Annotated in this window: 44 protein-coding genes (2 of these 44 cut by a window edge); 33 read left to right on the top strand and 11 right to left on the bottom strand. The window is 42.1% G+C overall.

Annotated elements, in window-relative coordinates; translation table 11 throughout:
- From SFU91_03250 to SFU91_03220, 7 genes are all read right to left on the bottom strand, one after another.
- A protein-coding gene (locus tag SFU91_03250; protein ID MDX2128033.1) for an aconitate hydratase crosses the window boundary here: on the bottom strand, nt 1-493 show its start. Its footprint begins 1,787 nt before the window's first position; 493 of the gene's 2,280 nt are visible here — the first part of the coding sequence; the start codon lies at nt 491-493; the stop codon falls past the left edge of the window.
- A gap of 140 nt (nt 494-633) precedes the next feature.
- Nucleotides 634-3,462, bottom strand: a complete 2,829-nt coding sequence (locus SFU91_03245; GenBank protein ID MDX2128032.1) for a patatin-like phospholipase family protein — start codon at nt 3,460-3,462, stop codon at nt 634-636.
- A gap of 97 nt (nt 3,463-3,559) precedes the next feature.
- Nucleotides 3,560-4,858, bottom strand: a complete 1,299-nt coding sequence (tig, locus tag SFU91_03240; protein MDX2128031.1) for a trigger factor — start codon at nt 4,856-4,858, stop codon at nt 3,560-3,562.
- Nucleotides 4,859-5,027: 169 nt separating this feature from the next.
- Complete coding sequence (locus SFU91_03235) at nt 5,028-6,206, bottom strand: hypothetical protein (protein ID MDX2128030.1); 1,179 nt, start codon at nt 6,204-6,206, stop codon at nt 5,028-5,030.
- A 113-nt stretch (nt 6,207-6,319) separates the two neighbouring features.
- Entirely contained in the window at nt 6,320-7,345 is a 1,026-nt protein-coding gene (locus SFU91_03230) for an NAD-dependent epimerase/dehydratase family protein (GenBank protein ID MDX2128029.1), read from the bottom strand.
- A 113-nt stretch (nt 7,346-7,458) separates the two neighbouring features.
- Nucleotides 7,459-7,986 (bottom strand): biotin/lipoyl-containing protein, encoded by a 528-nt coding sequence (locus SFU91_03225; protein ID MDX2128028.1) that lies wholly within the window; start codon nt 7,984-7,986, stop codon nt 7,459-7,461.
- Nucleotides 7,987-8,015: 29 nt separating this feature from the next.
- Nucleotides 8,016-8,579: an iron-sulfur cluster co-chaperone HscB C-terminal domain-containing protein gene (locus SFU91_03220; GenBank protein ID MDX2128027.1), complete on the bottom strand. Its 564-nt coding sequence runs from the start codon at nt 8,577-8,579 to the stop codon at nt 8,016-8,018.
- Between the two features lie 300 nt (nt 8,580-8,879).
- Between SFU91_03220 and SFU91_03215 the strand changes: the two genes are divergently transcribed.
- The 24 genes from SFU91_03215 (at nt 8,880) to ftsZ (ending at nt 41,565) form a co-directional block, all read left to right on the top strand.
- Nucleotides 8,880-10,835 (top strand): KUP/HAK/KT family potassium transporter, encoded by a 1,956-nt coding sequence (locus SFU91_03215; protein MDX2128026.1) that lies wholly within the window; start codon nt 8,880-8,882, stop codon nt 10,833-10,835.
- Between the two features lie 95 nt (nt 10,836-10,930).
- Nucleotides 10,931-11,104, top strand: coding sequence for a hypothetical protein (locus SFU91_03210; protein ID MDX2128025.1), 174 nt, complete (start codon nt 10,931-10,933; stop codon nt 11,102-11,104).
- A 9-nt stretch (nt 11,105-11,113) separates the two neighbouring features.
- Nucleotides 11,114-11,800, top strand: a complete 687-nt coding sequence (locus tag SFU91_03205; GenBank protein ID MDX2128024.1) for a hypothetical protein — start codon at nt 11,114-11,116, stop codon at nt 11,798-11,800.
- Between the two features lie 58 nt (nt 11,801-11,858).
- Nucleotides 11,859-12,644 (top strand): hypothetical protein, encoded by a 786-nt coding sequence (locus SFU91_03200; GenBank protein ID MDX2128023.1) that lies wholly within the window; start codon nt 11,859-11,861, stop codon nt 12,642-12,644.
- Nucleotides 12,645-13,101: 457 nt separating this feature from the next.
- Nucleotides 13,102-13,770, top strand: a complete 669-nt coding sequence (tenA, locus tag SFU91_03195) for a thiaminase II (GenBank protein MDX2128022.1) — start codon at nt 13,102-13,104, stop codon at nt 13,768-13,770.
- Nucleotides 13,771-13,788: 18 nt separating this feature from the next.
- Nucleotides 13,789-15,096, top strand: a complete 1,308-nt coding sequence (gene purB / locus SFU91_03190; GenBank protein ID MDX2128021.1) for an adenylosuccinate lyase — start codon at nt 13,789-13,791, stop codon at nt 15,094-15,096.
- Between the two features lie 102 nt (nt 15,097-15,198).
- Nucleotides 15,199-15,702: an arsenate reductase ArsC gene (locus tag SFU91_03185; protein MDX2128020.1), complete on the top strand. Its 504-nt coding sequence runs from the start codon at nt 15,199-15,201 to the stop codon at nt 15,700-15,702.
- Between the two features lie 64 nt (nt 15,703-15,766).
- Nucleotides 15,767-17,224, top strand: coding sequence for a 23S rRNA (uracil(1939)-C(5))-methyltransferase RlmD (rlmD, locus tag SFU91_03180; protein ID MDX2128019.1), 1,458 nt, complete (start codon nt 15,767-15,769; stop codon nt 17,222-17,224).
- Nucleotides 17,225-17,312: 88 nt separating this feature from the next.
- The gene (locus SFU91_03175) at nt 17,313-21,818 is read left to right on the top strand and encodes a lamin tail domain-containing protein (GenBank protein MDX2128018.1); all 4,506 of its coding nucleotides are present in this window, start codon (nt 17,313-17,315) and stop codon (nt 21,816-21,818) included.
- A 406-nt stretch (nt 21,819-22,224) separates the two neighbouring features.
- The gene (locus SFU91_03170; GenBank protein ID MDX2128017.1) at nt 22,225-22,692 is read left to right on the top strand and encodes a transcriptional regulator MraZ; all 468 of its coding nucleotides are present in this window, start codon (nt 22,225-22,227) and stop codon (nt 22,690-22,692) included.
- A gap of 41 nt (nt 22,693-22,733) precedes the next feature.
- Complete coding sequence (rsmH, locus tag SFU91_03165; protein ID MDX2128016.1) at nt 22,734-23,681, top strand: 16S rRNA (cytosine(1402)-N(4))-methyltransferase RsmH; 948 nt, start codon at nt 22,734-22,736, stop codon at nt 23,679-23,681.
- Between the two features lie 82 nt (nt 23,682-23,763).
- Complete coding sequence (locus SFU91_03160) at nt 23,764-24,336, top strand: hypothetical protein (protein ID MDX2128015.1); 573 nt, start codon at nt 23,764-23,766, stop codon at nt 24,334-24,336.
- A gap of 12 nt (nt 24,337-24,348) precedes the next feature.
- Complete coding sequence (locus SFU91_03155) at nt 24,349-26,526, top strand: penicillin-binding transpeptidase domain-containing protein (GenBank protein MDX2128014.1); 2,178 nt, start codon at nt 24,349-24,351, stop codon at nt 26,524-26,526.
- A 17-nt stretch (nt 26,527-26,543) separates the two neighbouring features.
- Nucleotides 26,544-28,118, top strand: a complete 1,575-nt coding sequence (locus SFU91_03150) for a UDP-N-acetylmuramoyl-L-alanyl-D-glutamate--2,6-diaminopimelate ligase (GenBank protein MDX2128013.1) — start codon at nt 26,544-26,546, stop codon at nt 28,116-28,118.
- A gap of 29 nt (nt 28,119-28,147) precedes the next feature.
- The gene (gene murF, locus SFU91_03145) at nt 28,148-29,614 is read left to right on the top strand and encodes a UDP-N-acetylmuramoyl-tripeptide--D-alanyl-D-alanine ligase (protein ID MDX2128012.1); all 1,467 of its coding nucleotides are present in this window, start codon (nt 28,148-28,150) and stop codon (nt 29,612-29,614) included.
- A gap of 4 nt (nt 29,615-29,618) precedes the next feature.
- The gene (gene mraY / locus SFU91_03140) at nt 29,619-30,725 is read left to right on the top strand and encodes a phospho-N-acetylmuramoyl-pentapeptide-transferase (GenBank protein ID MDX2128011.1); all 1,107 of its coding nucleotides are present in this window, start codon (nt 29,619-29,621) and stop codon (nt 30,723-30,725) included.
- A gap of 4 nt (nt 30,726-30,729) precedes the next feature.
- Nucleotides 30,730-32,175: a UDP-N-acetylmuramoyl-L-alanine--D-glutamate ligase gene (gene murD / locus SFU91_03135; GenBank protein MDX2128010.1), complete on the top strand. Its 1,446-nt coding sequence runs from the start codon at nt 30,730-30,732 to the stop codon at nt 32,173-32,175.
- Nucleotides 32,176-32,334: 159 nt separating this feature from the next.
- Nucleotides 32,335-33,630 (top strand): putative peptidoglycan glycosyltransferase FtsW, encoded by a 1,296-nt coding sequence (locus SFU91_03130; protein MDX2128009.1) that lies wholly within the window; start codon nt 32,335-32,337, stop codon nt 33,628-33,630.
- Entirely contained in the window at nt 33,631-34,773 is a 1,143-nt protein-coding gene (gene murG / locus SFU91_03125) for an undecaprenyldiphospho-muramoylpentapeptide beta-N-acetylglucosaminyltransferase (GenBank protein ID MDX2128008.1), read from the top strand. It abuts the gene before it with no gap.
- A 21-nt stretch (nt 34,774-34,794) separates the two neighbouring features.
- Nucleotides 34,795-36,732 (top strand): UDP-N-acetylmuramate--L-alanine ligase, encoded by a 1,938-nt coding sequence (gene murC / locus SFU91_03120; GenBank protein ID MDX2128007.1) that lies wholly within the window; start codon nt 34,795-34,797, stop codon nt 36,730-36,732.
- Complete coding sequence (murB, locus tag SFU91_03115) at nt 36,713-37,753, top strand: UDP-N-acetylmuramate dehydrogenase (GenBank protein ID MDX2128006.1); 1,041 nt, start codon at nt 36,713-36,715, stop codon at nt 37,751-37,753. The genes murC and murB overlap by 20 nt, the downstream gene beginning before the upstream one ends.
- A complete protein-coding gene (locus tag SFU91_03110) occupies nt 37,750-38,733 on the top strand; it encodes an FtsQ-type POTRA domain-containing protein (protein ID MDX2128005.1) in 984 nt (327 codons plus the stop codon). Before murB ends, SFU91_03110 begins: the two co-directional genes overlap by 4 nt.
- Nucleotides 38,723-40,009: a cell division protein FtsA gene (gene ftsA, locus SFU91_03105; protein MDX2128004.1), complete on the top strand. Its 1,287-nt coding sequence runs from the start codon at nt 38,723-38,725 to the stop codon at nt 40,007-40,009. Before SFU91_03110 ends, ftsA begins: the two co-directional genes overlap by 11 nt.
- A gap of 122 nt (nt 40,010-40,131) precedes the next feature.
- On the top strand, nt 40,132-41,565 hold the full coding sequence (gene ftsZ / locus SFU91_03100; protein MDX2128003.1) for a cell division protein FtsZ: 1,434 nt from the start codon (nt 40,132-40,134) through the stop codon (nt 41,563-41,565).
- Between the two features lie 97 nt (nt 41,566-41,662).
- Here the strand turns inward: ftsZ and SFU91_03095 are convergent, their stop codons facing one another.
- The 3 genes from SFU91_03095 to SFU91_03085 form a co-directional block, all read right to left on the bottom strand.
- Nucleotides 41,663-42,142, bottom strand: a complete 480-nt coding sequence (locus SFU91_03095; protein MDX2128002.1) for a transcriptional repressor — start codon at nt 42,140-42,142, stop codon at nt 41,663-41,665.
- 9 nt (nt 42,143-42,151) lie between these two features.
- Nucleotides 42,152-43,537, bottom strand: coding sequence for a dihydroorotase (locus SFU91_03090; protein MDX2128001.1), 1,386 nt, complete (start codon nt 43,535-43,537; stop codon nt 42,152-42,154).
- Nucleotides 43,538-43,612: 75 nt separating this feature from the next.
- Nucleotides 43,613-45,799 (bottom strand): hypothetical protein, encoded by a 2,187-nt coding sequence (locus SFU91_03085; GenBank protein ID MDX2128000.1) that lies wholly within the window; start codon nt 45,797-45,799, stop codon nt 43,613-43,615.
- 234 nt (nt 45,800-46,033) lie between these two features.
- On the opposite strand from SFU91_03085, the gene SFU91_03080 reads away from it, so the two are divergent.
- The 9 genes from SFU91_03080 (at nt 46,034) to SFU91_03040 (ending at nt 56,602) form a co-directional block, all read left to right on the top strand.
- Complete coding sequence (locus tag SFU91_03080; protein MDX2127999.1) at nt 46,034-46,885, top strand: alpha/beta hydrolase-fold protein; 852 nt, start codon at nt 46,034-46,036, stop codon at nt 46,883-46,885.
- Between the two features lie 84 nt (nt 46,886-46,969).
- A complete protein-coding gene (locus SFU91_03075; protein MDX2127998.1) occupies nt 46,970-47,911 on the top strand; it encodes an isoprenyl transferase in 942 nt (313 codons plus the stop codon).
- A 223-nt stretch (nt 47,912-48,134) separates the two neighbouring features.
- Complete coding sequence (bamA, locus tag SFU91_03070; protein MDX2127997.1) at nt 48,135-50,564, top strand: outer membrane protein assembly factor BamA; 2,430 nt, start codon at nt 48,135-48,137, stop codon at nt 50,562-50,564.
- A 5-nt stretch (nt 50,565-50,569) separates the two neighbouring features.
- Nucleotides 50,570-51,580, top strand: coding sequence for a tryptophan--tRNA ligase (trpS, locus tag SFU91_03065; protein MDX2127996.1), 1,011 nt, complete (start codon nt 50,570-50,572; stop codon nt 51,578-51,580).
- 30 nt (nt 51,581-51,610) lie between these two features.
- The gene (locus SFU91_03060; protein ID MDX2127995.1) at nt 51,611-52,960 is read left to right on the top strand and encodes a peptide MFS transporter; all 1,350 of its coding nucleotides are present in this window, start codon (nt 51,611-51,613) and stop codon (nt 52,958-52,960) included.
- Nucleotides 52,961-52,966: 6 nt separating this feature from the next.
- On the top strand, nt 52,967-53,395 hold the full coding sequence (gene rpiB / locus SFU91_03055; GenBank protein MDX2127994.1) for a ribose 5-phosphate isomerase B: 429 nt from the start codon (nt 52,967-52,969) through the stop codon (nt 53,393-53,395).
- Between the two features lie 189 nt (nt 53,396-53,584).
- Nucleotides 53,585-54,256: a CBS domain-containing protein gene (locus SFU91_03050; GenBank protein MDX2127993.1), complete on the top strand. Its 672-nt coding sequence runs from the start codon at nt 53,585-53,587 to the stop codon at nt 54,254-54,256.
- A gap of 177 nt (nt 54,257-54,433) precedes the next feature.
- A complete protein-coding gene (locus tag SFU91_03045; protein MDX2127992.1) occupies nt 54,434-55,900 on the top strand; it encodes a BCD family MFS transporter in 1,467 nt (488 codons plus the stop codon).
- A 6-nt stretch (nt 55,901-55,906) separates the two neighbouring features.
- Nucleotides 55,907-56,602: a DUF4918 family protein gene (locus SFU91_03040; GenBank protein ID MDX2127991.1), complete on the top strand. Its 696-nt coding sequence runs from the start codon at nt 55,907-55,909 to the stop codon at nt 56,600-56,602.
- Here SFU91_03040 and SFU91_03035 read toward each other — a convergent pair.
- Nucleotides 56,597-57,671, bottom strand: the final stretch of a protein-coding gene (locus SFU91_03035) for a S9 family peptidase (GenBank protein ID MDX2127990.1). The gene runs 1,094 nt beyond the window's last position; the window shows 1,075 of its 2,169 coding nt (coding positions 1,095-2,169); its start codon lies off the right edge, out of view; its stop codon occupies nt 56,597-56,599. The two genes, SFU91_03040 and SFU91_03035, sit on opposite strands and share 6 nt — an antisense overlap.

The following is a 57,671-nucleotide window of genomic DNA, read 5'->3' as shown; positions in this document are numbered from 1 at the left end:
CAGTATGGGAATCGGTACCAATCATCATGCCTCCGGGAAAAGCATAATTTTCAAGAACAATTTGGTGAATAATCCCTGCGCCCGGTTTCCAAAAACCGATGCCATATTTATTCGAGACAGAGGCAAGAAAATCATAAACTTCTTTGCTTTCATCGTTCGCATTTTTAAGATCATCTCCGGCGCCGACTTTGGCCGTGATGAGGTGATCGCAATGAACGGTAGATGGCACTGCCACTGTACTTCGACCTGCTTGCATGAATTGAAGAAGTGCCATTTGTGCAGTTGCGTCCTGCATCGCAACACGATCAGGGTTGAAATCGACATAATCCTTACCTCGCTGAAAGTTCTTTGCTGGAGTGGCGGCATCAAGATGGCTATAGAGTATTTTTTCGGTTAGGGAGAGCGGTCGGCCAAGAAGTTTACGAGCCGCTGAAATGCGTTCAGGCAAGCGTTGATAAACAGCTTGTATCATCTCGAGGTCAAATAAAGCCATAATGAGTTACTCCTTTTGCGGAAGCATTTCCGCGTTTTGGTTTTAAGAAATTTCGAATGAGTTCAACCTTTAGGTTTTCTAAATTACAAAATCTTTATTGCCTGCAAATGTGCGATTTTAGTAAGCATAGTGCAATTCGATTAAAATTCGTAACCGATTGCTGCATAATAAACACTTGGGGCAAAGCGAATGAAAGATTCTTCTCCGATTTGAACCAAACGAAATGGCCTGCCAACACCCACGCGGGCCTCGCCAATTGGCGTACGAAGTGTAAGAACGGCACCAACACCGTGAATCATTTCTTGAAATCGGATTGAGCTAAATTGCTCCCAAGCATTTCCAAAATTATAATGAATACCAATAAGTGTAGGGACAACAAATTGAATTGGGAGCAGCGCTTGAACTTCCGTGCCGGCCACCATAATTTGACGACCTCGATAGTCATCCATTCTCAAACCATAAAACGTGCTGCTATAAGCTGAGCCGAAACCGCCGATGCTAAATTGCTTTGCCAAAGGTGTTCGATCGTCACTGATTGCAAAATCAAAACGAACTCTACCATACAGCCAATCATTGAAAGCAGTATTGAATTCGTGTGCAAAGTAAAGCCTTGAGAATTCAATGTCATTACCCAAGAATGGTGGCGTGTAATCGTAAAAGACTTCAGTATAACTGCCCGTGGTTGCGCCAACGGGCATATTGCGGGTGTCAATGGTAAGCTCTGCCTTAAAACTTAAAAATCGATTCGATTCCAAAATCGGCGGTAAAGATTGCAAAACTTGAGGCGCGGTAAAAAGCTGTCGCGAATTTGCTTTTTCAAAAAATGCTTGAAGTGAAAATGCACCGGCACTTCCAAATTGCCAACCGACACCCGTGCTAATCCCGTAGTTTTCAAAAAAGTATTCCCCCAATTGCACCCGTTCCTGATCAAATTCGGTTGAATTAAATTTCACTTGGGTAGAAAAAACATTACGTCTTTCAAAAAATAAACTTGAGTAAAAATCGATATAAGTATTCCATAAACGAGAAGCGCGAATCTCGGCTTGGGCAGAAGCATTTCGGGTACCGAGAGTAAAAGAACCTCCAATTTCTGTGGTTGTTCCTAAAAAGCTTTCATTTCTGAAATCCAAATAAATTTGACTGGCGTAAAGGTCATCGATTCGAAACCCAACGCGTAATAACTCGGTCAATCGTTCCTCAAGCGAAATTACCAATTTTGTTTTTTTACCATTTCCTAAAGAGTCTTCTTCGGCTTGTAACGAAGCAGAAACCCGATCAAAAATTCCAAGGTTTGTCAGTCGGTCAATCGTGCCTCGTAACGTTTCGGTTTCAAAATGTTCATCCGGTACGATTTGAAATTCACGCAAGATCACGTCGTCTTTAGTCCAACCTCGATCCTTTTTCAAAACAATTTGAGAGATCTTTTCTTCTGAAAGTTCAATGTAAAGCGTATCATCTTTTAATGTCTTTGCGCTCAGTTTTAATAAATTATTTCGTTTTAATGAACGATAGGCTTTCTGGGCTTTATCAAGAATATCAGCGATTTCTTCACCTTTGTAATGGCGGGAGAAGATTGGCGTAAAAAGCGAGTTTAGGGAATCCGTAACCTCACTGCGAAGATTGAACTGAACGGAGTTAAATATTGGAAGTGAGTTAAGTTTTACGGTTAACCGTTTATTCAAAGAATCGCGCACAAGCGATACGTTCTGAAAAAAGCGGGTATCAAGTAATGAAGAAATTAGAGATGTTGTGGTAAGGGAAGCGGTTGCCAATTGTCGAAACAACTCTTGTTGTTCTTTTGAAAAGGTGGAAATGCCTTGAAAAGTAATTTCATATCCTGAAATCGGAAAGTTTGAAATATGAAAATTTGAAGGAGCCCCTTTTCGAATTTCCTGTGAGATTGAATCGATAAAAGCAAGTCCGCAGCGATAACCAATATCAATCAATGGTTTGATGCGGGAGAAATCGGAGCTGCTTATTGAATCTAATGGTGGAGAAATGACACGAGAGGCTTTGGCTAATTGTTGTGCATTTTGCTTTTGCATAAGTATTGATATGACTTGGTCGGCGGCTTTCCAAGGTGCATCAATTTCATTGGGGCGGTAAAGGTCACTCATGACATCAACGGCAATGGTGTAATCTGCACCGAGTAGTTCCGCTGTTTCAACATCCACATTTGCAACTAAACCGCCATCTACCAGTTCACTGCCGTTTCGCACAATGGGTTTATGAATAATTGGTACGGTTGAACTTGCTCGAGCGGCTTCAGATAACGAGCCATCTCGAAGCACAACTTTTTTTCCTGTTCCTAAATCAGTGGCGATGGCGCGAAATGGAACTTTGAGAGAATCAAATCCTTGTTTACCGACAATATGAGGTGCATTCAAAAGCAATAAGTCCATTTCTGTTGTTAGTGGTTGGCTTGCACTTATCGATTTTGGAATTATCAACCGAAGCCCATCAAATTGAAGTGTGAGAATCGCTCGGTCAAAGGTTCTTTTTTGTTCGAGAAATAAGTCTTGTCTTCGTCTTGCAGAACTGAGTGAGGTAAGTTTTGGCCAATTGAGAGTATCAGCAATTTGTTCAAGTTCAATTGCAGTATAGCCGCCGGCATAAAGTGCCCCAACTAACCCACCGATACTTGTTCCAACCAAGTAATCAATTGGAATATGATGTTCCTCAAAGGCTTTTAGAATTCCAATATGTGCTAAGCCTCGTGCGCCACCGCCTGAAAGAACCAAACCAATTTTTTTGAATCGTCCGGTTTTGTATTGGAAAAATTCTGGTAATGTTCGGTTCTCAAAAATGAACGATTGGGAAGAAATGGTTTGAAGGGTTGATGAATCGGTTCCTATAACCGGTTGAGCGAAGGATGAACAAATAATACAAAAATGAGAACTAGAAAGGATAACAAAAGCAATACCTAATTTGAATATTAACGAGTGGCGAAAGATGTGCCTCAAAGTCATTCATTACGGTTTGGTGAGCAAAACATCAATCACAAATGTAGGAGAAAAAAAACAAAAAGAGCCGAGAAACTCGGCCCTTTTATGAACAACAAATGAATTAAGCTTCGACTGCATCTTCGGGCTTGAATTCGCGAACTTCCTCTTTGATTTTCATTTTTGATTTCAAGTGGTCATACACTTTGGTGCGCATGATTCGGTCAATCACGACATTTAGCATTTCTTCTGACTGATAATTTTTCATCATTGCCTCGGTATCGATGCCGTACTTTTTGGCATCTTCAGCGGCGAGGGCTTGAATATCGGCTTCTTCAAGTTTTATCCCGGCGGTTTCAATGATTTTTGTCCTTATCAACATCCATTTTGCCTGCATCTCTGCGCTTGGGCGGGTTTCGCGTCGGAATGCATCAATGTTAAAATTCGGAGGAAATTTTCCGCCTAATCGATATTTCGCATTCTCAACAAATGAATCTGAAAATGAAGCAACGAGCGATTGCGGCAGTTCAACCGTGTTTTCCTTTACAAATTTTTGAGCGATATCTTCCCTTAATGCCTCTTCGGCTTGAGCTTCATAAAATTGTTCCAGTTGTTTATGAATATCCGTCTTTAGTGCGTCGGCACTTTCGAATTGCCCGTTGGTGATCTCTTTGGCTAAGTCATCGGTAAGTTCGGGAAAATCTTGTCGTTTTACTTCTTTAATGGTCACACGAATTTTAGCAAGTTCTTTTGCGCCATTCTTATCGGCAAGTTCTAAATCCACCACACGTTCATCATTTGGAATCACGCCAAGAAGTGATTTACGAAGTGGCGACTCCGGCGACATTGCTTTCAAGTTAAATTCCTGATTTTCAAATCGGCCGCCGATAATGGGCATCCCACCGTTATCCAGTTTTTGAGCATCAGCCACAATCATGTTTTCTTCTGTAGCCGGCTTATCTTCATTTACCCAAACCGCATGCTCTCGAAGCAAACTTTTAATTTCATTTTGAACCGAGCTATCGGTTACTGTGTATTTCGGGCGAATAAACTCATAATCTTCATAAGGCTTTAAATCAAAATCCGGTTGAACTTCATACTGAACAAATACTTGAAGCGTCAGATCGCCCTTAAATTCAAAATGACGAATTCGTGCCCGGCCGACCATTTTGATTTTAAGAGACTCGGCAAGCTCTGAGAATTTTTTTTGGGTAATGGTTTCAACGGTATCGGATTCAATTTCTTTCCCCATCGTTTTGCGGATTAAATCCATCGGGACTTTTCCGCGGCGAAATCCTTTAAATTGTACCGCCGATTGGGCTTCTTTGTACCGATTGTTCAATTCGGTTTGGTAATCATCGTGCTCAAACGTGAGCGTCATTTCTTGTTCTGTTGCACTAAGAACTTTTATATCGTGTGTCAAGGCAGTTAGTATTGTGTTTGAAAAGTAACCCGAAACTTTCGGGGCTTTTACGGATTAAAAAAACAAGTTGTAAAGATAAAAAAACAGGCGCACTTGCTGCGCCTGTTTTTATTGAAACGTTTTAAGCTTGTTAAATCGGTTCTTTTAATGAATGACAATACCAGAACGATTAAATTTTAATTCCGGCCTTTTGCAAGCGTTCAATCGCCGCTTTAACATCGCCGGCTTTTGAAGGATCATTTTTAGCAGTTTCTACAAACTTTTTATAGTAATTATTGGCCTCACCGGTTTTCTCCATTCGGTCATGAACAACGGCCAAATTTTGGTAAGTATCGGCGCTATTGGGGTTGAATGTTAGAATTTCTTTCCATTGTCCAATTCCATCTTGAACTTTCCCTTTATTGACCAAAAGCATACCGAAATTGGAGCGAAGCATTTCACTCTTCGGATTTTTTTCGATAGCGGTTTTATAAACTTCAATGGCTTTTGCATCCATCCCCTTTACGCCTTTCTCGCCGGCTTCGTCACATACTGTGGCTAAGCGTGAATAGCTTTCCGGATTTTCTCCATCAACTTGAATGGCTTTTTCATAAGCCTCGACAATCGCTAAATAATCAGGCGTATCTTTACCAGCCATCCCGCGAATCGCTTGTTCGGTGTAAAATGCTGCTGAGTAAACAGTTTGGCGACCTTCATTGGTACGGGCATCTTTGGCTGCTTCTTGAGCAATCTTAAATTGATCGATGGCTTCTGCGAATTTCTTTTGGCCAATCAAATTATACCCAAATGCAAGAGCCGCTTCAGGATATTTAGATGGATAAAAATTTCTGAAAAATGGGTCGGAAGCATATTTCAATGCTTTTTCGTATTGCTTTAAGTTTTTATAAGTGGTGTATAGTTGAAGAACAAAACCGTTGTATTGATTTTTCAACGAATCGCGGACAGCAGTATCAGGATATTTATCGACGCCATAAGGAGGTGGATTGGTGGAAACTACTAATCCAAAGCCTTTTTCAAAATTAGCCAAGGCTTCTTCCAAATATCCGAATCCTTGGAGCACAATCCCATAATTCCAGTACGCGTTAATATTGGTTGAGTCAAGTACAACAGCTTCATCAAAGTGCTTAAGACCTTTTTCTTTAAGCGCTTCGGCTTGGGCGAGAAGGGTTTTGGCTTTTCCTTCATCAGCGTTTTCTGCTTGCTGGGTTAAGTTTTGGGCTTCGACAATCTCAAGAGTTGCCGATTGCACAAGTGCGTTTGAGCGCTCGGTTGGCGTTCCGCAGGAATAAGCGAAAAAGGCCGTGCAAAGCGCAATCGCCATAAAAAGGGAATTTCTATTGTCTTTCATAAGTGAAGTTGATTACTGATTAAGATTAAAAATTCAAATATGGATATGAAATCTAAAATCTGTTCTAAATGTGGCGTAAGTTACAAAAAGTTTATCAACAGCCATTTGAATGCCTAAAGCAAGTTTTTCTGCGGCGACCTTAAGCTTAAAATCTTAGAAATGGTTTCTTGAAATGGGGGATAGGAAAGAGCGAGGTCGGTTTTTGATTTCGAATGATCATAAAACAACGATTTCTCAGAAAGTGACATTGTGTCGAAGGTAATGAAAGGCTTTTTTACGCCAAGCAAAGCAACGGCATCCATTAAAAGGCCGGCGAATCTCCCCGTTATTTCAGGAATCGGCAACGAGACAGCACGCCTGCCGGCAGTAGCATAAACCAAATCAAACAGGTTTTGATAAGAAAGATTTTCTGCTATGATAACATGCTTTGTCCCCGTGTGGCTCACTTGAAGCGCGGCCAATGCCGCTTTGCAAACTTCTTGAAGACCCACTACACCAACCCCGCCGGTTGGGAAGTAAGGAATTTTCCCTCTTCCTATTTGTCGAATGAGTTGTGTGGCAGAATTCTGATGCCTCACTTCATCACCAAAAATGACACCGGGGTTTATCATTACGGCATTGAGACCCTCTGAGACACCGCGTAAAATTTCAAATTCAGCAAAATACTTTGAAATCATATACCCAATCCGCCGCTGCCAATCCTGAAAGGGTGTTCGTTCATCAGAAAGACTGCCGTCGCCAAAACTGCCAATGGCTGCCGTGGAACTAATATGAAGAAATCGCTTTACGCCGCCTATAAGTGAGGCATCCACTAAATTTCGCGTGCCCACCACATTTGTTTGGTAAAGCGCTCGGTAATCCCTTTGTGCAAATGAAACCAATGCACCACTATGAATAACAATATCAATCCCTTTTAGGGCTTGGTAAAGCGAACTGATATTGTTTAAATCGCCAAAAACTGGTTCATAACGCTCCTCCCCGATATGCTTAAATCGCGCGAGAGCAGATGTATTTCGAACCAGAACACGAATGGGAGAGCGTGGCGTTAGGTTTTTTTCGAAAAACGAAAAAAGAGCGCCTCCAAGAAAACCGGAAGCGCCAGTAATGAGAAGTTTATGTTCAGGCTCAACCTTAAACAAAAAAGCCTCCTCCACTTATTTTCAAAGCAAGAAAAAAAGGTGAATCGAACAAAAGGGTTTTTAGAAAGGACCAGTTTACCCTAAAAAACCTCCTGCTCAGCTTAAAAAATAGTTTATTCAATTTTCATTAAAGCTTGATTCTTTTCAACGGCTTGCTTTTCCTTAACATTAATTTCTTTGACAACGCCGGCCGTAGGCGATTTGATATCATTTTGCATTTTCATTGCTTCCAAAATAGCAACATTTTGCCCTTGTGTAACGGTGTCACCTACCGAAACATTAATTTTTATGACCAATCCCGGCATTGGCGATTTAATGACACCGCTTGATTTTTTTGCCGATGATTTCACGCCCATCGATTCAAGTAAAAGCTGCTTTTCGTCGGAGAGTTCCACGAAAAATTTTCTTCCGTCTGCGAGTTTTACCTCTGCACCTTCGGGGGTAGAGATGACTTCTGCGCGAAAATTTTTCCCTCCGATATTGAGCATCACATAATCGCTGTTCTTATGGGTTTTTGAAAGTTTCGAAAGAATAACGGGGGTTTCAATTCCTGATATCACAAGACTTGCCGAACCGTTTTCCGGCATCGTGTCACCTTTTAGTTCGAGTGTTTCTGTACCGATTTTTGCTCTGTATGTCATCGATTTACGCCTCCTTTAACAAGGTTGGTTTAGAATTCCGATGGATTCAATGTTGAATCAATCGTTTGAATTAAAGATTTCAGAAAGTTTTTTTTGAGCATTAGGCTGCGAATAGCCTTGAGTAAATTTTCGCGTGCATCTTCAGAATTGGTTTGATCGAAGGATTCGCCAAGAGCGTAAATCTCAGCGTTCAATTCCTTTTGTTCTTCTTGAAGTGAGTGAAGAGATGCTTCAAGCGAATGGCGGAGCAAGTCAGACGGGGTGGATTGAAATTCGCTCAAGGTTTCACGAATGTCCATCAGGCGAATGAGCAATTCTGGAGGCGTTTTCTTTTTTTCAACCTCAGGCAATTCGCCAAGTTTTGAATTGACCAGATACCAAACGCGTTTATCAAAATCTTTTAAGGTCAAAAAAGCTTGATTAAGTCTGGCGGTTGCTGAAAGACTGGCTTCTTGCTCGCTAAGATGTGACGTTTGATGAAAGTCGGGGTGAATCTCTTTGGAGAGCGCATAAAAGCGTTTCTGAAGATCTTTGGTATCAAGATGAATTTTTTCAGAAAGCCCGAAAAGCGAAAAAAAATCAATTGGAGTCATAAAAATCCTAAGTAATCGCCGTGAATCATAGTTACTGAAATAGAAAATCGGCGAAGAATCAAAAGTACGGCAGAAGAAGAAGAAAACATAGAGAATAAAAATTGCTTGATTCAAGGCAAAATGGGTGAAATCAAAAACACAAGTGAAATCTTTGGTCTTGATGTATATTTAGCAGTATTTCGTTAGCCGTTTGGCCAAGTGCGAAGCGGACGCGGCTTAAAGCCAAGCGTTGAGGCTTGAAGCGGATGAGCATTTTTTCTGGGTCGCCGCGACTCCCGGTTTAATTAATCATTCAAACGAGTGAGTTCTTCATTTAATCACTCAAAAGCTACGGCTGCAGGCGTTTTGATGACGCTTGGTATCATTTTCGGAGATATTGGCACCTCGCCCCTCTATGTTATGAGAGCCATCATTGGCGATGCACCAATTGATGAAGATTTAGTTCTTGGAGGAATTTCTTGTGTGTTTTGGACACTGACCATCCAAACAACCCTTAAATATATCATCCTAACGCTACAAGCAGATAACAACGGTGAAGGTGGAATTTTTTCTCTCTACGCCTTGATTCGCCGGCGCGGGAATTGGCTTGTGATTCCAACGATTATCGGCGCAGCAATGCTTTTGGCAGACGGAATTATTACACCGCCGATTTCCATTTCATCTGCCATTGAAGGGTTGCATGAAGTAAACCCAAATATTCCAACACTCACAATTATCATTACCATTTTGGTATGCATTTTTCTTTTTCAACAATTTGGAACATCACTTGTTGGAAAATCTTTTGGCCCAATGATGGTGGTTTGGTTCAGCATGATGGCGATATTGGGATTTATTCATATCGTTCAAAATCCTATTGTCCTTCGCGCATTTAGCCCGCATTACGCCATTCAATTGCTTGTTCAACATCCCGGAGGATTTTGGCTTTTGGGAGCCGTCTTTCTTTGCACAACGGGGGCTGAGGCACTTTATAGCGATTTAGGGCATTGCGGAAGAAGCAACATCCAAGTTGCGTGGATATTTGTTAAGACCGCCTTGCTTTTAAATTATTTTGGTCAAGGCGCGTGGCTTTTAAAGCACTCCGGTGAAACACTTGGAAGAAGAAATCCTTTTTATGAGTTGATGCCGGAGTGGTTTTTGATTGTAGGAATCATTATCGCTTCTATTGCCGCAATTATTGCAAGTCAAGCCTTGATTTCAGGATCATTTACGCTTATAAGTGAAGCAATTGGACTAAACATTTGGCCTCGCGTCGAAATTCATCATCCGTCTGAATCGAAAGGTCAGCACTATATTCCAAGCGTGAATTGGTTTTTGCTGATTGGATGTATCTCTGTTCAACTCTACTTCCGCGAGTCATCGAATATGGAAGGGGCGTATGGATTTGCCATCACGATGACAATGCTCATGACCACCACGCTTTTAATTTTCTATTTGCGCTATGTTCGAAAGGCGCAGAAGTGGCTCATTTTTATTTTCCTCACGGTGTTTCTTACAGTTGAAGGAAGCTTTTTTATTGCCAATATCATTAAGCTGAAAACCGGATGGGCGCCGCTTTTATTTGCTGTGTTTACTTTAGGCATCATGCTAATTTGGCAAGGCTCAAAGAAATTGCTCAGTCGATTTACAGTATTTGTCGATTTAGAACCGTTTCTCAAAACGCTTGAAAACCTCAGCCAAGCTGAAAAAATTCCAAAGTTTGCGACTCACTTAATTTACCTAACGAAGTCTGAAAACCCCCTGATGATTGAGCATAAAATTATCCCGAGTATTTTCGGTAAAAAGCCGAAACGGGCAGACATTTATTGGTTTGTGCATTTGGAGCGTACCGACGCGCCCTATACAATGGAGTATTCGGTTCAAGAACTTGTCAACGATAAAATCATTCGCGTTGATTTTCGAATTGGCTTTAAGGTGCAGTTGCGACTCAATCTTTTCTTTAAGCAAGTGATGCAAGAAATGATGCGCACCAAAGAGATCCCCCCCGAATTACCTTCTGAGAGCCGATATAATTTGGAATCTGATTTTCGATTTGTGGTTTCTGAGAAGTTTCTTTCCATTGAAAACGACTTGCCTTTCAAAGAAAACTTTCTTCTCAAAAATTATTTTGCGTTAAAAAAATGGTCGCTCTCGGTTGAGCGTGCTTTTGGCCTTGATGAGAATGATGTTACGGTTGAGAAGTTTCCGTTGGTTGTTGTCCCTGCAACCGATGTGATGCTCACTCGGATTGAACAAACTGCCGTAGAAAAGGCAAAATGATTCGTTTTAACTTACGGTTCTTTGGTGTAGATTGCGAGTAGCCTGTAAGGCTTTGAAGTTTGAAAATGCCCTTTAAGATGAACCTAAACTGCTAAATGCCGCTAACGAAAGATTTAATTATTTTAATGCTGATTGCCTCAACAACTTTTTTTATCATCGGGTTTGTTGTGTGGCAGTTTTTTTCTTTTCGGCGGAAAACACTCCAAAAGAACGAGATGCTTCGAGAGCTTTTCAAAGACCTTTCTGATAACGATTATAGACTAAACTGAAATTATCACATGCTTCATCATTTGGTTGCCGAGCCCCTCAAAAAAGAAACAACTTCAAAATCAAAACCCCCGTTACTACTTTTGCTTCACGGATATGGAAGCAATGAAGAAGATTTATTTGGGATGCTCCAAAGTTTTGATGAGCGATTTTTAGTGATGAGCCTGCGCGCACCATTTGAAATTGAACAAGGGTCATATTTTTGGTTTCCTTACAAGATTTTATCGGACGGCGGTATTCAATTTGATGAAAAAGCCGCATTGCATAGCGGGAATAAAGTTCTTGGGATGATTGACTTTGCAATCGAGAAATATGGCATTGATCCAGACCGTGTTTTTGCAATGGGATTTAGTCAGGGCGCGAGTCTCTCTTTAGGGGCAATGCTGATGTCGCCGAAGCACTTTATGGGAATTATTGCGATGAGTGGCGGCGGTTTGCGCCCTTCAATGATTCCAAGTGAGAAAAATGAAAGTTACAATCACTTGCGAGTGATGCTCACGCACGGCATTTTTGATACCCTGCTTCCGATTCATCACGGCCGCCAAAGCGAAAAGGAACTTCGCCGCTTGCCGCTTGACCTCACCTACCGCGAATATTCAATGGGGCACGAAGTTTCTTCCGAAAGCCTTGCCGATATCACTCAATGGATGTCCCACAGCCTGAACCTTGCGCCAAGAGAAGGGGTGCGAGTGGTGTAATAACCAATTAACCCTTTACTTGAAAGTGATGACCCAAGATTAAGTTGTTTTTGAAAAAATGAATGCAATTTCTCGAGATAAGGAATTATTTAACTGTATTTACACACTTTCATTTGAAAATGAAAGAAAATTATCAATTGTTTCAACTTCTTTTCTATTAACTTTTGAATCACCCAAAGAATATTTACTTGTTACTACTGCTCATACTGTTGATGACTTAGAAAACTGTAAATGGGGAGTCGATAATGGCTTTGGAAAGATATCTACCTTTTACAAAACTAAAAGACCTGCTTTAGGGAGAGATTATGATCGTGCTGATTTAGCATTTGCTTTGATGGATGAAAAAACAAAAATTTTTTTTGAAAATAACAACTTTCGATTTATTTCATCATTTGATATTGGGGAAATTAATGACCACGAATATTTAGGCTATTACACTATTTCTGGCTTTCCGGGTTCTCAAAATAAAAATTTAAATTTTCGTACTAATTACCACTCTTGGCACTTTAAACATGACGTCAATAATGAATTTATTGAATTAAACCAAAAATTTTATAACAGTCACCATTTTGAAAATTTCTATCTTCCCTACAACCTGAAAGTGGCTACTGAAACAGGTAAAAGTGCAGTATTGCCAAAATTTGAAGGGATGAGTGGAAGTCCGATTTGGGGTTGGTTTAAGAAAGGTGATAAAATAATTCCAAAATGGATTGGAATGCTTATAAGTTATCTTCCAAAAGAAAAATATTTTTTTGCTACAAGTTCGGGAAAGACTTTATTTATTTTGAATGACTATTTAAATTTTAACGACAATTATTCTATTCAAAGGAAACAAATACTATGATATTGATATTTCAATTAAATAATAAATTAGAAGCTTTAATAAAATATAAAATTGCCATATTGTTTTTTAAGTAGTTCTAAGAAACTAATTCTTGAAAAAGCGATTATTCGAGAGAAATTTGAAATAACAATTAAAAGAGACCTAAGCAATTGAGTGTCTCAATGTCTGCTTTGAAAGAAGTAACATAGTATTGAAGTGATTTTTTTCGATTGCCAGTATCAGCTTGAAATTGGTCTGTTATTTTTCATGTTGAAAAAGAGCTATTGCCATTTCAAAAATCACATCTACTTTCTTCAGTTTTGAGTCCAATAACACTTAATCGGGTATAGTAGTTATCATACAATTTTCATATTCAATAAAATAAATTAACACTTGGTACACGAAAGGGAAGTCATTTTCTATTCCGTATCTTCACCCCAAAATTTCTGTATCTAATTCAAAAGTTTAGCCATAACCAATGCGTTTCACTGATTCCCTTTGGACATCTATTGATACCATCTACCACGAAATTCTACGCCACCCGTTCAATCAAGAGCTTTTAGACGGAACCTTGCCTCAGGAAAAATTCCAATTCTATATGAAGCAAGACGCGCTCTACCTCACCGATTTCGCCAAAGCCCTTGCGCTCATTGCTGCCCGCTCCGATTCTGCTGAGCAGATTGTGGACTTTGTTCGCTTCTCTGAAGGTGCCATTGTGGCCGAGCGCGGGTTGCACGAGTTTTATTTTGATCTCTACCAAACCAAGCTTGATGTGACATACGCCCCGGCGTGCTTTATGTACACCAATTATATGCTCGCTTCCGCCGCAACTCGCCCAATCGAAGTGGCCGCAGCGGCTCTTTTGCCGTGCTTTTGGATTTACCGCGAAGTGGGCAATGTGCTCTACAAGCAAGTATCAACGCAGGCGAGCTATGATGAGCACCCGTACAAAAAATGGATTGATATGTATTCCGGCGAGGAATACGGCGCGGTGGTCGAAAAGATGCTCGCCATTACCGAGCGAATGGCAACCGAAACCACAGATGAAATTAGAACCAAAATGAAGGAAGCCTTTGTGAATTCTTCACGCTTGGAGTGGCTCTTTTGGGAGAGCGCGTATCACTTAGAAACTTGGAAACCACAGTAAAAACCGCAACACTTTTTTATGATTGAACGCTATTCTCCGCCCGATATGGCGGCACTTTGGAGCGAAGAAGCCAAGATGAACCGTTGGCTTGAGATTGAACTTGCTGCTGTGGAAGCTCGGGTGCAATTGGGAGAAGTTCCAAAAAAAGATTTTGACGAAATTAAGAGGAAGGCAAAGTTTGAAGTATCTCGTGCGTTAGAAATCGAGAAAACGACTAAACACGATGTAATTGCTTTTCTCACCAATGTGGCGGAATATGTTGGCCCCGCTTCGCGGCATATTCATCAAGGCATGACCTCAAGCGATGTGCTCGATACCGCCCTTTCAATGCAAATGCGCGATGCCGGAAAGTTACTCTTGGTGGATATCGAAGCACTTTTGAAAGTTCTTACCAAGCGTGCAAAAGAATTCAAATACACGCTTCAAATTGGGCGAACGCACGGAATCCACGCCGAGCCGATTACCTTTGGATTGAAGTTGCTGCTTTGGTACGAAGAAATGAAGCGAAACAAAGAACGCTTGAAACGCGCAATTGAGATAATCTCAATTGGGAAGCTTTCGGGCGCTGTGGGAACATTTGAGCATCTTTCGCCAAAAGTGGAAGCCTTTGTGTGCAAAAAATTGGGGCTCAAGCCGGCGCCAATTGCCACGCAAGTCATTCAGCGCGATCGGCATGCGGAGTATCTTTGCACTTTGGCGGTTGTGGCCGCCTCGATCGAAAAGTTTTCGGTTGAGCTTCGCCACTTGCAGCGAACAGAGGTTCGGGAAACAGAGGAATATTTTTCGCCGGGACAGAAGGGAAGTTCAGCGATGCCACATAAGCGAAACCCGATTACCTTCGAGCGGCTAACCGGCCTTGCCCGAATTATTCGCACCAACGCTCACGCAGGTTTAGAAAATGTGGCTCTATGGCATGAGCGTGATATTTCGCATTCTTCCGTGGAGCGCGTTATCATCCCCGATTCAACCATTTCACTTTGCTACATACTGAGAACCTTTACGGCCTCGCTCGAGAAATTGGTGGTTTACCCCGAACGGATGAAGGAAAATTTTGATTCGTCATACGGGCTGATGTATTCGCAAACCTTACTACTTGCATTAACGAAAAAAGGACTCACGCGTGAAGCTGCGTATGCCTTGGTTCAGCGTAATGCAATGAAAAGCTGGGGCGAAAAAATTGCGCTTGAAACTTTGGTGGTCGGAGATGAAGAGATAACCAAACATCTCAATGGAAAGGAATTAAGAGCTGTTTTTTCTTCGGATGCACTGCTTAAGAAAATCAAGGGAAATGTGGATATACTCTTTCGCCGCTGTGGGGTGAAATAAGTACGGGGTTTTTTTCTAATAAGAGATTAACAAAGGCACCTTGTTTTTTGAAAGAAACCTAATAAATTTAGGTGAATTGTTCATTAATCATATTATTCGAAATTGGAAACCCAAACTGAAAATTCAACCGCTCTTGAAACTGCTGTTAAACAAAGAAGTTTGTTATTTATTTGCACAGCCAATGCCATTCGAAGTCAGATGGCAGAAGGTTTTTTGAAGGCGCGTTCTAAAGATTTTATCGTTTATAGCGCGGGGTCTTCCCCGGTTCCTTTTATCGACCGGCATGCGGTTCAAGTGATGAAAGAAATTGGGATTGATATCACAGAGCATTACACCAATAGCATTGATGATTATCGGAATGTTCCACTTGACATTGCGATTACTCTCTGCGGAAATGCATATGAAGTGTGCCCGGTTTGGCTTTACTCAAGTTCAACGATTCTCAATGCCCATTGGGGATTTAAGGACGCTGCGGGAAGAAATATTGAGGCGTATCGAAAATTAAGAGATGAATTGGATCATCATATTACAAAGTTTTTAGCGGGTTACAGCCCTTCGATGACCAACGACGAATTAAAAGTGCTGCTTCGAAAATTGATGCGATGAGCATTCAAATAAGAATCCCCTATCCCACGATTCACACCAATCTGATTCACACCAACTGAACTCAATGAGCGACGAAAAAGCACAACCAAACCCTTACAAAAAAGGCGATCGAGTGATAGTAACCCTTTCGGATGTCGCTGAGGGCGATAAGCTTTTTGCCCGAATGCCTGATGGCATATCGGCATTTCTTTCACGGCGGGTATCGGATGCGCCGCTTGCGATAGGCGATGAAGTGGAAGCTGAGATTATTAAGATTAAAAAAAGTTATCTCGAGCTTTTTTTTCAGCGGCTTATAAAGCCATCGGAGTTACGAAGCGACCCAAAGTGTGAGCACTTTGGGGCCTGTGGCGGTTGTAAGTGGCAACATGTGAAGTATGATGAGCAAGTGAAGTTGAAGGAGAAAAAGGTTCGTGATGCGCTTATTCACATCGGCGGTTTCGAAACGCCGCCCTTTGAAGAGCCTATTTCTGCACCGTTGATATTTGGGTATCGAAATAAAATTGAGTTTTCGTTTTGTGATAAACGCTTCACACTTCCCAATGAAATTGAGGAAGGGCGAAAGTCGCTCGACTTTGCGTTGGGCTTTCATGCGCCGGAGAGGTATGATAAGGTGATTGATATCAATCGTTGTGAAATTGCAAGCGACGACATGTCTCGTGTACTTGAAATCGTAAAAAGCTATGCGATGAACTCGGGGTTAAAGCCATACTCAACAAAAGACCACACCGGATTTTGGCGGCACTTGGCAATGCGGAAGGCATTTCATACCGGAGAAGTAATGGTGAATTTGGTGACTTCTGAGTATTTGCCCGAAGTTTTAGAACCCCTTGCAAAATTGCTTGTTCAATCGCTCGGTCAAAATCTTGCTTCGGTGGTTTGCAATGTAACAACTGCAAAAAGCAATGTTTCTTTTGGCGAATCGGAATATCTGCTTCACGGCAAGCCGTTTATTACCGAAAAACTTGGCAATTACCACTTTCGAATTTCAGCCAATTCATTTTTTCAGACCAACACCTTGGGTGCAGAATTGCTTTACGGCGTGGCAGAGGAATTCGCTGAAATTAGTGGGCGTGAAACTGTTTTTGATTTTTACTCAGGAACCGGCTCGATTTCAATTTTCATTTCTGCTCGGTGCAAAAAGGTGATTGGTGTTGAACTGATTGAAAGCAGTGTCAATGATGCCAAAGCCAATGCCGAGCGAAACGGAGTGAGCAATGCTGAATTCTTCCGATGGGATATGAAGGATGTTCGCGATGTGTTGAAAACCATTCAAATCACACCCGATGTCATCATAACCGACCCGCCGCGCGCGGGGATGCATCCGAATGCGGTGAAATCGATGATTGAATTGGGATCGCAGAGAATTGTGTATGTGAGTTGCAATCCGTCAAGCCTTGCGCGTGACGGAAAGCTTTTGGCGGAAAGCGGGTATAAGCTCGAAAAAGTCCGAGCGGTTGATCTTTTTCCGCATACCAACCACATTGAGAGTGTGGCGCTTTTTCGAAAATCAAATGAGAATTGAAAGACGAAAAGGTTAACATTTGGTAACGCGGTAGTTCGTAGTTTTCGGGACATAAAAAAAGCACCGCGATTTTCACAAACTCTGAAAAATGGCTTCGAATATTCCGAATAAAAAAACAGTCGCCTCTCGCTCTTCCAAGTTGTTTATTTCACTCACAATGGCACTGCTATTTTGGGTTATCCCGTCGCAACCCCTCTTAAGTCAAGGAATTCCGGATTCGCTTCTCATTTTAACCGAGGTCATGCCCGATCCGGTAACGGGAGCAAGTACGACGGCTCACGAGTATGTTGAAATTTTTAATTTGAGTTTTTCGGATTCGGTATCGCTTACTGGATGGCGACTTCGCGGCGGACTTTCAGGTACAGCAAGAACTTTAACGGATACGCTTGGTAATTCAGTCAAAATCCCGCCTCGCCGCTTCGCGCTCATTGTGCCATTTTCTTATACCACCACATCGCCTCGTTTTTATGATGCTTTGGTACCATCTGGAACTTTATTTATTCGTGCTTCCGGAACATCGAACACATCGCTTGATCTCTCAAATTCAGGTTCAGGAACATTGGCAAGATTGATTTCTCCCTCAAACGATACGGTTCAAAACTACTTTTATGGCAATTCAACAAAAGGGTTTGCTTTTGAGAAAATTAATCTCACACGCATTAATGATGCTTCAAATTGGCAACGGGGATTGCAACAAGGCGGGACGCCGGGAGCCTTCAATTCAGTTTCGCCAAGAGAGAATGATTTAACAATCACATCACTATCAGCTTTCCCATCAGTTTCAATCACTCAAGGAGATAGTGTGCGTTTGGATGCACGGGTTCGGAATTTAGGAACAGCAGCTTCTGCCGGATTTTTATACGAAATTTATGAAGACCGCGATTCCAATGCGACGCTTGTTTCGAATGAAAGACTTTTTTCTCAAACGAATTCTTCCACACTTAATTCAGGAGATTCTCTCTTATTCTCAAATTGGGTTCGATTGTCGGTGAGTGGACTACGGCGATTTGTTACCATCGTTACTCAATCGGGCGATGAAGTTCGCACCAACGATACCGCTAAAATTAACATCACCGTTTTACAGTCCGCCGGGCTTGATACTGCTTTGATTTTTACTGAAGTGATGGCAGACCCTCCCTCGGGAAACACCACCGCCAATGAATTTGTGGAAGTGTTTAACACAAGCTCAACTGATTCGCTCAATCTCACTTTATATCGTTTTCGGGCAGGGACGAATTCAACGGTTACGATTTCTGATACAAGCGATGGGCGTGTGTGGCTACGGCCACGCTCTTATGCACTGATTGTGCCAAGCACGTACCAAGCCAACGAGCGGATTTATAATGCATTGCTCCCTTCGGGAACATTGGTTGTAAGATCATCGGGCGGTTTAAGCCTTACCAATGGCGGAACAACCATTCGTTTGATTACAAGCACCAATGATACAATTCAGACCTACACTTATGGTTCTCAAACCAAAGGATTCTCTCAAGAAAAAAAAGAGCTTACCCGCGAAAACACTTCGGTCAATTGGGCGAGAGCGTTGGTGAGCGGAGGTTCTCCGGGTGTGATCAATACCAATACCCCAAAGGAAAAGGATCTCACTATTTCCACTTTTCAGCCCAGCGGAAGTTCGGTGCGCTTAGGAACAACGGTTGTGTTAAGAACCGTGATTAAAAACTTGGGAACTCAAACGGCCACAGGCTATCGGTTAGAAATTTTTGAAGATGCGGATTCAAACAATGTGGTATCTCAACCCGAGCGCTTCTTCAGTCAAACATTTGCTTCGACAGACATCGCTCCTGCCGATTCCTTCAATGTGACGGGAATTGAACTCTTAGCCAATAAAGGTGGGCTTCGACGACTGGTCGCAGCTGTTTCTTTCTTAGGCGATGAATCACGCACAAACGATACGGCACGCGCTCAATTTAATACCTTTGTTCCGAATGATGCCGATACAAACATCATTTTATCAGAAGTGATGCCCGACCCACCGGCCGATGCGAATTCAACGGCGCATGAATTTATTGAGGTATATAATTCGTCGGCTACTGATACGATTGATTTTTCCGGGTGGCGGCTTCGTGTTGGCACAGGCTCGGTAATTTCCTTAGCCGATACCGGAGACGGCAGAACACGGCTCGCGCCGCGAAGTTATGCCTTGATTGTGCCTTCTTCGTATCTCAGCACTTTCCCACGATTTTACAATAGCAAGGTGCCAAGTGGGGTTTTGGTTCTCGGCGCCTCAGCGTCGCTCAGTCTGACTAATGGCGGAACGACTATTCGATTGATTACATCGATTGGCGATACCATTCAAACCTATTCTTACTCCGGAAATTTGACAAAAGGCTTTTCACTTGAAAAGGTGCTGCTCACACGCGAAAACACGCTCCAAAACTGGGGAAGAGCTGGGATTTCAGGCGGAACGCCCGGTTCGGTGAATACCATTACCCCAAAAGCATTTGATATTGGAATCAATTCCCTTACTGTTTTTCCATCAACCAATATTCGAACGGGTACGCAAGGAACATTGCGCGCTAATGTTCGGAATTACGGACAGCAAGCCGCAACGAGCGTTCGGGTGGAAGTCTATGACGACCGTGATTCTAATGAAGTTGCTGCTTTAAGTGAGCTTCTCGATACGCGTACACTTTCCTCGAATTTGGCTTCCCTTGATTCGCTCAATCTCGATTTTTCGTTTTCAACTTCAATTCCGGGGCTCAAGCGATTTATTGTTGCAGCAACGCTCAGCGCTGACGAAGCGCGGCTTAATGATACCCTGAAAACCACGGCGCTCGTCTTTGAGCCGAACTTTGTCGATACCAATCTTATCATATCGGAGGTGATGTATGACCCGCCGGCAGAATCGAACAGCACCACCTTTGATGAATATCTTGAAGTCTATAACCGAAGTGAAACTGACACACTGAATCTTCGCAATTGGCGAATTGGCGGTTCAGTAAATTTAGTCATCACCGATTCGCTCGGCAGCAACGCCAATGTTTTGATTGGACCAAAACAATTTGCGCTCATCTTTGCACCCAATTATTTTACTTCGCCACAGTTTTATAAAGACATTATTCCTGCAAACGCTGTGCTGGCAAGGTCTTCCGGTTCGCTAAATTTTTCGAACGATGGAGATTCGATTTCCATCATTACGGCTCAAGGTGAATTGATTGCACATATGGCATATGTGGGTGATTCAAAACAGAAGGGAAAGTCGCTTGAAAAAATTATGATGACACGCAATGATTCACCTTCAAATTATATTCCTTCATTAACACTGCGAGGTTCGCCCGGCAGAGAAAACACCGTAACGCCAAAGCCATTTGATCTTGCCCTGCGTTTTGCTGTGCGATTCAGCACGCCACCGGGAGCGAACATCAATATCGGTTATACCATCATCAATCGCGGCTTAAATGCCTTTGGGGCAGGCGCAACCGTGAAAGTATATGAAGATTTGAATTCCAACACACTTGTTGAGCCTGAAGAGGAAATTTCTTCTGCTTCGTTCACTTTGTCTTCGAACCTGATACCCAATGATTCTACGGTTCGTTCCTTCACTGCTCAAGCCGCGCAGCGGAATTCACGGCGATTTATCATCATACTTACCGCTACTGGTGATAACGACCTTTTGAATAACCGCGCTGAAACCTTGCTACTCACAGGTACACCGAGAAACGCCATTGTGGTAAATGAAATTTTATATCAACCGATTCAAAGCTCGACCGATTTCAAACAAGACCAACCCGACTATGTTGAACTTTTTAACAGAAGCGATAGCACCATCGATCTCCGTGGATGGTATTTAACCAATTTACCCAATGAACGCGGGGAATTTGAGAAGTATGAATTTGCAACCGATTCACTTGCGAACTATGCATTAAAGCCCGGTGATTATGCGGTTATTTCTCCAGATCGGTTACTTCTCCGTGATTCAACGCGTTTAGTGCTTTTCTATTCTTATCTAAAGAGCGACTCTACTGCAAAACTTTTTTTCATCACTTCACGAAGTACCTTCTCCAATTCAACGACCGGTGGACTTGTACAGCTTGTGGATAACACCGATGGCATTATCGATTCCGTTCGTTACTCACCCGAGTGGCATAATTCATTTTATTCCTCAACCTCGGGAATTGCGCTTGAACGAATCAATCCTCATCTTGGCTCAAATGATTCAAGAAATTGGACAAGTTCCTCTAACCGCGAATTTGGCGGTACGCCTGCTCGCCGCAATGCGGCTTTTGCGGAAACAATTACAATTGAAACTCAAGGGAAAATTGAGGTAAAACCAAATCCATTTTCTCCCGATGGCGATGGACGAGAGGACAATGCAGTCATTTCTTATAAACTTCCTGATAATGTCAATCGAATTCGAATAAAGATATATGATGTTCGTGGAAGGCTTGTAAGAACGCTTGCCAATTCAGAGCCAACGGCCTCAGAGGGAAGTATTATCTGGGATGGCTTTGGAGAAAATCGCGAGCGGTTGCGAATGGGCATCTATATCATCTTTTTAGAAGCACTCGGTGCCAATTCCGCCGTGGTGACCTCTCTCAAAAAAGCGGTGGTTGTGGCAAGGCCGCTGAATTGATTTACTTAATAAAGAATCCTTCAAATTCTTTCAAGGTTTTTCACTGATTCATTTCCTCACGATCTCACTCATACCTTCATTAATCGAGCTCATCAAGAGTATCTCCGATTTTTCAGAAGAAAAATTTCATTAAGAATTTCTTTCTCATTTCATCAAGATTTGAGAATTCGCGCAACTGATTTTAATGATTTTTGCGCGAAGCCACAGAGTAAAAAATTTTTTTAAGTAAAGTGGGATTTTTGTTGGCAAAACTCAAATATTTTTTGCTATTTTGGGAGAAAGCGGGAGTAAGTGGTGTGAAGTGGTAGAAAATGGTTTGTGAGATTTTGAACAATCGGATGATAATCTTAAGAACGACACTGAGGTCTCCCTAGAAATTTTCACTGTCTTAAAAGAAGAAAAGCGTATGTCAGGTTTTGTGGGCAAATCCATACACTCTTTGGATGACAAAGGGCGATTGGTGATTCCTTCAAAATTCGCAAAGAAAATTGCGGCTGACACGGCGTCGCTTTTTGTGATGAAAACACCGGAAGGTGCTCTTGACCTTTATGAACCCAAAGCTTGGGAAGAAAAAGAAAGAGCCTTAGCCAAACTTGATGACTTAAAAAGCGAGGAGCGACTGCTAAAGACGCTTCTCTATCAAAGCCTCGAAGAGGCGGAACTTTCTCGCACGGCGGTGAAAGATTCGGTAACTCACCGAATTGTCATCACCAAAGATTTACAAGAGCACTTGGGGGTCAGTAAGGATGCCAATGAGGTTGTGCTTGTTGGGGGAGGAAACAAGTTTAGTATCTGGAAGCCGGAAAAATTGCAACGGGCGGTGAGTGAAAATCAAGAGATGTTGGAAACCTTGACATCTCGCCACTTACAATAACCCCAAGCGTCACCGGTCGAAAATCCTTATTCAACGGGCAAATGACCTATCATATTCCGGCATTGCTGAATGAGTGCCTTGAAGGTCTGGTAACGAGACCCGGCATTTATATCGATGGAACATTGGGCGGGGGCGGTCACACGGAAGGAATTTTACAAAAGCTTGAAAACAACGCGTGGCTTTCAGATTCAAAAATTTTTGGGATTGATCAAGACTGTGACGCCATTGCCTTTGCCACCCAAAGACTTAAGCGATACTTACCGTTCTTTGAAAGCATTGAAACAAATTTTTCAGAGTTGCAAGTTGCCTTGCCGAAAGATGCGATTGAAACGGGTGTGCAAGGAATCCTTTTAGATCTTGGCGTTTCGTTTTATCAATTTGATCGTGGAGAAAGGGGATTTTCATTTCGAAGCGATCACCAACTCGACATGCGGATGTCTGTGGGCTCTGAAAATCGGGCAAGTGATATCATTGCAACCTACAGCGAAAAGGAACTTGCTGAGATTTTTTGGCGATACGGCGAAGAACCAAAATCACGGCAGATTGCAAAACGGATTTTAGAAGCAAGAAGGATTGCGCCAATCGAAACGACAGGCGCTCTGGCTGGAATCGTGAAGTCATTTTATCCGGAGTATAAACCGGCTGAGCAAACCAAAGCGATGGCAAGAGTATTTCAAGCCTTGCGAATAGAAGTGAACGATGAGCTTGAAGCACTGCAAAAAACCTTAAAGGAATCAATTGCACTCTTAAAGCCGGGAGGAAGAATTGGCGTCATCAGTTACCACTCGCTTGAAGATCGGATTGTGAAAAACTTCATGAAAGATTTAAGTACGGATGATTGGGGTGAAAAAAGATTGCCGATTCGAGAGCCGATTCGAAAAGCAAGCTTAAAACTTATCACAAAAAAGCCCTTGGTTCCAAGTGATGAGGAAATCGCGCGCAATTCAAGATCAAGAAGTGCAAAGCTGAGAATTGCAGAAAAAATTTGAATGTGGATAAGGAAATCGCGTTGCCTTATCAATTGAATTGAGAATTCAAAGAGATTTTGATGAGAACGAAAAAGAGATAAAGATGACAAAAGAAGAATCGAAAATATTCGGAAGCTACTCGCCAAAGGTCTCTTACACAGAGGCGTTAAGCACCATCGAGCGCTCAGTTGAAGAGTGCATGAAGGTTCGTGGAAAAGAATTAAGTGATGAGGCAATCCCTGAAAGTGAAATCCAAAAGACCGTTTTTCAGGAAAGTTTTGTCACAAAAAATAGAATTTCAGAATCGGTAAATAGCCGCATTTCAAAAGAACCGAATGAGCTCGAGCGAAACAGCGAAAAGCCGGTGGCTCAAAAAAGGATGAGTCAAAGAGCTCAAGAGAGAATTGAATCTGTGCTTACACTTCAAACATTTGTCATTGTGATTTTCTCTGCCATTTGTATTGGGCTCTATATCTACAATGTTATTTCAATCAATCGGCTTTCGGGAGAGTCTGAAGAATTAAAAGAAAATTTAGAAAAAGCAAAAAGTCTGAATGTAGAGCTTGAAAGCAAGATTAAGCAAGCAGAGCGGGGTGAGCGAATTATGTCGGAAGCCTATCAAAAGTTAGGATTGCGATACAATATCAATCCTCCGGTTGTCATTTCAAGGGAGTAAATAATCGTAAGGGTGGGCGAAAAAGAAAAGGACATAAAAGCCTCACAGAGTTCGGGAAATGAAGTGGAGTCTTCAATAAACCGAAAAAGTGAAAGCGAAAATCGAGAAGAGAAGATCCGCATGACCTTGGTCATTGGCGGTCTTTTTCTTTTAGCGGCGATGGTTGTTTTCCGTTTAGGCTATGTCCAAGTGGTTGCTTCAGGCGAGTATCAAAAGCGTGCGAAAAAGCAATACGAGTATAAACTTGCCGTGAAAGCCAGTCGCGGCGATATTCTCGACCGGAATGGCAGAAGACTTGCAACAACCGTTACCGCGATTTCATTTGCTGCGGACCCTGCCGTGATTGAAAATCCAGATGACGTTGCCTCGCTTTTTTCAGAAGTATTTCAGAAACCGAAAGACTTCTATTTGAAAAAATTGAAAGAAAAAAATCGATTTGTATGGCTTGAGCGGCAAGTGCCAATCTCACGAGCAAATGTGATTTTAGAGGCAAAGTACTATGGAGTTTTGGAGATTAAAGAACAAAGCCGCCGTTACGAAAATCTCGCCTCGCAAGTCATTGGATTTTTAGATGCAGATGGAAACGGCATCAGTGGGATTGAAAAGCAGTATCAAGAGGTACTATCTGGGAAAGATGGCATGATGCTCATGCAGCGAACGGCAACGGGCAGAGCATTTCCGGCAGTTGGGGAGGCGCATCACGAACCTGAAAACGGAGGTTCAATCACCCTAACGATTGATTCGGATATCCAAGCGTTGGTTGAAGATGAATTAAAACGAGGGATGGATGCTTCGGGTTCATTTGCTGCAATTGGCATCGTGATGGATGTACGAACCGGCGAAATTCTGGCAATTGCCAATGAGCCTGATTTCGACGCAAATCTGAAGGAAACTTATACCCCTGAAAATATTCGGAATCGTGCGGTCACCGATGTTTTTGAACCGGGCTCAACATTTAAGATTGTAGCACTTAGTGCCGCAACCGAAGAAGGAATAATCACGCCTTACGATAAATACAGTGGCGAAGGTGGGAAATGGCGCGTCAAAGATAGAATCATCTCAGATCACGAAAAGGTTGGCAATGTCACACTCCGCGAGGCGATCATGAAGTCCAGCAATATCGTTTCAGCCAAAGTGGCAATGAAAGTAGGTACCGAGAAATTTTATGAAATGACCAAAAAGCTTGGCTACGGCGATAAAACGGAGTCCGGACTTTTGGGCGAAATCTCAGGCACCGTAAAACCGGTGAAAAATTGGACTGGCATTACCCTGCCGTGGATGGCCCACGGTTATGAGGTTCTTGTTTCGCCGCTACAAATTCTTTCTTCTTACGCCACTTTAGCCAATGATGGCGAGCGAATGAAGCCAATAATCATTAAAGAAATCAGCGACAATGCGGGGAGTCAGACTTTTCGAGCGGAACCAAAAAAAGTGACTCGCGCAATGGAAAAAGAAACCGCGCGCAAGGTGCGTGAATACTTCAAAGCAGTGGTTGATAGCGGAACAGGGATGGCGGCGAGAGTTCAAGGATTGCCGATTGGTGGAAAGACCGGAACTGCACAGCAATTAACCAATGGCAGCTATAAAGCAGGAAGATATGTGGCTTCCTTTGTGGGTTACTTTCCTCAAGATAGGCCGGAATTTGCTGTGCTTGTCATGATGATAAACCCAACCAACGGATACTACGGCAGTATGGCAGCCGCACCGGTTTTTTCGAAAATTGCCAGTCGAATGCTCAGTACAACAGGCGAAGAATACCGCGACCGAATTGCTTCAGAAATGAAACCCGAAGCTTCAAAAGAACAATACTTCTTGGATACAGCAAGAACTGTTGTCGTTCCAAATATTCGAGGGTTAACAATAACAGAAGCAAAAAAAATATTGCGCTCGCATAGCCTTGATTTCTCTCGCTCCGGCGAAGATGCAGGGATTGTTTCAAAGCAAGGGATTGCTCCGGGTAAAAGAGTCGCTATTTGGACTAAAATTCCGCTTGATCTCTCAGGAGAAACGGCAGCATCAAAAATGCCGGAACTTTTGGGTATTCGAGCCTCGCGTGCCATTGCAGCAGCTGAAGAATTAGGATTGAGGGTACAAGTTGCAGGTGGCGATGGAAAAGTGGTTTCGCAATCGATTCGAAGTGGACAGACAATAGCAAAAGGCGCTTCAATCACGCTGGTTATGAGCAATTAAATCGTAATCGAAAAGCAATGAGAACACTTGAAGAATTGCTTCGCTCGCTGCTTCAAAAAGAATTGACTTGTGAGTTCTTTGAAATTTTGAATCAAGTGCCGAATAAAATTCCACTTGAAGAATTGCTGAAGAAATGGGGCTCTGAAACAATTTCAGCTTTGGTTTATAACTCAAACGATGCGAAAGAAAATGCGCTGTTTGTGGCAATCAAAGGCTATAAATCAGATGGGCACAAATTTATTGCTTCTGCCATAAGAAATGGGATGAGGGTCGTTTTCGGTGAAGAAAGGCCCGAGAATCTTGAATGGCCTTCTGACGCACTCTACATTCAAACCGACGATTCAAGAAGCGCTTTAGCAACACTTGCGAAAAGTTTTTACGGGGCGAGCATTGATCGGCTGAGAGCGGTAGGCGTAACAGGAACAAATGGAAAAACGACCACGGCCACACTCATTCATCAGGTGCTTGAGCATTCGCACATCAAAGCCGGGTTGCTGGGTACGGTCTCTTATCAAATTGGCGAAATGAGAATTGAGGCCGATCGCACAACGCCGGAAGCACCAGAACTGCACCATTTTTTTGAAGTGATGGAGAAAGAAATGTGCAAAGCGGTGGTGATGGAAGTTTCGTCTCACGCATTGTATTTGAAGCGAACCGAAGGAATCAATTTTGAGGTGGCCATTTTCACCAATCTGACACAAGATCATTTGGATTTTCACGGAACAATGGCTCTGTATGCCGAAGCAAAAAAAATTCTCTTCGATGGATTGACTTCAAGCGCAACTGCGATCACAAACATTGCAAGTCCATACGGGGAAATGATGATTCGCGATACAAAAGCAAAAGTTTTGCGGTATTTGGTGAATTCAAAAAATGAAAGCGAAAAGAAAGCAAGCCTTGCTGCTATTGCAGATGTACGGTTTATGATTGAAAAGGCATCACTATTGGGTAGTGAAATCAGCGTTCATTTTAGCGGCGCGGTTCTGAAATTTCATTTGCCGCAAGTTGGTCAATTTAATGTTGAAAATGCCGCGGCAGCTTTTTGCGCAGGGCTGGCAATGGGTTTGGAACCGAATACAATCTTGGAGGGCATTGAGTCATGCCAAGCGGTTCGAGGGCGAATGGAAAAGGTGATAAGCCCAAAAGGCAATTTGGCATTTGTCGATTATGCTCATACACCCGATGCCTTGGAAAATGTTTTGAAGACGATAGTCGAAAATCGCGAGTCAAATGAAAGAATCATCGTGATTTTTGGTTGTGGTGGAGATCGTGACAAAGGGAAACGACCTTTGATGGCAAAAATTGCAGAGTCCTATGCAGACATCGTAATTCTGACTTCGGATAATCCGAGGAGTGAAGATCCGGAGATGATCTTAGACGACATCCAAGCCGGATTGGAAGGAAAAAAGCAGATCATGCGAATCGCAAGTCGTGAAAAGGCAATTGAATTAGGTGTTTCACTGTTGGATTCCAAAAGCGTGCTCTTGGTTGCCGGAAAGGGTCATGAAACTTATCAAATTCTCGGCAAGGAAAAACTTCACTTTGATGATCGTGAAGAAATTGAAAAGGCATATCGAAAATTAGATCGTTAAAAAATTCTTAGGGTAAAGTCTATAGCAGCGTGAGTTCAAAAGAAAGCACAATAGAAACAATCTTGATTAATGAGGCCGACCTTCAGCAGCTCGGAAATCTGGTGATGCCCTCCGGCAAAGAGAGCATAGGATTGGAGCAGCCAAAAGTCGTCATTGACTCAAGAAAAGTGATCGGTGGTGAAATTTTTGTTGCCTTGAAAGGAGAGAATACCGATGGTCATGCTTTTCTCAATACGGTGGCTGAAAGGAAAGCCTCACTTGCAATCGTAAGTCATCAATATTGGGCTACTCATCAAGAAGAACTTCCGTTGATGCCATTGCTTGTTACATCTGACCCGCTGGAAACATTACAAAACTTGGCGAAGCAATACCGAAAAAAGTTTTCAATTCCGGTTGTTGCACTTGGCGGAAATAGCGGCAAAACAACAACCAAAGAGATGACGGCCACCGTGCTTCGTGCTTATTGCCATACACTTTCTACCGAAGGGAATTTGAACAATCACATCGGCGTGCCAATGACACTCTTGGGGCTTCGCAAAGAGACAGAGATTGCAGTCATCGAAATGGGAATGAACCACTACGATGAAATGACCGAACTCTGCAACATTGCAGCGCCAACTCACGGGCTGATAACCAATATCGGGAAAGCACACATTGAGTATTTCGGTTCAATCGAAAATGTAGCCAATGCAGAGGCCGAGCTTTTTGAGTATTTGAATGAAACTGAAGGAAGTGCCTTTATCAATACAAACGACGATTTGGTTTTAGAGAAGTCGGAAATGGTGCGCCATAAAATTTTAATGGCAGTAAAAACGCCGGATTGGATAATGAAGCGAGGTGGCTTGAAAGCAGATGTGATTGCAGAAGAAATTGGACTCAACGAAACAGGTGCTGTGAAAATGAGAATATCCACCGGTGAAAAATCATTTGAGATTCAATTAAAGATGACCGGCAGGCATAACATTTTCAATGCACTTTCTGCAGCAGCCGTTGGATTAAACTTTGGTGTTTCTCCAGAAAGTATTACTCGGTCGCTTGAGCAATTTGAAATGGCGCCCGCACTGAAGAGAATGGTGGTTTTTCAAGAAAGTGGCATAACGATCATCAACGACACATACAACGCCAACCCGGAATCGATGCGCGCCGGAATTACTGCACTCTGCGATATACAGCACTCGGGTAAAAAGGTTGCCATTCTTTCTGATATGCTTGAATTGGGAAATCTTTCTCAATCAGAACACCGTGCCATCGGTGATTTTCTGAATGAAACGAAAGTTGACTTGCTTTTTACAATTGGCTCGTGGGCCGAGGAAATAAATAATGCCGCACAAGTGGCAATCAAAATGCACTTCAAAACAAAGGCAGAAGTGGCAGAAGCTTTAACGAACACCGTTAAAGCTGGTGATGCCTTGCTATTTAAGGGGTCACGAGGAATGAAAGTTGAAGAAATTTTAGATCTTTTTATAAAAAATATTCGAAACCAAAAAACCGCTTAGTCCAGTGCTTTATTCACTACTCTATTACTTGCATACAGCCTACGATATCACGTGGCTGCGCGTGGTGAATTATATCACCTTTCGTGCGTTGGCAGCGGCGGTCACTGCGCTTTTGGTTGCGATGTTTATTGGGCCAAGAGTTATTGCTTACCTAAAGTCAAAGGTCATTGAACCGATAAAAGAAGAAGCACCGGAATCTCACCGGCTGAAAGTGGGTATCCCAACAATGGGGGGAACCATTATTCTGCTCTCACTCTTTATTTCAGCCCTTTGCTGGGTAAAACTCACTGATCCATTTGCGTGGCTTATTCTCCTTACCGTAGGCTGGATGGGCGCTGTTGGATTTTATGACGACTATCTCAAGGTGATAAAAAAAGTGAAGGGCGGCCTTTCTGAAAAATCAAAATTGATTGGACAGGTGGCTTTGGGTTTGGGAATCGGAATCTACACCTTGCTTGATCCTAAGCTTTCGGTGCTACTCTCAAACACGACCGTGCCTCTATTAAAAAATGTGACCATTGATTACGGTTGGTGGTATGTCCCGGTTTGTGTTTTTATCGTTACTGCAGTCTCAAATGCGGTTAACCTGACCGACGGCTTAGATGGATTAGCAGCAGGATGCTCAGCGATTGTTCTTCTTGCGTTGGCAGGCTTCGCTTATCTCTCGGGGAATATCAAGTTCTCGAAATATCTCAATATCGTCTATATCGAAGGTGCGGGCGAAGTTACGATTCTCGCGCTTGCATTAGCAGCAGCGTGCATAGGATTCTTATGGTTTAACGCCCATCCTGCGCAAGTATTTATGGGTGATACAGGTTCGCTTGCAATCGGCGGAGCTATCGCGGTAATCGCTTTACTTATTAAAAAGGAATTGCTTCTTCCGTCACTTGCCGGAATATTTTTGATTGAAACCCTTTCGGTGATTTTGCAGCGATACTGGTTCAAGTTTACAAGGCTTCGATATGGTGAGGGAAGGAGAATTTTTAAAATGGCACCCCTTCATCATCACTTTCAAAAAGAGGGCTGGCACGAAGAGAAAATTGTGATTCGCTTTTGGATTATCACACTCATTTTTGCGGTGGCGAGCTTAATCACCTTAAAACTGCGTTAATTAAATGAAGGTTCGAGGCGAGCGTTGGGTGGTTTTGGGTGCTGAAAAGAGCGGAATCGCTGCGGCGAAACTGCTTGCACGAAACGGCGCATCCGTACTTCTCTCAGAAAAAAAGCCTCTTGACTTGATTGGCGTCAGTGATGAAAAAAGGGGTGGAATGCGTCTTAATGAAGAGCTCAATGACTTTGGTATAGCAACGGAATTCGGCGGCCACTCGAATCAGGTGTTAGAGTTTGATAAATGTGTGATCAGTCCGGGAATTGCTTCAAGTGTGGCGATTGTGAAAGAGTTGGAACTGCGGGGGTGTCGGATTATCAGCGAAATTGAATTGGCTGCCCGCTTTTGCAAAGCAAAAATTGTGGCCATTACCGGAACAGACGGAAAAACCACTACAACTACCTTAACGGCTAAAATCCTTTCAAATGCAGGAAATGAAAAGGGCTTTAAGGCAATGGCATTGGGCAATATCGGAGAAGCATTTTCAAATCATGCTGAAAAATTAACTGAAAAAGATGTTGCTGTTGTAGAAACAAGCAGTTTTCAATTGGATCATTGCTATTCGTATAAACCTGCGGTAAGCGTGATTACAAATATAACACCGAATCATTTGGATCGGTACGATAACAACTTTCAAAAGTATGCAGCTTCAAAGTATAGAATCTTTCAGGCGCAAGATGAAAACGATGTTTTGATATACAGTGAGGATAGCGAAACGCTTTCTCAACATATCGCAGCGTTAAGAGCAGAAGGAAAATTAAAAGTAAAAGCAATTCCATTTAGTCTGAAAAAGGATCTTTCAAAAGACTATGCGGATTGCGGTTTTCTAAAAGACGGTGAGCTCACTGTTTGCATCAATGGATTTCAAGAACCAATTATTAAGGAGGATGTCATTTTGAATAGTGTTCATTTTCGCGGAAAGCACAACGCCTATAATTCGCTTGCAGCCGCGATTGCATCGCGCGCGCTAGAAGTTCGCAAAGAAGTGATTCGAGAAAGTATCAAAACCTTTGAAGGTGTTGAGCATCGCATCGAATTCGTAAGAGAAGTTGGCGGAGTTCGCTTTGTGAATGATTCCAAAGCCACGACCGTCAATGCAATGTGGTACGCCTTAGATACCATCCCAGATGGCATCGTCTTAATTGCAGGAGGTAGAGATAAGGGAAACGATTATTCAAAAGTATTTGACTTGGTACGCCAAAAAGTGAAAGCCATTGTCGCTATCGGAGAATCAAAAGAGAAAATCATCAATGCATTTTCAGGTATCACCGAGGTTTTTTCGGCCGATTCCTTTGATGAAGCCATTTTGATTTCTTCTAGAAAGGCGGCTGAAGGTGATACAGTTCTTCTATCGCCTGCTTGTGCAAGCTTTGATATGTTCGCCAATTTTGAAGAGCGAGGAAGCATATTCAAAAGAATCGTCAACGCCTTACCCGAAGCAGTAAAAGCGTAAATGTGAGTTTTTTTATGTTCTTTCTCTATGAGCCTTTTAGTCTGCACCGCGGAGCCCGGGGGCTTCTCGGGCTTCATCCGGTGTGGATATAAAATAATTATGAGGCATAATGAATTTGAACAATGATTTATTAACGGCATTTTTATTGAATAATTTGAAGTGAAAGGTTTCATTTTTTCTGAAAAAGGAATTGGACGCAAAAGCAGTTCAGATACGCAAGTTTCTGTTGGGCAAAGTACCTCAAACGGAAACCTCGGCGGGGCATTGCTCGATCCTTTACAGAAAAAAACCCTAGAAAGCATCTCAGGTAAATTCTTGCTTCTTCTAACAATTATCTTGATGTGCATCGGTGTCTTAATGGTCTATAGCAGCGGTGCAGGGTGGGGTGCTCGAAAATTTCAAGATTCAGAATACTTTTTATGGCGTCAATTGATCTATGTGATATTAGGCATTGGGGTGATTTTTTTCGTGGGTGGGATTGATTACAAACTGCTAAAAAAATACAGCAAAATTATTTGGATGGTGAGTATCGCTTTACTGGCTTTATTATTAATCCTCAAAGCCGGTGGTGTTATCACAGGAGCTGCTCGTTGGCTGGGTTATGGTAGATTCCGATTTCAAGCCTCTGACCTTGCGAAATATGCATTAATCATTCACCTCGCAATGTTGCTTTCTGAAAAGCAATCGTTCATAAAAGATCTTGAAAAGAGTTTTCAGCCAATGATGATTGTCATTGGGATTACAGTCGTACTTGTTGCCTTGGCACCAAACTTTTCTACAGCCGCAGTACTCGCAGCGATAGGTATGATGATACTTTTCGCCGGTGGTGTAAGTGTAAAGCATTTAACAATCACAGGGCTTTGCGCACTTCCTCCGGCGGCATTATTTGTGCTTTTTGGCGGATACCGTAAAGATCGGATTGATTCATTTATCGGAGAAGCCAGTTACCAAAATGAGCAAGCCTTAATTGGATTAGGCAATGGCGGATTATTTGGATTGGGTATTGGTGCGAGCAAACAAAGAGAACTTTTTTTACCTGCATCCTATAATGATTTCATCTTTGCTGTCGTTGGTGAAGAATACGGCTTTTTGGGGGCTGTGGCACTGCTTCTCCTTTTTGTGGGAATTGTATGGTGCGGGTTTACAATTGCGCGTCATGCACTCGATGATTTTGGAAAATACTTAGCCTTCGGTATTACGGTTGCACTTGGGATGTATGCTTTTGTAAATGCTGCGGTGGCTTGCCACCTCTTGCCAAATACAGGCTTGCCTATGCCGTTTATCAGTTATGGTGGTAGCGCGGCGCTCTTTAATGCCCTTGGCGTGGGGCTGTTGATTAGTATTTCTCGAGAGAAAAAGCGGAGATTAAATGCGTTGCCTTCTCCAAACGTAATGAACACCGAAATCGGGCACTTGGATCCGCGAATTCAAAAATTCTCTGGAGAAGGAGCGTAGATGCCGTTAAAGTTCTTATTCGCAGGCGGTGGAACAGGGGGGCACCTTTTTCCCGGAATCGCCATTGCAAGAGAAATCTTGAAAATGAAGCCTGATTCACGAATTCATTTTGCCGGTACAGAGAGAGGGATTGAGGCAACCGAGGTTCCAAAACAAGGGTTTACTCTTCATTTAATTTCAATTGCAGGATTTAAGCGCGGGTTTTCAATTCATAATATTCTAGAAAATCTAAAGTTTCCATTTCGCTTAAAGCAAAGTATTGATGAATCGTATCGTTTGTTGGATCAAGAAGAGCCGGATGTGGTAATCGGAACCGGTGGTTATGTTAGTGCACCGGTCGTTTATGCGGCACAAAGGTGGGGAATCCCAACCATCATTCAAGAGCAGAATGCGTCACTTGGCATTTCAACAAAATTTTTAGCACGTAATGCCGATGAAGTTCACCTGTCATTTGAAAGTTCAAAAAAGCTCTTAAATCGTGAGGGTGTTTTTGTCAGCGGGAATCCGACGCGTGATTTTAAGTTGATTGAAAAATCAGAAGCGAGAAAAAAAATTGGACTATTGCCCGAAAGGCCAACATTATTTGCCTTTGGAGGAAGCCTTGGTGCAAGAAGCCTAAATCGATTTATCGAAGCAAATCTTGATCGATTTCTAAACGAAAATAATTTGATTTGGCAAACCGGAAAATTGGAGTTTGAATCGATAATAAAAAGGATTGGAGAGAGGCAACATTTGTGGGTCAATCGCTTTGTCGATGAAATGGATGTCGCTTATTCAGCAGCAGATTTGGTGCTATGCCGAGCAGGAGCTTCAACGCTTGCGGAGTTGGCACGAATCGGAAAACCCTCCATTTTGATTCCATATCCATTTGCTGCAAATAATCATCAATTTCACAATGCAGAAAGTTTCACTGAAAAAGGCGCTGCAGAATTAATTGTTGACGCCAATCTCACAAGTGAAGAAAGCGTTGTAAAAATTGAATCGCTTTTGAAGAATGATTCAAAGCTCAGCGCAATGTCAAAGGCTGTTCAAACTTTTGCAAAGCCCAATGCAGCTCATGAGATCGCAAAGCATGCCATTGCTTACGCACAAGTTTTTAAGGATGAATTGATTAAAGAAGGTGAATTGGATGAAAAACCATAGCAATCACTTTAAACGCAAAAAATGAATAAAGGCAATACACAGCAATCCGTGATTTCACAAATGGGTCTTCCGTTTGGAAAGCTCAAGCGAATGCATTTAGTCGGCATTGGTGGAGCAGGGATGAGTGCTATTGCAGAAATTTTGCTGAGTAAAGGGCTGATTATCAGCGGTTCAGACGAAAAAGAATCGGAGGTGACTGACCGATTGAAAGAGCGAGGGGCGAAAATTTTTATCGGTCATCAAGCCGCTCATGTTATTGGTGTTGAGGCTGTGGCGCACTCTTCTGCCGTCAACCCGAAAGAAAATCCCGAAACATTGGAAGCCTATAAACAAGGGATTCCTGTCGTTAAGCGTGATGAATTGTTGGGAGAAGTCATGCGTCACAAGGTTGGAATATGTATTGCAGGAACTCACGGAAAAACCACGACCACCTCGCTAACAGCCACCGTGCTTCACGAATGCGGGTTAAAACCAACAGCATTAATTGGCGGCGTATCGACATATTTCCGAGAGCAAGGGTTTGGAGGAAGCAGTTTAGTCGGTTCAGGAGAATATATGGTCATCGAAGCGGATGAATATGACAGAACATTCTTAAAACTTACCCCAACCATTGCCGTCATGACAACGCTCGAAGCCGAGCATCTTGACATTTATAAGGACTTGGATGATTTGAAAAATGCCTTCACAACCTTTGCTGAAAAAGTCCCATTCTATGGATCTGTTATTTTGTGTGCCGATGAGGAAAATCTTCTGGAAATTGCTAAAAACCTGAAACACCGCAAGGTCACGTATGGCTTAAAGGAAAACGCGGATATCAGAGCATCAGATTTCAATACTGATGGGGTTTCACAAACATTCCGTCTCTCAATTCGGGGCAAAGACGTCGGGTTGATTTCACTGGCCTCCGCAGGAATTCACGATACAAAAAATGCACTCGCGGCAATCGCGGTAGGTCTGGAACTTGGACTGGATATTTCGTCCATAGCCGAGTCACTTAAAAAGTTTGTCCGCGTTGGTCGTCGGTTTGATGTTCGTTTTTCAGGATCGAGTGAATTCCCTGTCGTGATCGATGACTACGCACACCATCCCACAGAAATTAAAGCAACATTGAGCGCGGCACGAAATGCATTTCCAAAGAAAAATATCAAGGCAGTTTTTCAACCGCACCTGTACTCGCGAACAAAAGATTTTGCAAAAGGATTTGCTGAAGCCTTAGATCTCGCCGACTCTGTTGCGCTTTATGAAGTTTTCGGATCTCGTGAGAAAAAAGAAGACTATAACGAGGTAAGTTCCGCCTTGGTTCTTAATCAAATTCAAAGCGCAAAAGGTGGTCTTGTCACAGATCGAAAAGCATTTATAGAAACCTGTATTTCACAAATGCGAGAAACCACGGATGTATTTGTTTTTATGGGTGCAGGTGATATCACCAAAGATGCAGCCGTGCTTGCTGAGCAATTCATTATGAAATCAGGGCAGCAAACCGCTGTCGTAACCGAAAAAAACAGAATCAGCTTCGAATTGGCAGCCGAAAATGTTCCGCTAATTATTGTGCCTTTAACGATTCATTCAAAAAACAAAAAGTTCCAACTAAGTGCCGTACTTGATACAGGTGCCACAGATTGTTTGATTTCAAAAGATATTGCGGAAGAAGGAGAATTTGAAGAGTTATTGGGTGAATATCTTGATCGAGAAGTTCATAGCGTTGATGGGGCAATTCATATTATTGATGTTGTAAAGGCCGAACAAATGGAAATCGGAAATACTTCACGAAAAAATATTCATGTTGGCATTATGGACCTCTCTTCCGTTCGAACCTTTCTCGAAGAGCGAGGTGCACAAACAGCGGCATTACCAAAAGCAATTATCGGTTATTCATTCTTTAAGGGTATGAAATTGACAATTGATTATGCAACTAAGCATTTAACCTTAGAGCACGGCAATGCCGCGCTTGAAGCCTAAAGGAGTATCAATGGTTTCTTTGGAAGAAATGAGAAAAGCTATTCGTGGTGAAATTCTTATCGCCGAGAATCTAGCGAAGTATTCAAGTTACCGAATCGGTGGAAATGCGGATTTCTTCATTAAACCGCTTGACAAACAAGATGTCCTTTCTGCAGTCTCGTTCTTTCAGAAATCAGGGATTCAATATGTTGTTTTAGGACGGGGTAGCAATGTGCTGATTTCGGATGAGGGAATTCGTGGCGCGGTCATTTCACTTCGCGAAAATCTTGAAAAGGTTGAAGTGGAATCGGAAGATGAAGAACATATTTACTTCTATGTTGAAGCCGGGGTTGACTTACCCGAGCTCGCTGCAAAAACACTAAAGAAAGGATATGGCGGGTTAGAAAATCTTTCCGGTGTGCCCGGGAGTATTGGCGGAGCTGTATTAATGAATGCCGGCGCTTACGGAAAAGAAATTTTTGAAGTCATTGAATGGGTCGAGGTTTTAAGGAATGGCAAAATTGAAAAATTACACAAAAGCAAAATTGCATACCGATACCGAGGTACCGATCTTGGGAATGATATCATTCTTTCAACCAAGTTGAAATTGAAGAAACTTAAAGAAAGTGAACTGAAAATTGCAATCGAAAAGAAGAAAGAGTGGATGGAAAAACGCCGCTCGTCTCAACCGCTCAATTTGCCAAATGCAGGAAGTGTCTTCAAAAATCCGCCACCGGATTCAGAGGGTAATCCAAGGTTTGCCGGTGTGATGATTGAAGCTTGTGGACTAAAAGGCCTTCAAAGGGGAGGCGCTCAAATTTCAGAAAAACATGCCAATTTTTTGGTCAATGCAAATGCTTCGGCAAAAGCAAGTGAAATGCTAGAATTGATTGATATCGCTAAAAGAGAAGTCTTTCAAAAGTTTCGTGTCTCGCTCGAATTAGAAATTAAACTCTTGGGATTTTCTCAGAATGCCTTGAAAGCTCAAGAAAATTCCTTTGGCCAAACTGCCGGAAATCAAACATCATATTTAGAGGTATGAAAGGATATGTTGACTTAGGGGAAGATCGGCCGTTTGAACCAAAAAATAATCGGGCAGATTTACCAAGCACAGCTCAAAGCTATATCACAACCGATGAGAAACCCTCATTGGAACTGAAAGAGAATATTGAAAATAGTGAAACCGAAAGGGAAGGAATAACGGAGCCTGATGCAAATGATTCACGAAAAAAATTATGGGTTATCGGTGCGCTGGTTTCTGTTCTCATTGTCGCTTTTATCGCATCTCGGTTGCTTCTTGGTGAGTCAAAATTTGAGAGGCTCATCGTCACAGGGAATCAAACCGTTGCTGAAGAATCAATCGTAAAGCTCACCAAAAAGTGGCGCGGAATGTCGCTTTCAGAGGTTTCAATTACGGCAATAGCAGATACGCTTCAATCTGAGCCATTTATTGCAAAGGCTATTGTGTCAAAAGAATTACCGGATGCCATTCGAGTTGAAATTGTTGAAGAAATTCCTGTTGCTATGGCCTCAGTCTCCGGGAAATGGGTTATGATTTCAAGAGAAGGAAGTTTACTGCCTTTTGCTTCCGAAGCAATGAAGGGCTCAGGAAAAATTCCGGTACTCAGTGGCTTTCAGAAAATTGTAAAAGAAGAAGGAAAGCGAAAGTTAGATCGTACGGAGGTAAGCGATGCCTTATTTTTCTTGAACGAGCTACAAAAAAGTGAATTTGCAAAAATGGTCATTGCTGAAATCAATGTTGCAAATCCAAAGCGAATTATTGCTCTTACAAACGATGGTGATACGCGATTCTACATTTCAGGTGGAGCCATAGAAACGCCGCAGGGAGAAAGTGAAAAATTAACGAATGAAAGGGAAGAGAAACGTCATCAGGAAGTATTGGTCAGTTTTGAAACATTCTGGAAAGCAGTGATTACCAAAAAGGGAATTAATGCTTTTGAGTATGTCGATTTAAGGTATTCAGGAAAAGTATTTGCCAAAGCATCGGGATATGAAAGATAAAATTGTTGTAGGGTTGGATATCGGCACCACCAAAATTTGTGTGGTTGTCGCTAAGAAAGATGAATTCGGAAAAATTCAAATTCTTGGCGTTGGAAAAGCAAAATCGGAAGGGGTTTCAAGAGCAGCAGTAGTGAACATCAATAAAACAGTTGATGCCATCACAAAAGCCGTTGAGCAAGCGGAGCAACTGTCGGGCATACGCATCAAAGGGGTAAATGTGGGTATATCGGGTGAGCATGTCCAATGCATAAAGTCGAATGCCGAAATTACCATTAACCCCAGCGGAATTGTTCGAGAAGACGATGTCCGCCGGTTTGTCGATAAAGCCAAAAATAACCTGATTAATCTGATCAATCTTGAGCGAGAAATCATTCACTCGATTCCGCAAGAATTTATTATCGATGATCAAGAAGGTGTTATTGACCCAATTGGGATGGTCGGTCAAACGATGAAGGGTGCCGTGTATGTGGTGGTTGGAATGAAGAATAAAATTCGCAATATCGAGCAGTGTATTGAAAAGGCTGGTCTTGTCATCAATGGAATGACCTTTGAACCCATTGCATCGGGGCTTGCAGTCTTAAAAGAATCAGAGAAAAAGTCTGGCGTTGCAATTATTGATATCGGCGGAGGAACATCCGATATCGCGATTTATACAAAAGGTGTCATTCGTCATTCAGAAGTCATAAAATTGGCAGCCTTTGATGTTACGAACGACATCGCTTACGGCCTTAAAACACTTGACTATGTTGCAGAAGATCTTAAAATCAAATACGGATTTGCCTACTCTCGCGATCTTATTCGTGACGAGGAAATTCATGTCCAAAGCATTGAAGGCCGAGCACCAAAAATGTTTATGCGTAGTCAACTGACAAATATTATCGAAGCCCGATTGATTGAAATTTTTGAGCACTCTGTAAAAGTCCTAAAAAAATCTGACTACTACGATTATCTCAATGCCGGTGCAATTCTCACCGGAGGTGGTTCAATGATCGACGGTACCCAAGCTCTCGCCCAAGAGATTCTTGGAATGGATGTTCGAATCGGAAAACCAGAAGGTATATCAGGAGGTATGCTTGGTGAAATAAATTCACCGATTTACGCAACGGCCGTAGGGCTTGTCTTACGCGCACTCGAAGAAATCGAACAAAATCCGATTCGTGCCGAAAATTCATTGCTCTCCGAAGAAAGAGCCGCAACCGAGGTGCCAAAAGAAATTCCCAAAGAAAATGATAACTCTTTGGTGAATCGACTTAAAAACTGGTTTGATCAAATTTAATTATTCGAAAATCGACTTGCCTAAACGCATCATGAAATATTATCACAACACAACAATGCGACTTTCAATTGAAAGAAGCAACCGGACTTTAAGCCGTATTAAAATCTTTAGAGGAGGAAACGATGACGTCAACATTTGAATTTGACCGCGCTGCAGAGCATTTGGGCGGTGCCAAAATTAAAATTATTGGAGTTGGCGGTTGCGGTGGAAACGCAGTCAATAACATGATTGAACGGGGAATTACAGGCGTTGAGTTCATCGTCTGCAATACCGATAGACAAGCCCTTTCAGCCTCAAAAGCTGATGAAACCATACAACTCGGACGCGAAGCTACAAAAGGCTTAGGCGCAGGGTTTAATCCGCTTGTCGGTCAAAAAGCCGCTGAAGAAGATCGTGAAAGAATTTCTGAACTGGTCAGAAATACTGATATGCTTTTCATTACTGCCGGAATGGGCAAAGGTACCGGAACCGGCGCCGCGCCTGTTGTAGCGGCAATTGCTAAAAACTTAGGCATCTTAACTATTGGCATTATCACGAAGCCGTTCAATTATGAAGGCCCGCGTGTGACTCAAACAGCTGAAAAGGGTATTGAAGAATTACGAAAACATGTCGATACCCTCATTGTTGTTCAAAATCAGCGTATTCTTCAGCTTGCACCAAAAGGGCTGAAATCTCGCGATGCCTATAACCTTGCCAATGAAGTGCTCTATCGCGCCGCTAAAGGAATTTCCGAAATCGTGACCAATCACGGGCATGTCAATGTCGATTTCGCCGATGTTCGAAACATTATGACTGAGGCCGGTGATGCCGTGATGGGCTCAGCCGTAGCATCAGGCGAAGAGCGTGCGCTCCGAGCGGCAAAAGAAGCCATCTCAAGCCCCTTACTCGATGGCCAATCAATCAAAGGCTCCTCAGGTGTATTGGTGAACATTACAGGTGATGTGAGTATCGACGACGTCGAGATCGCAATGAATTACATTCAAGAACAAGTTGGAACTGATGCTCACATCATTCACGGTATTGTGGAAAATGAGGAAAAGCAAGGTGAAATTACAGTAACCGTTATTGCGACAGGATTCAATAAAAAGGGGGTCAATTTTGTCCGCAATATTTCCGCGGCTACTCAGCAGCCTATCGCAACCCCAAGTGGATTAAAAGTCGTTCGCTCAAGCGGTTTGCAAGAGCCCATTAAATCGCCAATTCAAGCAAAAAATGTTGATCCCGATCAAACTCAAATTTTCGGATCAAATTCAGTAGGGGTGCCAAAGGCTCCGGAAACTCATTTGCCGAAACCCTTTGATGTCAATGACCAAAGGCCATTTCCAACAGGCCGCCCGCAAATTTCTGAACCGCAAAATATGCGCGATATCTACGAGATACCCGCCTATATGCGAAAAGAAAATCAGCAACCGATTCAGCCCATCATTAAGGAAAAACCACCGCTCGATGAGGAAATCACTGAGAAGCCAGTGACTGACTTAAAATCGTTTAACGATGAACGAATTCGAAAAAATAATCCCGATCGCCCGGCGTTTCTTCGAAGAATTATGGACTAATCATATTGAAAGTGATAATGGGTGAATGAAAAAAAGGGAGTCAATAAACGACTCCCTTTTTAAGTTCTAAAAACAAACCTCAACTGACGAAAAAAGTTCAATGACGATGAAAATTTGATGGACTCGTCGAGCGACTTGCCGTTCCTTTGCACCCGCATTTACCCTTAAAAATCACTTCATGATTGATATCGGTAAATCCGGTTATGGAAGAAATTTCTTTCACAAGCAAATCAAGATTGCACAAATGAATATTTGAAATTTTTCCGCAATCGACGCAAATGATATGATGATGGTGCGATTGAGGATATTCAAATCGAGTCGAGCTATCGCCCAGTTCTACTCGGCTCAAAATACCGGTGTCTGCAAATTGATTTAACGAGCGGTAAACTGTTGCTAAATCCGCCTTCACAGGAGGCTCAAGATTTTTAAGCTTCTCGTGAATTTCAGCCGCAGTAAGAGGGATGTGAAGTTTATCAATCACCTCAAGCATTTTGAGGCGAGCCATAGTAACCTTGAAGTCGTTATTCTTCAAAAGGTCGTAATACTTTCTCTGCGCACTTTTAATTGATGGCGTCATGAAAATCAACTAAGGTTTAAATTGATGAATCTTAGCCGAGCTTGAAAAAAGCGTATCATCTTTAAGAAAAACCCCCTTGCTTCCAATTGCAATGGCCTTACCTCGCAACTTTCGCCCGTTAAAGGGAGAATTTTTTGATTTCGATTGAAAGCTTGAATTCAATGCAAGATATTCAATGGCAGTATCAATCAAACTGAAATTTGCAAGGGCACCCTTGCGAAACGATATAGCAGGAAGTTTTAAGAGGGCACGCGGTGCCGAAGAAAGCATCGAAACAATCTGGGCATGAGAAATCCCGCGTTTGAAATGAAGCTCCGTCCAAGAAAGTCCAACAGCCGTTTCAAGGCCGACAATCCCAAATGCAGCTTGCATAATGCCGCATTCCTTTTCATGCGGAGCGTGTGGGGCGTGATCTGTTGCAATCACATCAATTACGCCTGTTTCAATCGCTTCTAAAATGGCTTCCTTATCTCGCTCCGAGCGAAGTGGCGGGTTCATTCTAAAATTTCCGTCAAACCCCGATTCAAAAACATCACGTTCGGTTAGCGTAAAATGATGCGGAGTTACTTCTGCCGTTACACAAAGCCCCTCCGACTTTGCCTCCTTGACCAATTTAATCCCCTCTGCTGTACTGATATGTGCCACATGATATCGGGGCGCATTCGGGAAAACGGATTTCTTTTTATCTGAAAGATATCGTAAGAGTGAGAGATCGCGCGAAAGAATGATGCTTTCAGAGATTGAAGGAATTCCGCGAAGCCCGAGTATCGAAGAATAAACACCTTCATTCATAACACCACTCTCTGCAAGGCATGTATCTTCACAATGCTGAATGACAAGCATATCAAATGCAGTGGCATATTCAAAAGCCATTCGCATTGTGCGTGAATTCATCACCGGTGAACCATCATCCGAAATTGCGGTAACACCAACGGTGGAAAGGTCGCCATAACCACAAATTTTTTGACCTTTTCGTCCCTCAGTTATAGCCCCAATAACGGATGTTTCAATTGGAAATTGATGGGTTAAGTGATAGATAAAAGCAGCGTTCTGCGCATTATCTATGGGAGGTTCAGTATTGGGCATTAGCGCAACACCAGTGAATCCACCGGCAATTGCAGCATTTTTTCCGGTTTCAAGCGTTTCTTTGTATTCAAAACCCGGTTGTCGAAAATGGCAATGCATATCAAATAGGCCGGAAGCAAATAATACTTCACCCCCGCGGTGCGTAAAGTCATAAATAAGGTCATCGGTTTGTGCCAACTCTTGTGCAAAACCACCACGACCCAATCGAATATCGGTAATGACGCCTTCATGAGAAATACGAACACAACCCAATGAGTCGATCGATTCAGCTGGATTGATTAGCCTTACACCATCAAAAATAATTGCCATAAAAATTAAAATGAATCTGATTGATAGCCTCACTTCTAAATAAGCCCCCTTAGGGAATCATCACTGAAAGAAAGGCTATGGAAGTGAAGAGAGCTTCCTAAAAAGCCACTCAAATCCAAAACTTAAAATAGTCAAAAAGAGTATCCAAGCGCTCGCAGATAAATCTTGCTTTGAAGTTTGTTCTTGAACTTTCGGTTGAATGCCTGCTGCAAGAAGATCCGATTCGAGCGATGAGAATTCGGACGCTAAATAAAATTTCCCCCCCGAGCGTTCAGCAATTTCTCTCATTGTACCAATATCTGCTGATGTATTTCGAAATTCCTTTCCAGTTTGAACAATTCTAAAACTCCCGGTGGCTTTGCCTAAAATCGTTCCTTCAGAAGACTTGCCTTCTTTGGCTTCAGATTCAAAACGGTAATCACCCGTTGGCAAGCCATCCAAAGAAAGCGAAAAAGATCCCGCCTCTTTGGTTGAAAAGAAAGTGCCGGAAAAACTTTGCTTGGTTTGAAGATTAATAGCACGAAGCGTAATCTCTGCTTTCGAAACCGGTTGTAAAAATTCATCTTGTAGGTTCGCTGAAAATTCAGCTACAGAACCCGCATCAAATACTTTCGCGATTGGCTCTACGCGAAATCGTTCTCCGGATTCCGACTGCATCAACCATTGGATTGTACCGGAAATCGTCTGTCGATAGAGTTCCTGAACCGATTTATCTTCTGAAAGCCTTAGCCTCCAAAACTGAGGTGTCGTAAGTGTGGCGGTTTTTCTTCCGTCAGTGTTTAAGATTGCGAACGCGATTTTCTCTGTTGGCCGAGTGTTAAGAAATAGCTTCCAAAGTATCTCCGTACCGGATTTAGGGCGAAAATCATAATCAAGGTAACCCAATGGTGGTGCGGCAGTAATCGCCTCTTCAAGAATCGGCGCAATTGGCTTAAAGCCGATAAAGCTAGAGCCTTTCGGAGTATTTCTTAGAAAGGCTGTGTTTTCAATCGCTTCCCCAAATACCACCCGACCGTTTTTAAGTGCCAAAAAGGAATCGAACTTCTGTAATTCTCTCCCTGAAGTTTGAAACGTGAAAATGGTAAAAACAGGAATCTTTTTGGATTGCAGAAACGCAAGAATCTCGTTTGTTCTTGCATTGCTCATTGTTGAATTCGGTAATCCAATCAAAATCGCAACATCCGCATCTTGATGAGTGACTGCTTGAAATACCCCTTCATAAAAATCGTTAGGGGTTTTTTGTGAATAAAAAACTGAATTGAAATTCGGCAAAGAAGCCAAGGCATTTCTTACAGCACCGATTTCCGCATCGGCAATCCCGGAAAATACCACCACCTTGCGTTTGTTCTTTAAAACACTTATAGAGGTTGATTGAGTATTATTCAAAACGGAGAATTCACCATCAACCGGAAGAATACTGACCTTAAGTGGCATTTCACCGTTTCGCGACTCATCATAAGTCACGTCGAGCTCAAAGCCTATGGTCATTTCGGTCGATGTAAGCGTCAATTCTTTACGCGCTTTTACCTCACCTGCTGTTTCCAAAAGAATATCTATCTTTGCACCTTGAAATCCTTGCGATGAGATAACCGCAGTAATTGGAACCTTTGAACCCGAAACAGCACCTTCTGGCGCAAGAACTTTTTTTAGGATGATATCTCGCTTTTCCAAGGTATCACCAATGAGAATCGTGAAAATCGGCAAGTTGGAATTTTCCGCGCTATTTTGCGGGAGTTCACCGGCATTAAAACGCCCGTCGCTTATCACAATCGCAGCGTCATAATTCTCTCGTAAAACTTTTTGGAGGGCAAGAGAAATATTGGTTTCAGTGTCTTCAAACTTAAGGTGATAGAGAAGGCTATCGATTGAAACATCGCGAGCCTGACGACCAAATATCGAATAGTTTTTTTCAAATTGCTTGAGTTTGCCAAGTCGAGATAGAAGTTCAACGGTAATGCTGTCTCTTCGGTAAGAGTCATTTGATTTTTTATCGATAATCGTCATACTCTTTGAGTTATCGGTCAGTATGACCATTCGGGGCTCTTTCGTGAAACGATTTATTTGTTCAAGCGATGGCTCCAAAAAAAGGCTTAGGAGTAAAAAAAAGCCGATTGTTCTTGCAATCGTCAGAATCCAACGTTTTTTTGAAGTAATGGGTAACTTGTAATAAGTCGCAAATGCAATACCAAAAGAAACGATGAAGAACAGCACTAAAAGTGGGCTGTTTGAGAAATTGAGAGAAAAAAGTGTGAAAAAAATCATGAATAAGTTGGCCAAAAAAAGGACGAAAATCAAAATTCAAAGCCTAAGGTAAAGAAATATTTGTAAAGCAATTTTCCCGAATATTCCTGCACGCAAAAGCACTGAAAAAAATGAAATAAAAACTTACCTTCAATTTTGGTGTAGTAAAAGTTGTAAAACTCTGAGAGAGAGGAATGTTGAATAAGTAAAGCGCTAAGCAGGCGATTATTTGAAAAGCAGAATGAAATTTATCGAATGAGAATAGAAGAAAGCAGAGTGCAGGATTCAAGCCAAAGGTTAAGACCAAAGCCCCCGGCTCGCCACACCCTAACTGGTAATTTCGTCGTGCACAAAGATTTTCCATCAATTTATCTGGAAAAAGATCGCACGATTATTGTTTATCTCCCTCCCGATTATGAGCGTAACCTTCGAAAGCGTTACCCGGTTCTCTATATGCACGACGGGCAAAACCTTTTCGATGGTGCCACATCGTTTATTCCGGGTGTTGAATGGAGAATGGATGAAACAGCCGAAGAGCTCATTTCAAACGGAGAAATTGAACCTATGATTATCGTTGGAATTTATAACACAGGGGAGTCAAGGCTCGATGAATATACTTTTATCAAAGATTGGCGAGGGCGAGGCGGTAAAGCTGATGATTATGCAAAAATGATTATCGAAGAACTTAAACCATTTATCGACGCAAAGTATCGAACCCTCAGAACGCCAGAACATACCGGTGTCGGCGGGTCGTCTTTAGGTGGGTTGGTTTCCTTGTATTTTGGTCTTCGCTACAACGAAGTATTTGGCAAACTCGCGATTCTCTCGCCTTCGACTTGGTGGGCAGGCAAAGCCATCGTCAAAGAAGTTGCTAAAATTAAACGTAAGCCAAATCAAAAAATTTGGCTCGATGTCGGTCTTAAAGAAGATATGCACACAATGGTAAGCCCGACAAGGCTTCTGAAGTATTCATTGATTGCCAAAGGGTGGGAACTTGATGAAGACCTACTCTATTTCGAAGCACCAAACTCAGGTCATAGCGAAAGCGATTGGGCAAAGCGTGTCGGCCCAATGCTTAGATTTTTGTTTCCTGTTCAAATGAAATGATTTTTCACAAGGGGAGGATTGTCCCTTTGATAATTCAAATGCCAGAGGGTAAATTCACAAGATTTTTCAAACCATACAATACGCGTGAACACAACCGCAAAATCTTTGAACCCTTTTTCTTTTCGTTTTCAAGAAAAGTCAAAAAAGGAAAATAAATCAACTTCCGATTTGAAAGGTTCCTCCGAATCCTTTGCGACAGCCGCGCTAGAACCAAATTCACCGGAAGATATTCATGAACAAAATGCCCTCAAATTAAGCGGAGAACTTCCCAAGCATATTGCCATTATAATGGATGGTAATGGCCGTTGGGCAAAAAGCCGCGGAAAATTGCGCGTCTCGGGGCATAGCGCAGGAATCGATGCTGTTCGCGATACCGTTGAAGCATGCGCTCAACTCGGAATTCCATATCTCACCCTCTATGCTTTTTCAACTGAAAATTGGAAGCGACCAGAACAAGAAATTTCCGCCTTGATGCAACTCCTCATTGAAGCACTTCGAAACGAAACCAAAACCCTTCACGATAATAACATTAAACTCAATGTCATTGGAAATGTCTTTGACCTTCCTTCCCGCGTTCGTGAAAAGCTAATAGAATCTCAAGAGCACACAAAAAACAATAATCGGATGACCCTCTCGCTTGCTTTGAGCTATAGCGGCCGTTGGGAAATTTTAGAAGCTGTTCGAAAAATAGCTTCACTCGTGGAATCAGGAAAAGTGAAACCCTCCGAGATTACATCCGAGCACATCGAACGCCACTTGGCAACTTTTGGAATGCCTCATCCGGATTTACTCATAAGAACAAGCGGTGAATTTCGAATCAGCAATTTCTTATTATGGCAATTGGCTTATACCGAAATACATTTTACCAATTGCTATTGGCCCGATTTTCGCCGTCACAAACTTTATGACGCAATCAAAGATTTTCAAAAACGCGAACGCCGTTTTGGTATGACCGCAGAGCAGTTAAAGGTTTCTGCTGAAGCCGCGACCTCCGAAACCATAAATCCATTATTTATTAAAAAGTAGTAACACCCATTTTTTAGCCCTATGAATTTTCATATGGCACAAACAAGTTCTGAAATAGTCTTTAATTCAACGAATGTCCGAAATCATCAATAAATTTTCTCTTGTTCTCATTGTTCTGAATTCCCAGCTATCAAGTCCCAAACCATTTCCCGTCAGAAGCATAAGAATAAAAACCAAGAACCGCTTGTTATCGGCTGGGTGCATTGTTCTGCTTTTCTTATTTATGCAGTCAAAAACAATTGCTCAAGAGACGCCTGAAGATTCCTTGAAGCAAGGGCAAAATCTCGATTTTTCTGAACCTGTTTATGATGGCGATACCCCAACCCGTTACCGCATCCTTGGGATTTCAATCGAAGGACTTTCAACGATAGAAGAAAAGGATGTTCTTGCACGCTTTCCGATTCAAGTCGGTCAAGAAATCACCGTTCCCGGCTTTGAAATCGCCAACGCGGTTAAACGATTGTGGCGTCAACGGCTCTTCAGTGAAATTAAAATTGAAATAGAAAAGAAAACCGATGAAGGCGTGTTTCTTTTAGTTCGAGTTCGTGAGTATCCCGTGCTCTCCGCAATTGAATTTGAAGGGAATGACGAACTAGATGAAGAAGACCTTCAAAAGCAAGCATTATTGATAAAAGGCTCAACGATCACCGAGCAATCGATCGCCGCTGCAAAAACCAGAATCCTTAAGAAATATGAAGAAAAAGGATTTCTCCGTGCGGAAATTACTCACGAACTCCTAGAAACATCAAATGGAAGAGCTACCCTCAAATTTAAAATCCGAGAAAATAACCGTGTCATAATCGACCGAATTACCTTTCACGGCAATCAAGTCATTGATAGAGGAGATCTCTTAGGTGCCCTTGAAGAAACCAAACAGAATAACCTTTGGAGAAGTATCTTCGGCCGACCAAAACTCGACCGCCGCAAATATGAAGAGGATAAACAAAAACTTCTTGCATTTTACCGTGAGCGAGGGTTTCGCGACGCCCGTATCCTGCGCGATTCAATCACCTATTCGGAAGACAAATCCAATCTTTTTCTCGATGTCTTCATTTCCGAAGGTCCTAAATACGTTATTCGAAATGTGACTTGGGAAGGAAATACACTTTACCCAACCGAAACACTCGAATCCGTGTTTGGATTTAAAAAAGGAGATGTGTTTAATGATAAAAAAATCAAAGAACGCTTAACTTTCTCTCAAGATGGCGGTGATATCAATTCGCTCTATACCGATAGGGGTTACCTCACATTTCGCGCAATGCCCGAAGAAACTGTCGTCGCCGGCGATTCCGTCGATATCCGCATTGTAATAGTTGAAGGTAATCAATTCAAAATCCGTCAAGTCTCTATCAAAGGAAATACAAAAACCAAAGATCACGTCATCCGCCGCGAACTTTACACCCTTCCCGGAGACCTGTTCAGCCGAGAAAATATTATCCGAAGTGTACGCCAACTTGCAACCATTAATTATTTCGATTCCGAAAAAATTAATCCCGATATACAACCTCGAAGCGAAGATCAAGTTGATATCACCTACGAACTTGCAGAAAAACAAACCGATACCTTTAATGCTTCCGCAGGTTACAGCCAATTTATCGGACTCACTGGCGCACTCGGCCTAACATTCAATAATTTCTCAATTCAAGATGTTTTGGATGGCAGCGCCTATAAACCGCTTCCCCACGGAGACGGTCAGCGGCTTGATTTCCAATGGCAATTCGGAAACTTCAATTTCCAAACCCTATCACTTTCGTTTACCGAACCGTGGGCTTTTGGAACACCGCTCACACTCGGAATGAGTATTTTCGATACACAGCAAAACTTCACCGGGTTTATTCGTCAAACCGGCTTTACCATCTCTGTCGGTCGAAGACTCACATTCCCTGATGATTATTTCAGACTCGATTATTCATTCCGCTATCAGCGAAATGAAGGGGGTTTAATCAACTTCGGCATTTTTGATGCCAATGCACCAAATGTTGCAAGCGAATTCAGCATCACTCAAATAATTAGCCGAAACAGTACCGATAACCCAATCTATTCTCGTCGTGGCAGCGATTTTTCATTTACCGCCCAACTCTCAGGTGGTCCGCTCCCCGGTTCGGTCAATTTTTATAAATTCACGGCACGAAATGCGTGGTTCAGTCCATTAGCCGGCGATCTCGTTCTCATGCTCTCCGCAGAAGGCGGTTACCTTGGGCGCTTCAGCGAAAATGATTTCATTCCGTTTATCAATACATTTTTTATGGGAAATAACGGGATTTCATTTATTCCTACAATTCCACTGAGAGGATATGAACCACAATCGATCGGAGCCCTTGTTGCCGGAAGATACACCGGTGACCTTTATACAAAGTTTGTATCTGAAATTCGCTACCCACTCTCTCTGAATCCAAGTGCTCAAGTTTATGTCCTTGCTTTTGCTGAAGCTGGAAATGTCTGGCTGCGAGGGAATGATGTCAACTTAGCAGACTTAAAGCGCTCCGCAGGAATCGGGGTTCGTATCTTTTTACCCATCGTCGGACTCGTTGGTTTCGATTACGGATTTGGCTTTGATACTGTTCCAGTCGATCGTGATAACAACACCGGCGCACTGCTTCGTCAGAATCAAGGATGGAAATTTATCTTTACCTTTGGGCAATTTGCACGATAGTCAATATGAGTTCAATAGTTATTCTGAGTGGGATGCGGCCAACCGGCAAACTCCACATTGGCCACTTCGCAGGAGCACTCGAAAATTGGGTTCAACTCCAAAACGAAAAAGACGTAAATGGAAATCATCTCTATCAAAATTTTTACCTCATAGCAGATTACCATTCTTTAACGACAAACCCTACATCGACAGATATTTTTCAACATACAATCGATATGGTTATCGATTGGCTCTCAGCCGGGATAAATCCTGAAGAGAGCCCCATCTTCCGGCAATCCCAAGTCAAAGAACACGCCGAGCTTTTCCTGATTTTTTCAATGCTCATTACAACCTCAAGACTCGAGCGAAATCCTTCTCTTAAAGAGCAAGTTCGCGATCTCGAAATGGATACAATCGCTTATGGTCATTTGGGTTATCCGGTGCTTCAAGCTGCCGATATTTTGCTTTACAAAGGAAATTTTGTTCCTGTTGGTGAAGATCAATTACCGCATGTTGAAATTACCCGCGAATTAGCAAGACGCTTTAACCAACAATACACCTTAGCCAAGGCAGTATTCCCCGAGCCAGAGCCGAAATTGACCAAGTTTTCTCGCTTGGTCGGGCTTGATGGAAAAGCGAAGATGTCGAAATCTCTTGGCAATACAATCCTTCTTTCTGATAGTCCCGAAGAGGTTCAAGCAAAAGTAAGAACCGCCGTCACCGATCCCGCAAAAGTGAGAAAAAATGATCCCGGTAACCCTGACATTTGCACCGTTTTTGCTTATCATAAAAAGTTTTCAACTGAACCGGAAATCGCATCCATTGATTCAGATTGTCGCACCGGAACTTTAGGTTGTGTTGCCTGCAAAAAAATGTGTTCCGAAAGTATCTCACGCTTTCTTGCTCCGATTCTTGAAACAAGAGCATCTATCACTCAAGAAAAAGTATTAGAAGTTCTGCACGATGGTGAATCGAAAGCACGAAAAGTGGCTGCTACGACAATGCAGCAAGTTCATGAAGCAATGAAGCTCGGTTAATTTTTTTGAAGTACCTAAACCATTATTTGTATGTCAACAGCAGGAAGCATCTCTCACGAACACCTTACCATTTCAGATCGGCATCCCAAAGCATTATATCTCCTTTTCTTTACCGAAATGTGGGAGCGCTTCAGCTACTATGGCATGCGGGCACTTCTGACTCTTTATATGGTCACCGAAATCGCTGATGGTGGTCTTGGATGGGCTTCTCAACAAGCTGGGCAACTTTACGGCATCTACACGGGTCTTGTTTATGTTACCCCACTCATCGGAGGATTCATTGCCGATCGCTTGATCGGGTTTCGATACGCAGTTCTTATCGGCGGGTCAATAATGGCATTAGGTCATGCATCACTCGCAGTGGATAGTATGATCTTTTTCTATCTCGGTCTTTTTTGTTTGATTATTGGAAATGGGTTGTTCAAACCGAATATCTCCTCTATGGTCGGTCAACTTTACCCTGAAGGAAGTCCCTTAAAAGATTCAGCCTACACCATTTTTTATATGGGCATCAATATTGGTGCGTTTATTGGAGTTTTGATTTGTGGTTATTTGGCAGAAAAAATCGGATGGCATTGGGGCTTTGGAGCCGCAGGGATTGGTATGGTTTTTGGTCTTGTTTTGTTTTACCTCGGTCAAGGCATGTTGGGAAAAATTGGGTTAAAGCCTGAAAAAAAGCAAAATGAAAATCAAGAACCGAAAGAACCTCTAACCAAAGTCGAAATCGATCGGCTGGTTGTTGTTTTTGTCATGTCCTTTTTCTCAATCATTTTTTGGATGTGTTTTGAGCAAGGCGGTGCATCAATGAATATCTATGCCTTAAAATTTACAGATAGAATCATTGGCGGATGGGAAATGCCGGCCTCTTGGTTTCAATCGGTGAACTCAATGTTCATTTTCATGTTCGCCCCTTTGTTCTCTTGGCTTTGGGTAAAACTTGAATCATACAATCTCAATCCCAACGGCTTAATGAAATTTGCTATCGGGCTTTTGCTTCTCGGGTTTGGATTTATTTCATTAGTGGTAGGATCTTCACAAATTCCTTCAGGTGCTGAAACCGCCAAAGTCAGTATGCTTTGGTTAGTTCTGGCATATTTGTTTCAAACTTATGGCGAATTGTGTCTCTCCCCTGTAGGACTTTCTTTTGTCAATAAACTTTCCCCAAAGCGATTGCTTGGAATGATGTTCGGAATTTGGTTTTTGGCTTCTGCCATCGGAAATTATATCGCGGGCGCAATCACAGGCTTTATTGATGAAATCTCTCGCAATGCCTCGCTATCCTACTTCTTCGGAATCTTTGTCGTCGCTGCGGCCACGGCAGCATTGGTTCTTTATGTATTGTCGTTTTTCCTTCGCAAATTGATGCACGGAGTCAAATAAATTATTATGATTATAGCCATTGGAAGCGACCACGCCGGGTTTGAAGGAAAAAAAATCGTTGAAGACTGGCTTTTGAAAAATGGTCATCAAGTTATCGACAAAGGTACCTTTTCCAAAGATTCCGTCGATTATCCCGATTATGCAAAAAAAGTGGCACAGTCAGTTGCAAGTCTAGAAAGCGAACAAGGAGTTTTGCTTTGCGGAAGTGCCGTTGGTGTCAGCATTGTTGCAAATAAAACAAAAGGAATTAGAGCAGCCCTTGTTTTTAATCCCGAAATCGCCAAACTTGCTCGCGCTCACAATAATGCCAATGTCATGTGCTTACCAGCCCGATTTCTTTCCGAAGCGGAAATGAAGGAGTGTTTGTCAAGTTGGTTTTCAGCAAGTTTTGAAGGAGGAAGGCATTCAGCGAGAGTCGATAAAATTGAACCTTAGGTTTTTTTATTTGAACGAAATAGAATAGAGAAACATTCAAACATGTAATTCGTCAAATAAACGCCGAATAAAGATTGATTTTTTGATATAAAATCCTAAAAATCAAGAAATAGGTCGGTTGAAACATTGTTTTTGTTTTTTACAACTCAAACTTAGGCTCCGGCAAGAAGTAATAAAAGGGAGTTATATATGAGTCGCTATCCAATTGAGAAAAAACTGCCAGTCCTATCCTCAAATGATAAGATTGAAAGCAGTTTGGCTTTAATTAAGTTGAATGGTTTTGGGGCTTTACCTGTTGTCGATAACCAAAAACTAAGCGCAATTTTAAGCCTTCATTCACCCGAACTTTCTCGCTTATCATCGTTAACAGGAAAAGCAATTAAGGAATTATCACTACAATTTCCTCCCTCCCTCTATGAAGAGTCTCATCCTTACCAAGCTGTGAAATTAATTTCACAAACTGGTTTAGGCTTCTTGCCCGTTGTCAATGAAAATCAACAGTATCTTGGAGTTGTCTTACATCGAGATATCCTCGAAGAGTTGAGCAAAGTGTTTTCTTTAAGTAATATCCACCACCTGATTGAAATTGAAATACCCGCAGGTGCATTTAAGTTATCCGATTTAGTAAAACTGCTTGAACAAAATGAAACTCGTGTGATTAGCCTTGCCACCACTCAATCCCACGAATTCCCCGATACAAACTTGATAACCCTAAATGTTGAATCAAGAGACGCTTTTCGACTCCAAAAAACTTTAGAGCGCTACGGCTATCATGTTACGTATAACTCACAAGAAAGCGAAATCTTGATTGACGATGCTTCGTTTAGAGCGCAAGAATTAATGAGATATCTCGAAATTTAATTCCCTTACCCCTACTCTCCTCAAACCTCGAGACTTACCGAGTAAATCGGCCAAAGCGGTTCTTAAACAATCAATACTTTAGCCCTTTTGATTGATATACTTACACCCACTCCCTATCTTTCAATTAGAAACAACATCCACTGATGGTTTTTTTGACTAAGTAATTCAAAGTTTAAGATGTTCGAATTAAAAAAGTATTCCGAAATTCCCCAATTGACCAACGTGGAGGAAGTAAAAAGTGAAAAAATCCAATCCTTTGAACTCAAAAAGAGATTAATTGGAGAAAAAGCCAACACGATTTCCGACCCATTCGAACACTTTAGAACCCTCTCGCAAACGGATTCAATCCAACGAATTCTTCAAATCTCCTTGATGCAGGTTTCTACCGCAATTTGCTTCGTTTTACTCAATAGTACACTCAATCGTGTATTAATTGTTGAATTCGGTGTCTCGGCATTCCTAGTTGGCATCTTGATAGGGTTCCACAACCTCTTTGCTTTCATTCGTCCCTTTATTGGATATTATTCAGATCATCATTTTTTTTATGGGTTTAGAAGAACTCATTTAATACTTATCGGGAATTTGCTTGTTACCGGAGGAACTCTTCTCTCAGTCTATGGAGCAGTCATGCTCGCACAAAACTTTAATCTCGGAATATTAATCCTCCTAATGAGCTTCACCTTTTATGGAATTGGGATTAACATTACAGGAACACTTTTCTATGCCCTTCTCGCCGATAAAGCTGGGGAAAAGCAAAAATCAAAAGCGGTAACAATAGGGTGGTTTATTCTTATCCTTGGAAGTATCGTTGCTTCTGTGTTCGTTTCAAAGGGGCTTGAAGAATTTAATACGCAAAATTTAATCCGTGTTTTTTGGATAGGCACCTTGTCAGCCGTAGGATTCACTTGGGTTGCAATGCTTTTTAGTGAAAAGAGATTTCTTCAGAATCAAACGGCAACGCCTATCACCATTAACGAATCAAGAAAAGTTTCAATAAAAAAGCTTGCGGCAAACCCTACAGTCTATCGATTCTTTTGGTTTATGTTTGTTACTGTTTTGGCCATACAAGCCCAAGATGTTATTCTCGAACCTTTCGGCGCACACATTTTTTCGATGTCAGTTTCCGAAACTTCTAAGCTCACACAAGTTTGGGGAAGCGGAACAATGGCCGGGTTGTTGTTGCTCGGATTATTTTTTGTAGGAAAAATCGGGGCAAAAAAAACAACATACTTGGGTTGCGCCATCTCAGCAATCGGATTTCTTGTAATCGCAAGTTCCCCAAATTTCGATAAATCAATCTTTATTTATGGGGTTTTCCTCCTTGGAGTCGGGAATGGTGCACTGACCGTCGGCAGCCTGACAATGATGATGAATATGACAACCTCCCAAAATGCCGGCTTCTTTATGGGGCTTTGGGGAATGGCGCAGGCAGCCGCAAATTTTTTAGCAAATGCTTTTGGGGGTGCTGTAAGAGATGTAGCATTGTGGCTCACTGGAAATCAATTTATAGGCTATTCAACTGCATTTGCAATCGAAGTCGTTGCGCTTGTAATGGCAATAAAAATCTTAAGTACTGTAAGTGTCGAAGAATTCAAAAAACGAACTTCCGAAGTTCTTTCAGAAGTGATAAGTGTTGCAGATTAAATCTCAATGCAAACGTTCGCTTCAAAAGCCATCCCATTCTATAAAAACTTGCAATTCCCCAATTCCATAAAAATTCCGAAATCTGTTCAAATCCTTAACCCATTCAACAAAGCGCCTCACTTCTACAAAATTTTTTTTAATCGATTCTTTAACAATTCACAAAAAAGAACATTTATCTTTGGAATCAATCCCGGCCGATTTGGCAGCGGAATTACAGGAATTGCATTCACTGACCCCGTTACACTCACAGAAAAACTCTCAATTAGTAACGACTTACCCCAAAAAAGAGAACTTTCCGCAACTTTTATCACAGAAGTGATTGAGTCAATGGGTGGATTCGATTCCTTCTATAATCATTTTTATATCACCAGCCTATCGCCGTTAGGTTTCACAAAAAATGGGGCGAATTTTAATTTTTATGACGATAAACAATTGGCATCCAATATAAAACCTTTCATTATCGAAAAAATAAATGTACAACTTACCTTTGGCGCCAATCGTAACTTGGCTTTTTGCTTAGGAAGTGCAAAACTCTTCAAATACTTTAATGAACTCAACAACGAGCATAAATTTTTCGAGAAAATTATTCCATTGGAACATCCTCGTTTCATCATGCAGTATAAACTGAAAGAAAAAAAGGTGTTCCTTAAAAAATACTTGAAACACCTTTCACTAACACAAGTGTATTCAGCCAAACTATAAGTTCTCTTCAAAAAATGAGGTCATCGCCCGCATCAAATGTGCCCGTTGCTTTCCCCTAACTCCGTGATACTGTTCGGGATACATCATAAATTCAAACATTATCCCGTTTTCTTGTAATTGTTTTGTAAGTGTAACAGAATTTTGAAAATGGACATTGTCATCCGCAGTCCCGTGTATTAAAAATAGGTTCCCTTTCAATTCTGATGCATAAGTAAGAACAGATGACTTTTTATAACCATCAGCGTTCTGAAGTGGCGTTAGCATAAACCTTTCCGTGTAAATCGTGTCGTAAAATTTCCAATCAACAACGGGTGCGCCAGATATTCCTGCCTTAAATATTCCGTTTCCTCTACTCAAGCAATAAGCCGTCATGTATCCGCCATAACTCCAACCAAATATCCCAATCCTCTTTGAATCAATAAAAGACATTAATGCCAATTGATTAGCTACAGCAACCTGATCCTCACATTCTTTTACACCCAATTCCAAATAAGTTGAAGTCTTAAAAGCATTCCCACGAAATCCAGTTCCACGGTTATCAACACTTACGACCACATATCCTCGATGTGCCATCAAGCGAAGCCATAAAACAAATCCGCTCGAATATCGATCCACCACTGTCTGTGAACCCGGCCCTCCATACACATACATAATTACAGGATACTTTTTTGTCGAATCAAAATTTTGAGGAAGAATCATAAACCCATTGAGCATCTCTCCTGAAGGCGACTGAAAAGTCGTAAACTTTGTATGACTGAGTTTGAAAAGGCCTAATGACTTTTGAAGTTCTTGATTCGTTTCCAATTCTCTGATCACTTTCCCTGTCTGAGTTCTTAAATAAAACTTAGGTGGCGAATCAAAATTTGAATAGGTGTGGCTGTAAAATTTTCCATCAGGAGAAAATTCGGCACTATGACTACCTGCTTCTTGTGTAATTGCTCTTAGATTCTTCCCGTTAAAATTAACTGTATATAGATGTCTTTCAGTCGGCCTCGAGGAATTATTGACCATAGCAGCCGAAAATGTTATAGACTTTTCCTTTTCATTGACGAATAGAAGTTGCTCACAA

It is taken from the genome of Chloroherpetonaceae bacterium, from assembly GCA_033763895.1.
Classification (GTDB): domain Bacteria; phylum Bacteroidota; class Chlorobiia; order Chlorobiales; family Thermochlorobacteraceae; genus JANRJQ01.
This window is presented reverse-complemented; position numbering and strand designations above follow the sequence as displayed.

Coding starts and splice junctions, on each gene's coding strand:
- SFU91_03245 (MDX2128032.1), bottom strand. CDS start 3,462: ATGACTTTGAGGCACATCTTTCGCCACTCGTTAATATTCAAATTAGGT.
- SFU91_03235 (MDX2128030.1), bottom strand. CDS start 6,206: ATGAAAGACAATAGAAATTCCCTTTTTATGGCGATTGCGCTTTGCACG.
- SFU91_03225 (MDX2128028.1), bottom strand. CDS start 7,986: ATGACATACAGAGCAAAAATCGGTACAGAAACACTCGAACTAAAAGGT.
- SFU91_03220 (MDX2128027.1), bottom strand. CDS start 8,579: ATGACTCCAATTGATTTTTTTTCGCTTTTCGGGCTTTCTGAAAAAATT.
- SFU91_03210 (MDX2128025.1), top strand. CDS start 10,931: ATGCCGCTAACGAAAGATTTAATTATTTTAATGCTGATTGCCTCAACA.
- SFU91_03205 (MDX2128024.1), top strand. CDS start 11,114: ATGCTTCATCATTTGGTTGCCGAGCCCCTCAAAAAAGAAACAACTTCA.
- SFU91_03200 (MDX2128023.1), top strand. CDS start 11,859: ATGAATGCAATTTCTCGAGATAAGGAATTATTTAACTGTATTTACACA.
- tenA (MDX2128022.1), top strand. CDS start 13,102: ATGCGTTTCACTGATTCCCTTTGGACATCTATTGATACCATCTACCAC.
- purB (MDX2128021.1), top strand. CDS start 13,789: ATGATTGAACGCTATTCTCCGCCCGATATGGCGGCACTTTGGAGCGAA.
- rlmD (MDX2128019.1), top strand. CDS start 15,767: ATGAGCGACGAAAAAGCACAACCAAACCCTTACAAAAAAGGCGATCGA.
- SFU91_03175 (MDX2128018.1), top strand. CDS start 17,313: ATGGCTTCGAATATTCCGAATAAAAAAACAGTCGCCTCTCGCTCTTCC.
- SFU91_03170 (MDX2128017.1), top strand. CDS start 22,225: ATGTCAGGTTTTGTGGGCAAATCCATACACTCTTTGGATGACAAAGGG.
- rsmH (MDX2128016.1), top strand. CDS start 22,734: ATGACCTATCATATTCCGGCATTGCTGAATGAGTGCCTTGAAGGTCTG.
- SFU91_03160 (MDX2128015.1), top strand. CDS start 23,764: ATGACAAAAGAAGAATCGAAAATATTCGGAAGCTACTCGCCAAAGGTC.
- SFU91_03150 (MDX2128013.1), top strand. CDS start 26,544: ATGAGAACACTTGAAGAATTGCTTCGCTCGCTGCTTCAAAAAGAATTG.
- murD (MDX2128010.1), top strand. CDS start 30,730: ATGAAGGTTCGAGGCGAGCGTTGGGTGGTTTTGGGTGCTGAAAAGAGC.
- murG (MDX2128008.1), top strand. CDS start 33,631: ATGCCGTTAAAGTTCTTATTCGCAGGCGGTGGAACAGGGGGGCACCTT.
- murC (MDX2128007.1), top strand. CDS start 34,795: ATGAATAAAGGCAATACACAGCAATCCGTGATTTCACAAATGGGTCTT.
- murB (MDX2128006.1), top strand. CDS start 36,713: ATGCCGCGCTTGAAGCCTAAAGGAGTATCAATGGTTTCTTTGGAAGAA.
- SFU91_03110 (MDX2128005.1), top strand. CDS start 37,750: ATGAAAGGATATGTTGACTTAGGGGAAGATCGGCCGTTTGAACCAAAA.
- ftsA (MDX2128004.1), top strand. CDS start 38,723: ATGAAAGATAAAATTGTTGTAGGGTTGGATATCGGCACCACCAAAATT.
- ftsZ (MDX2128003.1), top strand. CDS start 40,132: ATGACGTCAACATTTGAATTTGACCGCGCTGCAGAGCATTTGGGCGGT.
- SFU91_03095 (MDX2128002.1), bottom strand. CDS start 42,142: ATGACGCCATCAATTAAAAGTGCGCAGAGAAAGTATTACGACCTTTTG.
- SFU91_03090 (MDX2128001.1), bottom strand. CDS start 43,537: ATGGCAATTATTTTTGATGGTGTAAGGCTAATCAATCCAGCTGAATCG.
- SFU91_03085 (MDX2128000.1), bottom strand. CDS start 45,799: ATGATTTTTTTCACACTTTTTTCTCTCAATTTCTCAAACAGCCCACTT.
- SFU91_03080 (MDX2127999.1), top strand. CDS start 46,034: ATGAGAATAGAAGAAAGCAGAGTGCAGGATTCAAGCCAAAGGTTAAGA.
- bamA (MDX2127997.1), top strand. CDS start 48,135: ATGCAGTCAAAAACAATTGCTCAAGAGACGCCTGAAGATTCCTTGAAG.
- trpS (MDX2127996.1), top strand. CDS start 50,570: ATGAGTTCAATAGTTATTCTGAGTGGGATGCGGCCAACCGGCAAACTC.
- SFU91_03060 (MDX2127995.1), top strand. CDS start 51,611: ATGTCAACAGCAGGAAGCATCTCTCACGAACACCTTACCATTTCAGAT.
- rpiB (MDX2127994.1), top strand. CDS start 52,967: ATGATTATAGCCATTGGAAGCGACCACGCCGGGTTTGAAGGAAAAAAA.
- SFU91_03050 (MDX2127993.1), top strand. CDS start 53,585: ATGAGTCGCTATCCAATTGAGAAAAAACTGCCAGTCCTATCCTCAAAT.
- SFU91_03045 (MDX2127992.1), top strand. CDS start 54,434: ATGTTCGAATTAAAAAAGTATTCCGAAATTCCCCAATTGACCAACGTG.
- SFU91_03040 (MDX2127991.1), top strand. CDS start 55,907: ATGCAAACGTTCGCTTCAAAAGCCATCCCATTCTATAAAAACTTGCAA.